We start from the raw sequence: 46,438 nt of genomic DNA, 5'->3' as shown, positions 1-46,438 counted from the left end.
GAGTGGGACATGGCATTCCTTACAGGACTTCCCATAGATGTAGTTCAGGAATATGTAGAGATAATAAAATTATATGAAAAAGAAAAAAGCAATAAGACTGACAATGAAAATCAGTAACTAAAGAATTGAAAGGTCATATGAACCTATCTAAGGTAATAACTGAGTTAAGTGATGGATATTTCATGCACCTGTTGATATAATCAAAATTTAACGAAGTTGCCAGAGGATAGTCTTCTCTGTGGTCCTTGAATAGCAAACGCAGTCCATTGTCTAGATGTTTTTTCCCATGACCGGAAAAGTAAATGAAAACAAGATCATTGCGGTTTGCATTTTTCAGTATTTTTTCAATTTTGATCCTTGCGTCTACAAAGGTATCATCTATTGATTCTTCGACTTCATCAAACCCACAGACATCCTTATTCAGCAGAACCTCCTTCATTGCGAGAGCGTCAGCTACTGCAAACCTCAGTTGTTTATCAGAATCTGGATAATTATTTCCAATAACAAGCCCGAATCTTTTGCCAGTCATGATGATAATGCGCAATTTATTTATTAGAGCTCATGAAACTACTCAGACCTTCACAGACTGATAGTTGCGGGTTTTCTTCAAAAAATTTAGACAATTTTGTAAGAGGCAATTTTGAAATCTTAACAGTGTTTCCGTCAGGGCACTTTAGTTCGATTTCGGCAGTTGGCCTGTACTCCAGCCAGGTTTTCATTGCTTCAAGAATAACCTCTGCAAAAACCTTTCCGGTTATGCCGAAAACCGCAAGTGTGCTGAAAATGGTTGCCAGATCGGCTTTTTCTCCTTCAGAACAGTTTGATTTTAAAGGCTCGATCCAGCCGTCAGGTATACTCGTGCAAATTGAACTGTATAGCTGACAGCACTGCTCCTGCCAATATTCCGAAGAAGCTTCAACGTCTTCAGACGTGAGTACAATAGAGAAATTAGACTTATCGAGAACTTGCTGTATTCTACCACCAACTGTTCCACAATCTAAGACTTAGGTTTTCTTTAGGGGATATATGATTTAAGATTTTTGTTTTGTAAGAAATAAGAAGCTCGAAAAAAGTGGAGGTTCCTCAAAAATTTTGAAGATAATTTGAAGGTTTAAGCATTAATTGTAAAAAAAGTATAATTTTTTTAAAGAAGCAATCATATGTTCCTTTAAAGAAGAAAATCATAGTTCCCTTAAAAAAGTGAGTTATAGCTTCCTTAAAAAAGAAAGTTATAATTCCCTCAAAAGACGGAACCCAAGATTAGCAAGTCGATTCTCAGTTTTGCGCTTGAAACGACCGGATGAGCGACAGAACCATGTATCGCAGAGCCAGCTGCACCCACGAGAAATACGATCAGGGCTACTTCCATCTTCCCACGCGCCCCCATCCGAAGGAGCATCATTGTAATTCTCGTGCCACTCATCCTGTACCCATTCCCAAACATTTCCGTTAATGTCGTAAAGTCCCCAGGGGTTTGGTTTCTTGCAGCCAATTACATGAGTCTTATTGCCGGCATTTCCGGCATGCCAGACATACTCATCTAGTTTTGACTCATCCTCACCAAAGAAGCACCTGGTTTGTGTGCCGGCACGGCAAGCGTATTCCCATTCTGCTTCTGAGGGTAAGCGGTATTTGTCAGTTTCTTCCTTTTCATTCAGCTTTGTAATAAACTCCTGAACGTCTCTCCAGGAAACCATCTCAACAGGGTGGTCTTCACCTTTGCAGTATGCAGGATTGTTGCCCATTACTTTTTTCCACTGTCTCTGCGTGACAGCCGCTTTACCCAGATAAAAAGTGGAATTAATTTTTACTTTATGAACCGGAGATTCGGAGTCTGATCTGTCCTTTTCTTCTAAAGGTGATCCCATATTGAATTCGCCAGCCGGGATTAGTACAAATTGCATTCCTGTAAAAGAGCTGATAAAGTTGTTAGTATCATCCGGATTATCAGTCAGTTCAAGGATAGATGATTCTTCATTTTCCTCAGTTTTCAGGTAGTATCGAACCGTATTAATGTAATTCTTAATACTCAGCTTATTTCCCAAAAGCCCCACTCCTTGGTTATAGTTTAAAAGTTGTCCGTTTTTACCTCTAAATTTCTATTTTAGATCATTGCTTGTCTATTTTCACTTTTAGTTCTTGTTTTTTTTCGTCTTTAAAATTCTCATTTGTCAATTTTTGTTTTTCATTACAATTTTTCAACTATAGTTCACTTCATGTTTATTAATTTAAAATTTTAATTTTTAGTTGTCGATTTTGATTTCAATTTATCTATTTCAGTTTTGTTTTTAGCTTTTAATGTCAGATTCTAGAACTCTCATTATATCATTGTTGATACAGTTGTTGCATATTGTTGCTTCGGTTATTGATACTGCTGTTGATATGGTTGTTGCATATTGTTGCTTCGGTTGAAATTAAACTTTATTGCCATAAAATACCTGGATTGAGAATCTTTACTTATCCCATCAGAATAAAAAATTATCTAAACTTAAATAGACTGTTAAACGTTTTTAAAAAAACTCATATAACCAAAAGTAAAATATGAGATTGATTTCTCATAGGAAAACCCAGCCAGAATTTCTTATTAAATCAGTTATTAAAGTTTAAAAATCCCAAATCGAAAAATTAATTAAAATTCCCCATCGAAAACACTGGACAAGACTGATTAAAATCCTTAAGCTATAATACCCTTAGCTATAACACCCTTGATTGAATTACTAAACTATAATCCGGGTCAGAACTTCCAGTCATAATCCTTAAACTATAATCTGATCAGACTTCCTTAACCATAATCACGGTCAGAGTCTCTACCCCATAATATGGTCAGAATCCTTAACCTATGCCCTCATAAGAATCCCTAAATTAAGATCCAAAACCCCAGAAGCCCCGAAATCATGGACAATCGAACTGCCCGCTTTTTGAAAACTCGCTTCCAGAACTATTACAAAAATGCCGAAATAGGCCTTCCTGACCACCTGCCTAACAGAGAATGGGCTTTTATCTTCTTTGACGATATGCCTGATAAGATGATGCACAGGCACAAGGCTTTCGGCTCACCTGGTGAAACTCTTGACTATCTTTACGGCATGGCTCCTGCGCATGTTTACAATTCAACTGCATATTACGAATACCCTGACGTACGGAAAATGAACGAAAAGAACTGGTTAGGAGCGGAATTGATTTTTGACCTTGATGCAGACCACCTTCCAGATGCACCAAAAAACTATGCGGATATGCTGGAGCTTGTAAAGAAGGAAACTTTCAAGCTTATGGATTTCCTTTTAGACGATTTCGGGTTTTCGGAGCAGGAGATTGAACTGGTATTCTCCGGAGGAAGAGGATATCATTTCCATGTAAGAAGCCCAAAAGTCCTGAAGCTTGGAAGTGCCGAAAGAAGAGAAATCGTAAATTATCTTAGCGGCAGAGATCTTGATTTTAAATACTTTTTCAAAGAAGTCCCTATGGATGGAGAATTCGGGACTGGCTCAAAGATATTTAAAGGAATGAAAAATGTGCCTTTGAAATGCACACTTGTGGGACACGACTCAGGCTGGGGAAGAAGGATTGCTCTCTATCTTACGGATTATATGAAAGCCGAATGCGGAAAAAGGTACAAAAAAGATATGTTTCCCGAACTTCGCAAATACGAGAAAGTCGGAGACACTACAGTAAAAAAATTAATAAGCCTTTCTAACAGTGAAAATGGCTTAAAGGATATCCTGGAGAAAGGAAGGCTTGACTTTGACGTCAGAAACTTTAAGGATATTGCTGCCTATTTTATGAGAGAGTCTGTTGAAGATTTCCTGCACAGATTCGGAGCCAGCGTTGACGAACCAGTGACTGCGGATATCAAACGTTTGATACGAGTGCCGGGCTCATTGCACGGCGGGTCAGGGATGCTGGTAAAGAAACTTGCCTTGTCCGAGTTAGAGAAGTTTGACCCGCTTACCGATGCTGTTGTCTTTGGCGAAAGACCGGTAAAGGTAACAGTTATAAAACCTTTCTCGGTACAGTTAAAGGGCAAGGACTTAAAAGTAGAAGAGGGCATACAGGAAGTTCCTGAGTATGCAGCAGTGTACTTAATTTGTAGAGGTGTTGCTGAGTATGGACATAGAAGAAATCAGCCAGGTTCTGTATAAGGAAAAAAACCAAACAATAAAGACAATTCCGGCTGATTTTTACCTGGAGGCTGAGAAATATGTCCGGAAACTTGAAGAAGAAATTGAAAAATTAGGTAATTCCCGTTCTCCTGAGTTCAAGATGCTCCATGATGAACATGAAAGAGCACTTTCGGACCTTGAGACTATCTTCATGAAACGGATAGGAAAAGTTATAACCAGAGCAACAATTCAGTCTAATGCAAATAAACCTATTTCAAAGGACATCGAAAAATTACTTCCTGTGGAAAAGAGACTTTATGATCTTGTACTGCAAGGAATTAAAGCCGCAAAAAACGAACTTTTAGGTCCTATTCTGTACCCTGGTTCCGAGAATACCGCAGTCTGGCCTGAAATTGTGGAAAGACAAATCCCTGCCGGTTTCAAAGGAGAACCGGAATCAAAAATAGGGATTCCCGTTATTGCAGCTAGAGGGGAAACAGGAATAGTCCCAGACAAAAACAATATAAATGATGAATACGTTGTTGTCCGAATACTGAAAGATCTCCCGACCTTCACAGGTGCAGACGGCCGAAACTATACTGTCAGTGCCGAAGAAGTCATTGTTTTGCCGCAGCTCAATGCTACAGGGCTGATAAAGCGGAATGCAGCTAAACTGATTGTCGGGCAGGATGACACCGGAAAAGACCAATTTCCCAGAAGGAACTAATTCCCTGAGACTTATAGCTTGTTTTAGCTTGAAAAAGAAGATGGCAGACAGTTTAAAGTGTCGGAGATTCTATCAAACCTTGAAGGTCGGAAAGCCTATCAGGGGAATAGTATGAGTATTTATATGTGTAGCTATATTTGTGTACCTTAACCTTGTTAGCACCAAGCTTTTTGAGAAAAAGCTTGAGCAAAAACCGGGTAGTACTTTAACCTTGTTAGCACCAAGCTTTTTGAGAAAAAGCTTGAGCAAAAACCAGTAATAATTTAAGTTTGTTGGCATCAGGCTTTTTGAGAAAAAGCTTGAGCAAAAACCAGTAATGGTTAATTCAATTGACTCTGTGACCTCGCCTTGATAGAAGATTCCAATTGTAATATCGAGACAGAAAGAGGTCTGAAAATATCAGGTTCATCCAATCAAAGGCTTCCCAAATAAGATATTCCCAGGATCTAAACGCCATACGTAACGCCATACGTATAATTCCATATATTAATAGTGCTTTTCCGCAAAAGCCGGAGAAAGTAAGCTGAATACCAATAATCATTAAAAAGGTGTAAAGAATGAAGATTCCAAAGAAATTCAGGAGTTACTGCCCTTACTGTAAAACTCACCAGGAAATAGTGGTTGAGAGGGTCAAGAAGGGTCAAGCTTCATCCATGACTCACATTGCAAGACAGAAGAAGAGGCAACAAGGCATAGGGAACAGCGGAAAATTCTCCAAGGTGCCCGGTGGCGACAAACCCACAAAACGCATCTGGCTCAGATACCGCTGCACAGTATGTAAAAAAGCCCACCAGAGACCCTGTTTCAGGGCAAAGAAGTTTGAATTCAAGGAGTAAGATAAAATGGTAGATTATATCCAGAGGCCAAAAAGCAGGTTCCTGCGCGTAAAGTGCAACGACTGCGAAAACGAACAGATCATATTCGGAAGTGCCAGCCGTAAAATCACCTGCGTTGTCTGTGGAAGGACCCTTGCCGAACCAACCGGTGGAAAATCGACAATTACTACTCATATTCTGGAAGTGCTTGAATAACCGAACAGATAAAAGCACTTTACAGCCTAGAGTAACACATAATAAAGAGATAAAACTTGAGAAGTGGTGCGAATGGGAAACGATAACTGGCCCGAAGTCGGAGAATTTGTTGTCTGTACTGTAAAGAATGTGACGGATTTCGGAGCCTATGTCGAGCTTGAGGAGTTCGGAGGAAGAGAAGGTTTTATCCATATCTCCGAAATTAAAGCAGGCTGGGTCAAGTACGTCAGGGACTACGTAAGGGAAGGACAGAAGATAGTCTGCAAGGTTCTTAACGTGGACCCTTCCCGCGGCCATATAGACCTTTCATTGAAAGACGTAAACGAACACCAGAGGCGCGCTAAAATCCAGGAATGGAAAAATGAGCAGAAAGCCGCCAAATGGCTCCAGTTCGTGGCTGAAGAGACAAAAACCGAGGAAAGTAACCTGGAAGATTTGCACGAAAAACTCGTAGAAGAGTTCGGAAGTGCATATTCAGCCTTTGAAGAAGCTGCTATCGAAGGGGAGAGAGCCTTCAAAGCAGTCAAAATCAATAAAAAATACTTAAAAAGTATAATCAAAATCGCAGGAGAAAACATCAAACTGCCTTTTGTAGACATTGCAGGCTATGTGGATCTTACCTGTAACCTTCCAAACGGCATAGAAGTCATAAAGCAAGCCCTCAGTGCTGCAAATTCCATAAGTGACGTTGATGGAAAAGACATAAGGCTCGAAATAAGTTACACGGGGGCTCCAAGATACCGAATTAAGGTAATTGCCCCGGATTACAAGAAAGCTGAATCAGTCCTTAAAAAATCTGCCCAGACAGCAGTTGATAGTATTACCAAACTTGGCGGACATGGGACATTCAAGCGACATATCGAATCAGCAAAGGCGTGATACCCTTTGGGACAAAAGATCCGCAAATGCAAAAACTGCGGCAGGTACACTTTAAGGGAAATTTGTCCGGTTTGCGGGGGAAAAGTTGCCTCCCCAAATCCGGCTCGCTTTTCTCCTCAGGACCCTTATGGCAGGTACCGCAGAATGGCAAAGAAAGGATAAGGAATTGTTATGCAACAAAGTACACTTGTCCGCCTGAAAGAAAATCTTGAACTCAAAAAACCAATTTTTATAGTGGGACTTCCAGGAGTAGGACTCGTAGGCAAGCTAGTGGCAGAGCATCTGGTGGATGAACTTGGAGCAGAAAAAATAATAGAGGTTTATTCTCCGCATTTTCCACCTCAAGTCCTGGTCAATAAAGACTGTACGGTCCGTCCTGTGAGCAACACTATATACTACGCAAAAGCAAAAGAGGATGATATCCTTTTCCTTGTAGGAGATCACCAGAGTACAACTTCACAGGGACACTATGAACTCTGTTCGCTTTATCTCGACATTGCAGAAGAGTTTGGAGTGCAGAGGATTTATACGCTCGGAGGGTATCCCACAGGCAAACTGACCTATGAGGAAACCGTCCTTGGGGTTGCCAATAACACAAAACTGATCGAAGAAATCAAAGAATATGGGGTAGAGTTCAGGGAATCCGAACCCAGTGGAGGTATAGTTGGAGCATCAGGCCTGCTTGTGGCTTTCAGTGAAATGCGAGGTATTGATGCTGCCTGCCTTATGGGTATGACACCCGGATATTTAATGGATCCTAAAAGTGCCCAGTCCCTTCTAAAGGTGCTCTGTAGAATGTTCGGGATTGAAGTAAACATGGAGTCTCTTGAGAAAAAGGCCGAGGAAATGGAAAGCATCCTTGAGAAGCTAAAGGAAAAAGAAGAGCAACAGACATTCCAGGAAGTCAAACCTACTGAAGAAGACCTGCGCTACATAGGATGATATGGTCTTAGAGATGACCAGAAATTAAAGATGAATTTAGCTAAAGCTATCTAATTAAATGATTACTAAAAGTTGGATTTTCCGGTAAAGGGAAGGAAATGAAAGTCAATACAGACCTCCATCTCCATTCAAAGTACTCCATGGCGTCTTCCAAAAAAATGGAACTGCCGACGATTGCCAGGGAGGCTTCAAAAAAAGGGATGGAATTAATCGGTACTGCAGATTGCACTCATCCGAAGTGGCTAGAAGAGATCAAAAGAGTATCTGTTTCGGATGAAGAAATCCGCATAGATGAGATTTATTTCATCCCAACTACCGAGATAGAAGACAGCAACCGTGTACATCATCTCCTTATTTTGCCTTCGATTTCAAAAGCTGAAGAACTGGCCGAGCGCATTGCCCCTTTCGGCAATCTTGAAGCCGACGGCCGCCCGAGTATCAGGTTGGATGGCAGTGAAATTGCAGAAATTGCAAAAGACCTTGGAGCCCTTATTGGTCCCTGTCATGCCTTTACTCCCTGGACTGCACTTTACGGTTATCATGACAGCTTGAAAAGTTGTTATGGAGATATGACAGATTATATTTCTTTTCTGGAACTTGGCCTGAGTGCAGACAGTGACTATGCAGATCGGATAGAAGAGCTACACCGTCTGACATTTCTTTCAAATTCCGACGCTCATTCTCCTTCTACCAATAAACTGGCAAGGGAGTTTACACAGTTTGATTTGCCTGAGATTACCTTTGATGGCTTGAAAAAAGCAATACTCAGGGAACAGGGATATAAAGCTACTCTGAATGTAGGGTTCTTTCCCGAAGAAGGAAAATACAACCGTTCAGCCTGTATTAAGTGTTTTACCCAGTATCCGCTGTCCGAAGCCGTTGAAAGTAAATGGCGCTGCCCTATTTGCGGAGGCATTATAAAGAAAGGGGTTTTCGACCGTGTTAATGAACTTGCAGACTTCAAAGAACCAAAACACCCCGACTATCGCCCTCCTTACCTGCACCTCATCCCTCTTGCCGAGATTATCCAGATGGCACTCGGCCATGCAAGCGTTCAGACAAAAGGCGTACAAACGGCCTGGAATAAACTTATAGAACGCTTCGGAAATGAAGTCAAAGCTCTTATTTACTCCGAGCCTGAAGACCTGAAAGTTGTGGGTGACGACAGGATAGTAAACGCGATCCTGGCTTTCAGAAAGGGAAACGTCATAATTCATCCAGGTGGAGGTGGCCAGTACGGCTGGCTTGAGCTTCCCGAAAACCTGAAAAATGAGGAAATTCGGCAAACAGGACAGCTTTCATTTGCAGGTCTTGAGAAAACAAATCCCAAGAAAGCAAGCAAACCCGAAAAAAAGAGAGAAAAAAGGCCCAGGAAAGAAACCGGCGAAACCGAAAAAGAAGGATCGGAAAATCAAAAATCGAATAATGGAGAACCTGATGATGCAGGCCAGAGTTCACTTTTTGACTTTTGAGATGTTACTTTTCAAGTTTTGAAGTAGCTCCTTTTATGACAAAATATATAAGAAAGAAAGTATATTCACTAACCCTGCATCTGAAACACGTTGTGTCAAAAACGTCGGGCAGCGCCCGGAAATTATACATACATTAAAAAATGCCCAGGTAGTCTAGTGGTAAGGCGACGGTCTCGAAAACCGTTTCTTCTTTGGGAGAGCGCAGGTTCAAATCCTGCCCTGGGCGTTGATTTTTAAGTTAAAAGCTGAAAAAAAGCGAATATTTAAATTATAAGCCTAAAAAAAGGACTCTGTTCCAAAATCCAGTGATTTTTGCATTTTTGATAGAAAATCTGAATTAGCAAGAAGAATCCAGTTTTTATCAAAATCAATATTCGCTATCTAAAGACTTGAATCATTAAGTTGTATTACACGGATGGTGACCATTTACAAAATCTAGTGATTTTGAATTTTACATCCATCACTAGATTTTGGTACTGAGTCAAAAAAAGCAAATATTTAAGTTATAAGCTTAAAGAAAAGCTATTGACTTAAACATTAACTTTACTCTTTTCCCTGTACTCCTTTGTAAGTTCTACATACTCTTCAGCATTTCTTAATATCGCCTCGATTTCTACTTCTTCGAGTTCTCTTTTTACTTTCCCGGGAACTCCAATGATCAGGCTTCTTTCAGGAAATTTTTTTCCTTCAGGAACCAGTGCATTTGCACCGACAATGGAATTTTTCCCTATCTCAGCTCCGTTCAATACTGTAGAGTTCATTCCTATAATTACATTATTTTCGATTTTGCAACCATGAAGTACGGCACCGTGTCCTATAGTGACATTATCCCCGATTTGTACCTCATTAGTAGAATCTACATGAATTACTACATTATCCTGGATACTTGTTCGGTTTCCGATTTTTATTTTATTCTGGTCCCCTCGAAGCGTAGCATTAAACCATATACTCGAATAATCTCCAATTTCTACATCTCCGATTATATCTGCAGAATCCGCAATGAAAACCGTCCTTGAAATTTTCGGATTTTTGTCTTTATAATTCTTTATCATCAAATTTCTCCTTTTGTTTATCAGGAAAATTAATTAATATAGAACTTATCTCAAACCAGTTTAATTCTAAAACCTTAATGGTTTTAGAATTATTTCCCATTCTCAGAAACTTAACTGGCTACTCGAAATATGAGTTTCCCATTCTCAGAAACTTAACTGGCCACTCGAAATATGAGATCTCGAAGAGCAATTTTGAGTTTTAAGATCATCAATGTATGTAAACGGAAAAATACTGTCCTGAAAAATACTATCCTGATTCTTTTTCTCTTTTATTTTTTCAAAAAGCTGTTTTAAGGTGTCTTCGTTACTTTGAGTGAATTTAAACGGTGAATCAAGGAACGGTTCAAAATAAACAGGCACATCGTCAAGCCTGTAGAAAGTCCCTTCACACTCCATAGAGTCAATGACTCCAGGGAGCACAATGTCTGAGAGAGACGTAGTTGGACAGGGAATTGTATCCAGGCAGATTAAAGGAATTTCTTCAAGGTAAGCTGCACAGTCAGGCGGGATCTGACTCAAAAGATCGGCACATATTACAAAAGCTGCATCTATGTCCTTTTCTCGAAGCAAATCTAAGGTTGTGAATTCTCCAGGGTTATAACGCGGGTGTCCACGCATGAAGTCAAGCCCGAAGGGGTAACCGTACATGTAGGAAGCAACCTGGCTAAAGCCTGCCGCGTTGCAGTGACTGCGGATAATTCCAAGAGAAAATTTAGAATGTTTGTTCAGCTCTTTCACAAGGTTCATGGCAATTTCGATATTCCTGTACTTCCCAGGAGATGAAGACAGTCCAACCCCTACTGAGATAGTCCCAAAGTTGCAGTTCTTCATCAAATCAAGCATCTCTTCCATAACATGAATGGAAACTCCTGTAATTTCCTCTACTGAATGATGGGGAACTCTTCCGTGTAGAAGTGTCAACAGTGCACTTACTAGTTCATAGTCTGAATCCGGTTTAAGCTGCACATGAAGGTCAGAAGCTTTAGCAGTTAGTGTTTTTCTTGGGTCCACAGTAAGGATTGTCCTGTCAAAACGCCCGCGTTTTGTCCAGTAACCTCTGGGAAAAACCCCATATCTGGACATCTGTCTGGGCATGGATTCAAGTGGGTTTGTTCCCCAGTAAACCATAAGATCTCCCCTGTTTTTCTTCTGCCCTTCAGTAGCACCGACTTTTCCGGCCTCCTGAGTTCCCATCACTATGGCCCCATTACCGACTGTATCGACAATTGCGCCAAGATATTCCCCTATCATGAGCCCAACTTCATATGCTTCACAGGAAGTTTCACTGCCTATGTAAATCAGAGGACGCTTCGCCGAAGTCAGAATGTCTGCAGCTATTTGAAGGGCTCCGTCCCAGGAAACCGGTCTTAATTTCCCTCCGAACTTTAGAAGGGGTTGTTTAAATCGTCTGGGACTTGTAATCTCCTTAAACCTGGAAATTCCCATCTTGCATACGTTTTTCGCTTCAATCTTTCCGTCATTAATTTCAATCTGGATATCGTCGCAGGCAGCTCCACAAACCGGACAGACTATGTTTTTGTGAATCATACTCACTGCTCTCCGGAACAAAACTTTGATATTGTATTTTCGATGTATTTTTCAAAAAAAATCGATAGTATCTTCTCGTCTTGCATTTTACTGACCTCTCAACATTGTTCTGTTTGCTGTACAACAGTTCACTTTCATGCCAATGAACAGTGCACAGTAATTTCACAGCACTGTACCATTTTTATGAACTAGTACTTCAATGTCAACAGGTTTTCAGGAATACGCCTTTTTCCCTGCATTCTGGAAGACGGGTGGGGGAATTCAGGAGAGACCATAACTTTCCAGATCCCAATAGAAAAAAAACCGTGTTCAAGTTTTTTGCTGTAGTTTACCAGTTAGTAGATTTTCAGATCCACGCTTGTCACCAGTAAACTGTCTTCTCGTTCAAACTCATACGACTTATATGAAGAACTTGTATTAGAAATAGATTTACAACTCAAATATAAACATATCGGCATCAATTTTTTGAGTGAAAGTATTATATTATTTTATATAAGTTGATTATATAGAAATAAACGTTATTAAATTTGCAAGGTTCACATATTGATAAATTTACATAGTAACTTTCGGAAGTTATGTTCCTGCTTTGAACGGAGAATCAAATATGAAACTAGGCGCACGCAATGCCTTAAAAAGTAAAGTTAAAAGCATTATCTTCGGAATGGAAAACTCTTAAATTGTAATAGAACCGCCTGAAAGAACGGTAATCACTTGTATCATCACAAAAACGTCACAGCTGAAAGTCTGAATTTAAAAGTAGGAAGCTAAGTTTATGAAGCGTTCAAGACCTCAAGTGTGATGATAGGCACGGACTAACTACTCATTTTCATTAATTTTTGTCGTCAATTTGACTCTTAATAGTCTGAATGAGATTGGTATACACAAACATATCTAATTTATTACGTTGATAAAAGAGCAAATAATAAATTGTTAGATTTTTCTATTAAGAAGCTGCTTTAAAATAACAGTAAATAAGCTTAAAATACTGATTAGGTAATAAATATAATTTATTTTTAAGTATATCTTTTGTATTAAATTTTAAAATCACCGATGTTTATGTTCTAAAGAGTAAATAATATCAAACCCATATTGTGGAAAAGTTTTATATAGTATAAAATAGGAAATAGGTTACTGTTTTCCTATGTTATAAATATATATTATGGTTAAAAAAACATAACGGGATAAAAGCACAAAAGGAGGTTAAAAGCACAAAAGGAGGTTAAAAGCGCAAAAAAAGGTTAAAAACACACTGAAAGACTATTAAAATTCGGACAACTCGCTATATGCCGGAAAAAAACGTTGCAGAAATAAAGTCCGATCTTTTTGTTGATTATGATAATCTGTGTAATCAAAAAAAAGGAAGAGACAAGCTTGCACTTGAAATTATCGAAAAGAAACTTTTGTTGCCACAAAGCCTCTTGATATGAATTACGTAGAAAAAGTAATCACAAGATCTGGTCAAGGATTGATCACTTAAATGTCATTGCAAAACCTCACGAATGCAATTTCATTCACTAGAAAACATAAAACTTCATTGTACACCACAAAACTTCATTTGCCGCCGAATGATGTTTCGTGTGACAAAGTTTGTTCGGCGGTGAAAGGAGGATTAATATGAAAATGATCAAAGCTTTAATACGTACTGAAGCCGCTGATGACGTTATAGAAGGGCTTGCAGAAGGGGGATTTGTTTCACTAACAAAAATAGACGTATTCGGCCGTGGAAAACAAAATGGGATCACGATCGGAACAGTACACTATGATGAGCTTCCTAAAACCATGCTTATTTTAGTTGTAAAAGATGAGCATGTTGAAGAAGTTGCTAAAATTATCAAATACAAAGCATACACCGGTCATCAAGGAGACGGTAAAATTTTTGTCATCCCCGTTGACAATGCATATACGATACGCACAGGGGATGTAGGTCTTTGAGGAGGGTGCAATTATGAAAGAAATAATTGCAATTATCCGTCCAAAAAAAGTTATTCCTACAAAAGAAGCTCTCGAGAAGCTCGGTGTTCCTAGTTTAACTGCGCTTCCAGTGTTTGGAAGAGGTAAACAAAAAGGCATTGCAACCGAGCTTGAAATTGATATTCGCCCTGAAATTCTGGATCAGAGCATAAAGGCTGGAAGGAGAATGGAATACATTCCCAAGCGCCTATTTTCCATAGTTTCCCGTAATGAAGATGTTGACACAATTGTTGAAACAATTATTAAGGTAAACCAAACTGGTGAAATCGGCGATGGGAGAATTTTCATCTGTCCTGTTGATGATGCCATTAGGGTAAGAACGGATGAACAGGGAGACAGTGCCCTTCTATAAAAGATAAGGAGAAACGAATCCATGCCATATCACACGTTTAAATGTAGCGAATGTATTCCCGACAGGGCAATGCATGCTGTTATAAAAGGTCCAGGTGAAGACTTGACGTCCTGCCTTCCCCTTGGATACCTCAACACGATTCCTGGGACGATTTCAGAAAGGGGATGCGCTTTCTGTGGTGCAAAACATGTTATAGGCTCACCTATGAAAGATGTCATTCATCTGAGCCATGGCCCGGTTGGATGTACTTACGATACCTGGCATACTAAGCGTTACATCAGCGATAACGACAATTTTCAGCTTAAATATACCGCTGCAACGGATATGAAGGAAAAACACGTCGTATTCGGCGCTGAAAAAATGCTTAAACAGAATATTATTGATTGTTTCAAGGCCTTTCCCCATATTAAAAGAATGAGTATCTATCAAACTTGCGCTTCAGCACTTATCGGGGATGATATAAATGCTGTTGCGAAAAAAGTGATGGATGAAATGCCAGATGTAGACATTTTCGTCTGCAATGCTCCTGGTTTCGGAGGACCGAGCCAGTCAGGAGGACATCACAAAATCAATATTGCCTGGATAGATCAAAAAGTTGGAACATTTGAACCTGAAATAAAAAGTAAATATGTTATCAATTACGTTGGTGACTATAACATCCAGGGTGATTCGGAAATTATGATAGATTTTTTCCAGAGAATGGGGATTCAGGTTCTCTCCTCCTTTACCGGGAATGGGTCCTACGATGACCTTAGAGGTATGCACCTAGCCCATCTCAACGTGCTTGAATGTGCACGGTCTTCCGAATACATCTGTAATGAACTCAGAAAAAGATATGGGATTCCACGTCTTGATATTGATGGGTTTGGTTTTGAACCACTCTCAGCTTCACTAATGAAAGTAGCTATGTTTTTCGGACTTGAAAAAGAAGCACAGGCTATTATAGACGACGAAACTGCCAGATGGAGGCCAGAACTCAACTGGTATGCTAAACGTCTGAAAGGAAAAAAAATTTGTCTCTGGCCTGGTGGCTCCAAACTCTGGCATTGGGCACATGTAATTGAAGAGGAAATGGGAGTTAAAGTTGTCTCAGTGTATTCAAAATTCGGTCATCAGGGAGACTTCGAAAAAGGCGTTGCTCGGTGCAGTGAAGGAGCACTTGCAATTGACGATCCTAACGAACTTGAAGGACTTGAAGCCATGGAGATGTTACAACCCGATTGTGTCCTTACAGGTGTTCGTCCGGGAGAAGTTTCCAAAAAGATGAGGGTCCCATATCTCAATATTCATGCATATGACAATGGCCCATATAAAGGATTTGAAGGATGGGTCAGGCTTGCTAGAGATCTCTACAACGCAATATATTCACCGATTCACCAGCTTTCTGGACTGGACATAAGTAAGGATGAAATTCCCACTGATAAAGGATTCATGACCAGACAGATGATTTCTGACGTGAATATTATTGGGGATGGGACTACCCCAATCGAGGAAAGACCGTATACCGGCGAATGGGATATTGTTACAAAATTGCGTGGAAAAAAATATCCAAAGCTTGAATCACAGCAACAGCTTGGCATGGTATAATAGAGGAAGGTGAGGTCATTAATGGATGATGTTATGAAAGACAGGGTAGAGCAGCTTGCAGATTTTATTATGAAATGGTGCCTGTGGCAGTTTCACTCACGTGCCTGGGACAGAGAGAGACAAAACGAAGAGATTCTTACAAAAACCATGCAGTTATTGTGCGACGAACCTGTTAATCTCAGCACACCTTCAGATAGGTGCTATTGGGTAGATGCTGTGTATTTAGCAAATGGGTTCAAAAAAACGTGCCCATGGTTAGGCATAATGGACAAAAAAGATATCAAACTGCTTATGCAGGGGCTTAAGGGGCGTATAGATTACTTAACTATCAATGGGTCACTTAATCAAGAACTCACTAACCCAATTTATTAAGTAAGAGGAAATATCATGTCTTGTGAACTAAAACAACGAGAGCGTCCAGGAATTATCAACCCCATATTCACATGCCAACCCTGTGGAGCACAATATGCCAGTATAGGAATAAAGGACTGTATCGCTATCGTTCATGGGGGACAGGGATGCGTAATGTTCGTTCGTATGCTATTCGCACAGCATTTCAAGGATAGCTTCGAGCTTGCATCTTCATCTCTTCACGAGGACGGTGCGGTGTTTGGGGCTCTTAATAGAGTAGAGGAGGCTGTAGATGTTCTTTTGATGAGGTATCCACATGTGAAGGTCGTACCGATCATCACGACGTGCTCGACGGAAGTCATCGGCGATGATATTGACGGTCTCATTCGGAAACTAAACAAAAAGCTTTTGAAAGAAAAATATGCAGATCGGGAAGTACACCTTATTCCAATCCACACTCCAAGTTTTAAAGGAAGTATGGTGACCGGATATGATGTGGCAGTCCATGATATAGTAAAGGCGTTTGCAAAAAAAGATAAACCTAATGGAAAAATCAATCTAATCACCGGATGGGTCAATCCCGGAGATGTTACAGCACTCAAGCACCTTCTGTCAGCAATGGATATAGATGCAACAGTCCTCTTCGAAATCGAAAGCTTTGATTCTCCTTTGATGCCGGATAAAAGTGGATTTGCCCATGGCAGTACGACGATAGAAGATCTGACCGGAACTGCGGACGCAATGGGAACAATTGCATTGAATAAGTATGAGGGTGCGAAAGCCGCTCGATATCTAGAAAGCGAGTTCGATGTTCCTGCAATAATAGGACCAACTCCGATCGGAATCCGTAATACGGATACCTTCCTGCAGAATTTGAAAAAAATGACCGGAAAACCGATTCCCGAATCACTTGTTCGTGAGAGGGGAATTGCAATCGATGCAATTACGGACCTTACCCACATGTTTTTTGCCGACAAGAGGGTTGCCATTTACGGAAACCCAGACCTAGTCATAGGCCTTGCTGAATTCTGTCTCGATATGGAGATGAAACCCGTGCTTCTTCTTCTTGGCGATGACAATAACACGTATAAGGGCGATCCGCGCATCAAAGCATTCCAGGAAAAAGTAGATTTTGATATGGAAATTGTTATGAATGCAGATCTGTGGGAACTTGAAAGGAGGATCAAGGATAAGGAAATTAAACTTGATCTTATCCTGGGGCATTCCAAGGGTCGCTGGACTGCTATTGACAACAATATCCCTATGGTACGTGTGGGTTTTCCTACTTTCGATCGTGCAGGATTGTACCGCCATCCAGTTGTTGGATATGAAGGCGCTATATGGCTCGCTGAACAGATGGCAAACACACTTTTCACCGATATGGAATACAAAAAGGATAGGGAGTGGATATTGAATGTATGGTAAAGCTTATTTGGTGACTAAAAACTTTAACCAATTAAATATGTAATACTCAGTTGTTATTTTATCAGATTCTGCCAGTTCACAGTGTTAATTAGTTCCGGTAGAGTCAATTAAAAAATATACAAATATAAAGCCACAATGGTATGCATCCGATTGCAAATGATAAATATTTCGTTCTTTCATTCTTTGGCGAAACAAACAGATGCAGGGGTGCATCCCTGAAGCTTTAATTAGCTATCTTTTTTATTTTACTCTCCTTCAATAGAAACTTTAGTAGAATTGCCATTGTTTTACTTAAGAATTGGTCTCTAAATTATGCAAGTTAGTAGATATTCTTTGAAAGAGACAACTGTTTCAACCTCAGGTGAAAACTAATATTGTAGTATGATAGGAGGAACTATCTTGAAAATTGCAGTTGTGAAAGATAATAACCAAAAAACGAGTTCAATATTTGAACTTGGTTTTTATTACAATATATGCCGAAATATGAAACTGTGAATCAATTGCCGAACAAAAAGACTCTCAGAATAGTAAATGTATAAACCCTGTGAATGTCAGCATATCGATATCAGATTTCACTTCTCTTAATAAGGATCGCAATGAAAAGACTATGAAAAGACTATGAAAAGACTATGAAAAGACTATGAAAAGACTATGAAAAGGCGTTTTTGGGACTTTCCCCCAAAAGGCCTCATTTCATGTAACTACTGTAGAATTAAGATATTTCCAAGTTGAATAGTTGTTCAGATTCTACTGAGTTTTCTTTAGCTGTCATTCCTGCCAGCGTTATTCTATATACCGAAACCGGGTTTTCATCAAGTGAAGAACGATACTTTTTAATAAAATTGCTAGTTAGAGAGTTACTGTAATACCCCGGCATATATTTATCGACCAGTCTCTGAAGAGCTTCAGCGGCTTCTTCGAAGTCGGTTACTTTTTCTGCCTTTCCAAAAAGCATTACGCTCATATATGCCGTATCAGCATGGCAGGGCATAGGATCAATTACGGTACCATGCTCCTTATATATTGTAAAACAAACATGCGGACTTTGGGAAAGAATATCTTCCTTTTTGCCAGAACCCATACCATGAAAGTAAATTGAACCTTTGTGCCACACATAATTCATTGGAATAGCATAAGGAAAAGTATCACTTACCATTCCCAGCACACCTGTTCTTTCATGCAAAAGAAAATTATTTATTTTCTCTTTGTCTGTACAATTTCTTTGCGTATAACGAACTTGATCCATCAGAGAACACCCTATCCTTATGTTTTTTTGTTGTGTAAAATTATATGGTTGAATATTCATCGACTTCTTGTCCTGTTCGGTTGTTGTAAGGATGAGACCGTATTTTTGGAAATTAAGTGAAAAACAAAATATAATTGAAGAATTCTGCACTGATTAGTACAGGATTTCGTTCCAGCGGAAAGTTGCATGTTCATGCAGAAATATTCATCTTAATCTTACACATCGGGATCATACACCCTGAAACTTAAATTCAGATATCCATCTTTTTCTTACCAAACTATTCTTAATTTAAAGTAATTGGTATCTGCCAGGTACCCCTTATCTTATTTCTACCAGAATCATTTTGAAGGGGTAATACCCAGCTTATGAAGTTTGTGATTATTTTTTTCGAAGGTATTTTTTAAGTACAATTTTTTTATTCGGAATGCTTTGAATTAATCCATAAGACCATACCTTTCTACCATTTTCTCCAGCTGATCCATACTTAATGGTTTAGGGATCACGAACATATCGTTCTCCAAGATTTTCTTGGCGAGTTTCCCGTATTCAAGTGCTTGATTGCATTCGGGATCGTACTCCACAACAGTTTTTTTATTGAACTCAGCTTTTTGAACAATGTTGTCTCGAGGTACAAAATGTATCAGTTGTGTTCCAAGTTCGGATACGAACTCTTCCATCATTTCAAGCTCATTATCGACCTTACGGCTATTGCAAATAATCCCTCCCAACCTCACGCCACTTTGTTCGGCATACTTGAGTAAACCCTTACAGATGTTATTTGCTGCATAAGTCGCCATCATTTCTCCAGAAGCAACTATATACACCTCCTGGGCTTTTCCTTCTCGAATAGGCATTGCAAAACCACCGCAGACAACATCACCCAGTACATCGAAGTGAACAAAGTCCAGATCCTCAGAATAAACTCCCAACTCCTCCATAAGATTTATTGCAGTAATAACCCCCCTACCAGCACAGCCAACGCCAGGTTCTGGGCCACCGGATTCGACGCACCTGATGCCGTTGAAACCGGTATTGACCACATTTTCAATTGTTACAGATTCCTCCCCTACATCCCTAAGCGTGTCCATTATCGTGGTTTGGGGCACGCCTCCAAGTACTAAACGAGTGCAGTCCGCTTTTGGGTCACAACCGTGGATGAAAACATTTTTGCCATGGTAATATGCCATAGCAGCTGCAGTATTTTGTTGAGTGGTGGATTTTCCGATTCCACCTTTTCCATAAAAAGCAATTTTTCTGGTCATTGATATTCCTCAAAGATTTATTACAACCGTATCAAAATTCACTTTCTTCAGCATTCGATTTTAAGCAACTATTGAGTTTCTAACAGGCAACGAAATTCTTCTGTATAGCTTACTTCAGTTCCATACCTCCTGTATTTGCTTCAAATGTGTTATGTTCAACAGAGCATAACATGATTTATATTTACGGAATACAGTAACCTATTTCCTATTTTATAGTATATATAATTTATCTATTGAAAGAAATATAGCAAAGTAGAACAAGAATCCCAAATTTTGGCAGATACAAATTAGAAACGAAGGTAATATAACTTTAAAACAAGATCAATAGCCGTAAGAACTCAATAAAATTGAGATGTATTAGTATTCAAAAGAGTAAGCTGTAAGTTATCTCGCATCCAAATACACACTTCTCTCAAAAGGTAAGTGCCATTCTCCGTTATGTTCAAATTAACATATATATCAAATACTCAAAGCAAGGAAACAAATTTTATCGAGACTAAGAAGCTACATACAGAGTACTTCTGCCTGGCAAAATACGAACGAACATAATAATGAGGCCATATAAATATAACTAAATATAGAACATAAGATATAATAAGAGATTTGCCCTCACACTTTTTCAAAAAGCATACTTTTTTCACAAAAACATCATTTCCTGCCGATAAGTATTTAAAAGAAGAAGGATATTTGGGTATCCTTGTAAAGGGGCTGTGGCCTAGCCCGGCATGGCGATGGGCTCCAGCGGATAAATGATGAACAACGGGTCTACCGAGTCTAACCCGACGGGGTAGGACAATGAGGAACCGTTGGAGCACTGATAGATGCTCACCAGAAGACTGTACAAACAGTTGTTCGGAGATACCCGTCGATCGTGAGTTCGAATCTCACCAGCCCCACGTTTTTTAATTTATAGTTTTGAAATTAATCTGACTCTGTTCCAAAATCCAGTGATTTTTGCATTTTTGATAGAAAATCTGAATTAGCAAGAAGAATCCAGTTTTTATCAAAATCAATATTCGCTATCTAAAGACTTGAATCATTAAGTTGTATTACACGGATGGTGACCATTTACAAAATCTAGTGATTTTGAATTTTACATCCATCACTAGATTTTGGTACTGAGTCATTAATCTTGATGAATTAATCTTCTTGAGTGTAGCCGAGACGAAAACTCTTATTAAGAAATAGGCAGCAGGATCTGAGCATATAAAGCTAAACCCTGCTAACCTACTCTAAACCCTTACTTTAATATGTGCTGGTTTTTATCTTGATTTTCCAACGTTATTGAATATCCAAAATTTGCAGTGTTTTTCGGCATAATCTGAAGTTCCCACGTTCCAATTGCTCCAGAAACCGCGTACGTTTCCACATAATGATTGTTTGTATTCTGATAGATCATGCTGTTATCCAGTGCCCATGCCGGGAAATAGTATTCCCCAGTATTTACATTGCTTGTTTGAGTTATTTTTGTAGGGTATGTGGAAACAAATTGGGAATTATACTTTAGTTTTACTTCAAAAGACGGTTCTTCAATTTTAGGAGATATACGTAGTCCCATAGCAGGGTCGTAAGTATCGGTCGAGACATCAATTGCTATCGGGGCAGTAGTTGTAGTGTTGAAGATTTTCACGTAAGGAACTGTAGGCTGCTGCATAGCATTGAAGTACAGACCTATTTGGGGGTTAGATCCGTCATTAGTTTTCTCATCAACGTTCATGTCGATATACCCGTTATACGAGCCTGTTGCATTTTCCGGAACAGGTAACTTAATGGTTATGTTAGCTATATCGCCTGCTTTTATAACTGAAGGGGCAGAGATCGCTATTGCACCATCGTTGAGAGCAAACGTATCAAGTGAATTAGCATACGCGTATCTGTTTACCTTAGGATCAATAGTAATATCTTTGTCTGCTACATTTTTGATTTTCATCCTGTACTCATATTCTTGTCCAGCCTTAACGGTATCAGAGATAGAACTTGCCTGAAGCTCGATTTTAGGACTAGCCTGGACGAAAAGATCAAGCTTCATAGAGTTTACATATTCTGTGGAGTATGGGAAAAGATCATCTGTGAAGGCTATAGCTGCGTGATAGTTCGCGCTTTCTGCATCTCTGGGCACATTTACATTAACTGTAAAGTCCCGTAGTGCTCCTGGTTCTACGGTCACGTTCGTTGGAGATACAGTGATCCAGCTTTCAATCGTGTCGTTCCCACTGTTAGACGTAGATACTACTTTAGGGGTTACAACGAGCGTTTCATTACCTTCATTCTTGAAACTAACAGTAAATTTTTCACTATTTCCTGCTACCATATACATAGAAAAAGATGTCGGATTTATAGTGTGTACTGTGACATTTCCATCAGTTACATTTCCGTCAATGAATCCTGTATCAATGGTATCATTTTCATAAGTTCCATTTTCGTAAGTAACATTCCCGAAAACTAAATTTCCGTCAAACTGCCCAGTTTGAGCACATGCGGCCTGTATTAATGCCAGACAAAGCAGCATTCCTAACAATCGAGGCATTACCTTGAGACTATTAGTTTTGTCCATATTTCATGCTCCATTCTTTTTATTAAGAACATAACTTCCTAACTAACCCACGAAGGATTTTCAGAAATCTGCATGATTGCCGAATCACAGAGGAACACATCGCTACACTGAAAAATCAACAGCATAAGACATACGACTATAAAATAATATTGTGAGGGAGTTGCAGAAACACTTAGGTTTAAAAGTTAGGAAGTAATAGTTAGAATATACACGTTGTATAAAATATTTATGAGTGAGTCAAATCTTCAAATTTAGAAAAGGAATAATTCAGAAATTATCGATGGATAAGACAATGAAAAAACTTTGGGGCACCGACAGAGGCTAACCAGAATTCAGATTACAAAATCAGTTATTAAGAGGCACCCGTCGATCGTGAATTAGAATCTCACCAGCCCCACGTTTTTTCTTTAATTTTGTTTTTCTTTGTACATGTTCTTTTAAGATTCTTTTTCATACATGTTTTTAGCGTTACTTTTTATACCTGAAAATGAGGAGAGTTTAAGAAGTAATACTTTCACGTAGCTCCCCCAACGGTTAATAACCTGCAAGTTCAATCTTCTTCTAGCTGCTTAAACCTGCTCAAACCGATCAACAGCAAAGAGAGGGTCCTATCTTGAGACGCGAAAAAGAAGAAATAGCTGTCCTTGTCAGAGCTACCCCTGAGAAAAGCAAAAAGGATGGGGATGAGCATGCTATAGGGGTAATAGGTATCAATCAATAAACATGGAGAACTGCTGAGGCTCTATCCCCTGGGGTTCAGGTATGGGGAAAGGCTGATTGATTTCAGGAAGAATGACCTGCTCGAGGTCACGGTTACTAAACCTGAGCACGATGTCAGGTGGGAGAGCAGGAAAGTTCTCAGTCACTTGAACCTGGAAAATCCCATTAAAGAGAGAGAAATAAAAGAGCTTGTCCTGCATCTCGTAACGTCTATAGAAAGGCTGAATCTCGAAGGAGCAAGTCTTGGAGTGGTAAAGCCGGAAATCCTTAATCTTGAGATAAAGGTAAACAGCACTGAAGCTTATGACAGGCAGCAGTACTTTAACCTTATAGGAGATTTTCTGGAAAAAGGGGAGAAAACCGCCCAAATGCCTGTAGAGATAAGGTTTTTCTTCAGGTGTGAAGGAGAAGAGGCCTGCAGGAGGCATAAAATAATCCTGCTCGATTGGGAATTCAATGAGACCGTAAGGAACATTATAAGAGATGAACAGGAACCGACAGCTGTAAAAAGGAAGATAGAAGAATATTTCTCAAACTTGATAAAAGAAAAGGAACTTCACTTTATCATGGGTACACATTTCACGTATGGAACCTGGATGATAACGGGTCTTTTCTGCCCGGAAAAAGATGGCAAAATTCAGAAAAACCTTTCCGGATTTTAAAAATAGTATGAAAAAATAAAATTAATTAGAGAGTTAGAAAAAGTGAAGGAAAGATTGATTTAAATTAAATTATAAATTTAACTAACTAGTTAACTTGATTAATAATCAACCTAAGTGAATAATTAGGTTAATTAAACAGTTAATTAATTAATAATTAACTTAATTAAGTAGTTAATTAGTTAGTTAACTAATTAACTTGATTAGTAATCAACCTAAGTAAATAATTAGGTTAATTAAACAGTTAATTTAATTAATTATAGAACTTCTGATCCTTCAAGATCTTTTTCCAAAAAGGCTTCCAGCCTGTCCATACCTTCTTTTATATTTTCGATACTATTGGCATAGGAGAAACGAAGATAACCTTCGGCTCCATTTCCGAAATCGATTCCTGGCGTAACTGCAACGCCAGCCTCGTTGAGAATGCGGCGGCTAAGTTCCAGGGAGTCACTGCCGTACCTGCGAGCATCAGCAAGAACATAAAAGGCTCCCGTCGGCTCTTTGCGGACTTCAAGACCCATCCCGATAAGCCTTTTCAACATGTACTGGCGGCGTATGTTGTAAGTCTGGACCATCTCGGCAACATGGTCCTGTGGACCTTTCAGGGCTGCGATTCCTGCCTCCTGGACAAAAGAATTGGCACAGATGAAAAAGTTCTGATGGATTTTCTGAATCGCACGGATGCATTCAGGAGGACAGATAATATAGCCAAGCCTCCACCCGGTCATAGCATATAATTTGGAAAAGCCATTAAGAACAAAAGCATTCTTTGTGTATTCCAGTATAGTATGATCTTCCCCACTATAGATCAAACCCTGGTAGATCTCGTCCGAAATAATAGGAATTCCTTTTTCATCCGCGATCTCGGCAAGGCCCTGTAAGCTTTCCGGAAGCATGATATGCCCTCCAGGATTTGAAGGACTATTGATCAGGATAGCTTTAGTGTTCGGGCTCAGGCACTGCCTTACCGTTTCCGGTTCCAGGGCAAATCCGTTTGTCTCACTCGTGTAAACAAAGACAGGAGTTCCGCCCAGGTATTTCACGAAATTAGGATAGCAGGCATAATGAGGGTTCGACATTACAACTTCGTCCATTTTCTCAAGTAGAGCCATAAAAACAATTAAAAGAGCCGGACTTGTGCCAGATGTTACAATAACCTGGTCCGGACTCAGTTCGACTCCGAACTTCTGCTGGTAAGATTCGACTATTGCATCTCTGAGCGAAAGAAGTCCCTGACTGTGAGTGTATTTTGTGGATCCCCGGCCAATAGCAGCACAGGCAGCTTCACATATGTGCGGAGCCGTAGGAAAATCAGGCTCTCCGACCTCGAGGTGGATTATGTGTCTTCCCTCAGCTTCCAGAGCCTGGGCACTTTCCAGCACTTCCATCACATAGAAAGGAGGGATATCTTCAGATTTCTTTGATAAGATGCATTCGGAATTTATTGAAAACATAGAAGACCTTCTGAAAATCAATTATTGTGAAAGGAGCTGAAGTAAAAGCAAGTAACAACATTGATATTATATCTGAAACTGCGTATGCTTTCAAGATTTAAATATTCTGTGGGAAAAAACAGGATCAGAACTGAGAAAATATAAAGAAAAAAGCTGAACCCTGAGAAACCGAAAGGAAAAAAGGCACCTTCCTGATCAATATGGAAAAAAAGTCAAATTCTGGCATAAACCCAGTTTATAAGACAGAAACCAGCTTTATAAGATGCTTTACAGGATAGCTTAATTTCTTGGCATGACTTTTTCGAGAACTTTTACATCCGGATCGCTCCAATCCTGACTTTCAAGTGTTTTCGCAAAATCTCTCTGGAAAACCTGGAACTTTTCAAGATTTTCAGGAATAATATTAAGGAAATCATAGTCTCCGTATGCCCCCGCAAAGAAGGAAGAAACCGTTTCCTCAAATTTTTCCTCTATTCTCTGGGGATACCAGAACCCATCCTGTGAGAGCAAGACAAGGTTAGGATCGGGAACAGGTATATCATCCGAGTAAGTAAAAAACCCTATAGAAACTTCTTCTCCATATTTCGCAAGAATCAGTTGATTCTCAAACTCGGATTTCTGAAGCTTAAGAAGCCATTCTCCCTTTAAAAGATCAGCAACTTCATTGATAATCCCATGAGCCTTGAGTATCTTTTCTGCAACCTGCTGTATATCCAGGATGAAGTTTTTACGCTGTTCCTCAGGCATTTCAAGACAGGATATACAGCTTTCACCGGCCGAAACTCCAGCATACTGAACCTCTTCTTGACCGAGTTTTTTCGGTTCTTCGGCATTTCCTTCAGATTCTTTTCCTGTTTCCCGTTGGACATCGGAAACAGTCTTCCATATCTTATTTTCAGGATATTCTACCGTAACTCGCACCCCATATAGTATAATAGTGGAATACTCATAAATATTAGGTACTGCAAGCCTTTTCACAAGCCCTTAAAAAAACTGCTTGACCGCAAGCCTTTTAAAAAAACTGCTTGACCGCAAGCCTTTTAAAAAAAGGCTTGAGCGAAAACCCCAAGTAGTGTTTGGATTTGAGAACCTTTGAGCGAAAACCCCAAGTAGCGTTTGGATTTGAGAACCTTATCCCCAAACCCTATCGGCGTGATAAACCGGCGCAACGGTTTCGGTGCAACGATTTTGATAAACCAGCGCGATGGTTCGTTTGAATTTGAGAACTTTATCCCCAAGCCTTGCTGGCATGGTCAACTATTGCGCCCGTTAAAAAGGTTACTTGAAGCGTTCGGCTCTTCTAAAGAGGTTTTCAGGGGAGCGGTCCACTTCATCACAGATGATCCTGTGGGAAATTGAGCTCGGGAGAATGGAACAGGTCTGATTGTCTGTACCCCGAAGCCCCCAGGTTTCGTCCGTCAGCAGGAAGTAGGAATTTTCAAGTCTGACACCTTTTGCTTTCAGCGATGAGAGAACATGTGGATCGGACAGATCTTTCCTTATTTCTTCTGCGGCTTTTACCTGTGTGCCCGGACCTCCTTTTTTTATTAGATAAAACCGGTCATTCGAGAGGATTTTATCCATTGTACGGATAATCAACCTGTAGCAGGTCTTTTTATTCGTGGATTTTTCTTCAACTTTTTCCAGATAAAGGATATTACGCCCGTTTCGAGCGATATCGGAAAGAATATCACCCCTCCGTGAAAAAGACTCCACTTCACAGGTTGGAACATTCAGGAAAAAGACTGGAAATTTTTTAGATAAACTGTCTGCTATTGCCTGATTTATCTTTTCGCGTGGAATGTATTCAAAGTTAATACTGAGACCAGAAAACTTCTTTTCGATTTCGGGCCTTTCCTTCTGGAAAACTTTTACGGCTTCAGTAGAGTCATTATAAATAGTAATGTCCCTGGCACCTTCTGAAAAAATGTTTGTAAGGGTTACAGCCAAAGAAAGGGCCTCAAGTTCACATTCAAGGTTACTTTTAGGGGAACCGGGAACCTTTGTTGTAGACTGATGGATCTGTTTGCCATTCCTAAGTACAGTACAACCAATATAAGAGTCCTCACCTTCATTAAAGGAAGAATCACAGTAAATCTCAAACATGTTTAATTTCACCTGTTCAGTAGAAGATTCTATTGCAAAATGGACTAAAATGTAGAGTAAACGTATAAACAGTAATCCTGCAAGCTGGACTACAAAATAACAAATTAATAGCTATGACTATTGATAAAGTATGATATTAGAAATATATAACTTATAAGTAGAATAAAAAATAAGGAAAGAGAAGATAAACCAAAAGAAGAGAAGATAAACTAAAAGAAGAGAAGATAAACTAAAAGAAGAGAAGATAAACTAAAAGAAAAGCTAGGAAAGGAGTAAAAAAGCAAAGAAAGATAAAAACAAAAAGAAGTAAAAGGCAAAAGAAATAAAAAAGTAAAAAGAAAGGAAGAAAATCAAAATTAGATTATGATTGTAGCTGCCCTTTCGTCCTTTTCTTCATCGAAGTCCGTGACAAGAGCTTCGGTTGTTAGTACCATTCCAGCAATTGAGGCAGCGTTCTGGAGGCCGCTTCTAACTACTTTTGTGGGGTCGATGACACCTGCTTCAAAGAGATCTTCAAAGACGTCTTTCTTTGCATTGTACCCAAAGAGTTCACTGGGTTCAGCCCTGATGGTTGCAACGACTTCAGCACCTTCTTTGCCTGCATTTTCAGCGATCTGGCGTACAGGTTCCTCGATAGCTCTCTGAACTATTTTTACGCCTACTTCTCTGTCGCCTTCAAGTTTCAGGGAGTCCAGAATGGTAGCTGCACGGAAAAGACTTATTCCACCACCTATAACCACACCTTCTTCAACTGCGGCTTTTGTGGCATTGAGAGCGTCATCAATTCTCATCTTTTTTTCTTTCAGCTCGGTTTCGGTTGCAGCTCCCACCTTGATTACTGCTACCCCACCTCCTAACTTTGCCTGGCGCTTTTTGAGTTCGGTCTTCCTGTAATCCGCATCTGCAATATTAATCTGAGCTTCGATAAGGCTGACCCTTTCCTTAATCTTTGCTTTATCACCTTTGCCTTCCACAATGATGGTCTTATGGTTGTCAATTGTGACTTTCCTTGCACTTCCAAGCATATAATCATCGAATTCCTCAAGCTTCATGCCCTTGTCTTCGCTGATTACCTGTCCGTCGGTTAGCACGGCAATATCTTCGAGCATTTCCTTTCTCTCGTTTCCAAACCCTGGAGCCTTGACCGCACAGACCCTCAGTGCTCCGCGAATGATATTCAGAATCAGGGCAGCCTGGGCATCCCCATCGACATCGTCAGCAATAATAAGGAGAGAACGGCCTTCAGAAGCAACTTTTTCAAGCACGGGAACGATCTGCTTCATGCTGTTGATTTTTTTGTCCGTGATCAGGATGTAAGGGTCGTCAAATTCGCAGACCATCTTCTCGGTATCTGTTGCCATATAAGGAGATACAAAGCCTCTGTCGAACTGCATTCCTTCTACAACATCCAGGCTGGTCTCCATTGTTTTGGAGTCCTCAACCGTGATTACCCCATTATAGCCGACTCTTTCCATGGCATCGGTAATCAAACTACCGATTTCTTCATCATTATTTGCAGAAATTGTAGCTACCTGTACGATTTTCTCCTTACCTTTTACCTCAACGCTCTTGCTCTTGAGATAGTCTACAACCTTTTCTGTTGCAATCTCAATACCTTTTTTGACATCTATAGGGTTTGCTCCGGCACTGATATTTTTCAGGCCTTCCCTGATCATGCTCTGGGCAAGAAGAGTTGCAGTGGTTGTTCCATCTCCGGTATTATCCTGAGTTTTTGAAGCAACTTCTTTGACAAGCTTGGCCCCCATATTTTCGAACTTGTCATGAAGCTCGATCTCCTTTGCAATGGTTACCCCGTCATTTGTGACCACAGGTTTTGTACTTTTGTCCAGTACAACATAACGTCCCTTTGGCCCGAGAGTGATCTTGACAGTATTTGCAACTTTATCTACACCGTTTAAAAGTGCCTTTCTTGCATTTTCATCAAACATTATCTGCTTTGAAGCCATCTGTATTCACCTGAATTAAAGTCAAATAGAATCAAACCTTTTCTCAAGTTAAATTTAGAGAATTAAGTTCGGATATATTCTTAAATTCTATGAATCAAATCTGAACACATTTTTCCTATGTTCTTCAAAATCGGCCTCGTTCAAAATTATTCATTAGCAATTGTTGCCAGAATATCCTTGAAGTCGACAAAAAGGAACTTTTCATCGTCAATTTCAATTTCATCAGATTGGTATCCCCCGTAGATTACATGGTCACCTTTCTTCAGGGGAAGCTCCTTTCCATCTTCAAAAGTCCCTACCGCAATAACAACACCTTCCTTTTTCTCCTGCCGTGCAGACTCAGGGATATATATCCCGCCTTTTGTCACTTCTTGTTTCTTCTGGTGCTTAAGCAAGACTCGTTCGCCAATAGGTTTGATAATCACTTTATTGTTCCTCCTTATGTGTAAGTGACCCCATTTTAGCTGAACATTAACTGGTAGCTATGAATCAGTATGGGATTAGTCAATATATTGAGCGCTCGTGCGCTTAACTATCTGCATATAATGTGAGTCTCATATTTAAAAGTTACTGGAAAAATAAATAAGATTCTCAAAAAATCGAAATGATTTCGACAAAATACAAAAAATCTATATATACAAGATATTGTAAAATATACAATGATGGTCCAACAGATAATCCTCAGATATCTTGAAAAACCGCATGTAAAAAGTATGGAAGACGATCTTCTATGGCTATGCGATAGCTTTGGCTTTTCTTCGGGTAGAGACACGGAAAATACTGCCACCAGGATAGTTTTTAGTCTGCTTGATAGACTATCAAATGATGAAATAACTTCCTCAGAAGCCCTTGCTGAAGACCTTCAGATGAAAATATCCAGAGTAAACCATCATCTGAGGAATCTTAATGATTCAGGTCTCCTTTACAGAAAAAAACGTCTGATATACCTTCGTGGGGGAAGCCTGAAAGCTGCAGTAAAAGAAATGCGAAAGGACTCGGAAAGAATTTTTGACGAGCTTGAAAGCATAGCTGAAGAAATAGATCTCAGAGCAGGGATCAAAAATAGATAAGAAATTAAGACAGAGACAGAGAAGAATTCGACATTAACTGAGCAGTAAAGAGCTCAATAATAAAAATTTTAAACAGGAACAATACTCAATAATAAAAATTTGGACCGGAAAAAACTCAATAGTAAAACTTTGAACCGGAAAGAAACTGAATAATAAAACTTAAACCGGAAAGAAATTCAATAATGAACTCACTTATTTCCACAACCGTGAATAAAGTATCCATAACTCGCTGCCCTGATTATTTTTATACAGAAAAAGCAATAGCTGAGGCTCTGGAACTTCTAGGGGGCCTTGAAAATATAATCCATCCTGGTGACAGCGTACTCCTGAAACCGAATATCCTTGCAGCTGCCTCTCCTGAAAGTGCAGTAACCACTCATCCTTCAGTTGTAGCGTCAATGTGCAAATTCGTACTTAAGGTTGGAGGAAAACCTATAGTAGGGGACGGAGCCGGAATCTCAAGGCCAGGAGCCACCTCAAAAGCTCTGAAAGTTTCAGGTATAGAAGAAGCTGCCCGAAAAGCCGGAGCAAAGGTAGTAAACTTCGAAACCTCAGGCTTTACCCAGGTAGATGTCCCGGACCCTCTCCAGTTCCGCAAGTTATACATTGCAAACCCTGTCCTTGAAGCTGATGTAGTTATATCTCTCCCAAAACTAAAAACTCATGAACTTACCTACTACACAGGTGCAGTCAAGAACTTTTTCGGAACTCTCCCTTTAAGGTGCCGGAAGGAAGCGCATCTTCTTGGAAAAAAAGACCTTTTTGGTGAAGCAGTTGCCGACGTATACTCGGTTGTCAAGCCTGCCTTCGCAGTCATGGATGGGGTTATAGGCATGGAAGGAAATGGGCCTTCTCATGGGAAACCCGTAAATTCCAGAGTAATTTTGGCAAGCCGGGATTGTATTTCCCTGGATATTGTTGCTGCGGAAATGATAGGTTTTGACCCTCTCAAAATTCCCACGACACAAGGAGCCATGAAAAAAGGATTTGGAAACCAGTGTCCTGTTGTGGTTGGAACCCCATTAGAAGAAGTCAAAATGAAATTCAAACCATCAAGTGGAGGAGTCAGTACAGCTCCTTCCTTTCTTACCCGCAATCTAGGCAAATACTATAAGATTTATCCCAGGATAAACAGGAGAAAATGCACTCACTGCGGAGCCTGTTATTTAAACTGTCCCCCTCATGCTGTTGAACGGCTCGAAGACGGGAATTTTAAAATCAATGAAGAAAAATGTATCCTGTGTTATTGCTGCCGTGAACTATGCCCCAATAATGCAGTGGAAATTAAAAAGTCGCTGCTTGCAAAGCTTTTGTCAGAAAAGACAACATGAATATGTAAAAGTGACAACACATCAAAATCATAAGTAGAAGAATTAACAGGAAGTTAATAGGAAGTTAATAGGAAGTTAACAGGAAATTAATAGGAAGTTAATAGGAAGTTAATAGGAAGTTAATAGGAAATTAACAGGAAATAGATTCTTTTAATCGATTTTTAAGTCAATTTAAAGACAGATTCAGACTTTCAGAATAAACCGAATATAAAATAGTTAGCAGATAGCTAGCGTTTTTACCTTAATATAATTTAGTTTAGGGAGACATGTTAATATGCCTCCCTCATACATTTATTATATGTGTTCCCGTCTCTCTGCTCTCACCCTTTCTCTTTAGTGATATTTGCGTTCCCGCCTTTCTGCTATCTCTTTATCTCTTTCCAACTGCTCAAGTCTCCCTTCATCGGTTTCTGTCTTTTCCAGCTTTTCTATCCGTTCTTTTTCCTGCCGTGCTATTAATTCTTCTGCTGTTCCCAGGGGTCTTTCACTTTGAGTACGAGTTGTCCTCTGTGGCTGGGTTTCTCTAGGCATTCCTGTAGCTACGCCTGTCTGCCAGTAAGGCTGGTATCCATAATAGGTGTAGGTTCTGGAGAGCTCCTCACGAGTTAAAGGCCAGTTGTCCTTGTCAAAGCCTTCTGCCTTTTCCAGGACATCCCTGGGAATATCAAGTAAGAAGGCATGCTCATGCGGCCTCAATGTAAAAGCCTGCCAGGGAATTGCAAAGAATTTGTCGGCCATGCCCAGGAATCCGCCAAAGGAAAGCACTGCATATGCTATTTTACCATTTTCCAGGTCAATGATTAGTTCTTCGATCCTTCCAAGGTCTTCTCCAGCAGCATTGACAACTCTATCCGTTTTTATCGTACTTGCTGATAAAAAGTCAGGCATTTCTCTACCTGCCATAACTCTCGTCTGGGTCAGAGTCTCAGCTTCTACCCGCTCTCTCTCCAGCTGTGCCAGTCTCTGTCTCTCGGTCTCGGCCTGACTTTCTACTTCAGTACGTTCTCTTTCCAGCTGTGCCAGTCTCTGTCTCTCGGTCTCGGCCTGTCTCTGGGCTTCTGTACACTCCCTTTCCAGTTGAGCCAGTCTATCTCGACGGGTTCCCTCCTGTACCTGTACTGACCTCAACTCTTCTTCAAGACGGGCTACTGCTTCCATTTTTTCCTGTCTTCTTGCTTCCTGTAGCTCTTTTTCCAATTGTGCTAACCTTTGTTTCTCAGCCTGTGCCTGCCTCTCAGCCTCAATCCGCTCTTTTTCCAGACGCATCAACCTTTCCCTTTCGGCATCTACCTGTTTCTGGGCTTTCATCTGCTGTTTTTCTAGCTGGGAAATTTTTTCTTCCTGTGTTCTCCTTAACTCTTCAAGCCTTTCTCTTTCTTGCTGCGTCTTTCTCTCTTCTTCTGCTCCTACCAGTGGCACCTGTCCTTCTCTTTCCATTCTGGCCATCCTTTCAGGTTCGCCTTCAACTGGCATTGCTGCCGAAACTCCTGCTGCCTGTGTTGCCACTCCTATCTGCCAGTAAGGTTGATACCCATAGTAGCTGTAGGTTCTGGAGAGCTCCTCACGAGTTAAAGGCCAGTTGTCCTTGCCAAAGCCCTCTGCTTTGTCGAAAGTCTCATTAGACACATTGAGAGCGAAAGCATGCTCATGCAGTCTAAGTGAAAGAGCCTCCCAGGGAAGAGCAAACAATTTATTGCCTATACCCAGAAATCCACCATGTGAGACTACAACGTACCCTACTTTTCCATCCTGAAGATCAATCATAAACTCTTCAATCTTCCCGGTATCCTTTCCAGATTTATCGACAACTTTATCCCCTTTTAGCGTGTCTGCGGACAAGAAATCTGGATTTTCCCTCTCTGAAGATGTGCCTCTTGTCCTGGCCATCCTTTGTGATTCGACTTCTTCAGGTACTCTTAGCTGCCAGTAAGGCTGGTATCCATAATAGCTGTATACGGTGGAAACCCACTCACGGGAGGTTATAGGCCAGTTGTCTTTGTCAAAGCCTTCTGCTTTTTCCAGAACGTCCTTGGGAATATCAAGGATGAAGGCATGATCATGAAGTTTTAATCTAAATGCTTGCCAGGGAATAGCAAACAATTTATCGCCCAGGCCCAGGAATCCTCCAAAAGACATTACGACATACGCTAGCCTTCCGTCACGAAGATCAATCATTAATTCTTCAATCTTTCCAAGGTCATCCCCAGATTCATTGACAATCTTATCTCCTTTTATTGTGCTTGATGACAAAAATTCTGGATTATTTCGATCTGCCATATTTCCAACTCCCTAAATTTTATAAATATATGTTTAAATGCCTGCGTTCCAGGCATAACTTTAATTTTCCCCCGATTCAGTTTGTTCCAGCAACCCTATCTCCCAGTAGTTAATACTTGTTCTTTTTTCTCGATAAAGGCTCAAACATTTTTGACAGATTTTATAGTCTGGGTATCTGCCAGTAAGGCTGATATCCATAGTAACTATACACAGTGGAAAGCCACTCATAGGTGGTTACAGGCCAGTTATCCTTATCAAAGCCTTCTGCTTTTTCAAGAGTATACTTAGGAATATTAAGTAAGAAGGCGTGTTCTTGAAATTTTGCTTGAAGAGCCTGCCAGGGAATAGCAAAGAATTTACCGTTCATACCCGAAAACTCACCAAAGGAGAGGACGGCATATGCCACTCTTCCAGCCTGGAGGTCAATTATTAACTCTTCAATCTTTCCAAGATTCTTTCCAGCGATACTGACAACCTTTTCTCCTTTTATTGTGTCTGCCGGCAAAAAATCTGGATATTTTCTAACTGATGTTCTTCTTATTCTAACAATTCTTTCCGATTCGGTCTCACCAGGCAATCCGGCTTGTTTTGCCACTACAGTTTGCCAGTAAGGCAGATGTCCATAATAAGTGTAGACTCCGGAGAGTTCATCTAGGGTTAAAGGCAATCTATTCTTATCGAAATCTTCGGCCTTTTCCAGAACCTCACCGGAGATATCGAGAATGAAAGCATGCTCATGTATTTTTGGTGTAAGAGCCTCCCAGGGAATAGCAAACAGTTTATTTCCCTTATCCAGGATTCCACTAAAAGACAATACGGCATATGCTATTCTTCCGTCCGCAAGATCAATCATTAATTTTTCAATCTTCCCAATATTTTCTCTAGTTTTATTGATGACCTTGTTACCTTTTAGTGCACCTTCTGACAAAAAATCCGGATCATCTCTATCTACCATATTCTAGCTCCCCAAACTAAAAAGATAAGTGTTTTTAAAGCCTGGACTCCAAGAACGATTACAAATTTCTCTCCTGATTAAGTTAGTTCCAACCCCCCATTTACCAGTACTTATACCTGTATCTATGATTAAGGTTCAGATATTGCCCGGACGGCTCTCTATTCTTTGTGTCTGCCAGTAAGGCTGATATCCGTAGTAACTGTACATAGTAGCAAGCCACTCACGATTAGTTACAGGCCAGTTATTTTTATCAAAACCTTCTGCTTTTTCCAGGACGTCCTTGGGAACATCAAGTAAGAAAACGTGTTCGTGTGGCATTAGTGTAAAAGCCTGCCAGGGTATACCAAATAGTTTATCACCCAGGCCCAGGAATCCGCCAAAAGACAAGACGACATATGCTATTCTTCCATCTGTAAGATCAATCATGAATTCTTCAATCTTTCCGATATCCTCTCCGTCTGCATTGACGACCTTATCCCCTTTTAGCGTGTCTGCGGACAAGAAATCTGGATTTTCTCTCTCTGAAGATGTGCCTCTTGTCCTGGCCATCCTTTGTGATTCAGCTTCTTCAGGCACTCCTGTCTGCCAGTAAGGTTGATACCCATAATAGCCATATACAGTGGAAAGCCACTCATGTGAAGTTACAGGCCAGTTGTCTTTATCAAACCCTTCTGCCTTTTCAAGAGTCTCTTTAGGAATATCAAGTAAAAAGGCATGTTCGTGTGTTCTCAGTTTAAAAGCCTGCCAGGGAATGGCGAACAGCTTATCACCCAGACCAAGAAATCCACCAAAAGAAAGAACGACGTATCCTATTCTTCCATCATGGAGATCGATCATTAATTCTTCAATTTTCCCAAGATCTTCTCCTTCCCTATTGACGACCTTATCTCCTTTTATTGTGCTTGCTGACAAAAAATCCGGATTATCCCTATTTGCCATATTCCAACTCCCTAAATTTAAGGAGACATCCGTCTCAAAGCTTGCGTCTCTAGACACAGCTCCAAAACCTCCCCCTAATTAATATTATTTTTTTGATGTTACTTAAAACTACCGGAATCATTAAAAGTAATATTTTATGTTATTAAGTAAAGATATATTGATAAATATTATAAAGAAGGGACAGAAATGGGAAGGTTTTTTGGAAAAGTATTCATTTATATCGAAGAATATTGTGCTAGCAATCAGTTGAAACATCGGATAACATCTCTTTCTTTGAAGAAAGTTATTGCTTGAACTGCCAAGTAAAAAAGAGGCATTTATAGGGAAAATTTTCAATTAGTATTAAGAATCAAATTTTTATAGCGATTTAAAGCGTTTATAAACACTTTGACAATGCGAATTGGAAAGTCTACAGATCCTAAAAGAAATGAAAAGCCGGTAATTAAGTTATAATCTTTTCCTTTTTATCTTTTTGAAAGCTCTTTTAACTCATAAAGCCAAAATAGATATCAGAATTCATAGACAATACTTCTGAAATCTTACCTTCGAAGGTGATAAGATACCCCAGACCTATATAGACACCGAATATGCTCCAGAAAAATGCTTTCATTGCAATGGAGCCGGACATGTTAATGGCAAAATTTGTGAAGCTTGTGGGGGACAGGGTGCTGTACTCGTTGCTCAGCCTGCGATAGTATGTCCTCTATGTAACGGTTCCGGGATTTTTGAGAGTGGAACTTGCAGGGTATGCGGAGGAAGCGGCTGGGCTCTTCTTTGAAAACAATTTTATGGATCACGGAAGTGAAAGGAGCGACTTAAAGGTGAAAGGAGCGACTTAAAGGAAATCTCGGGATTTCGGGAAGACTATCAATTTTGCCTTTTCCGAAACTCTGCTTTTCTTTCATCAGGTAGACAGTCAAAACAAGTTCCATAGTTTACGGACTTATATCTGTTCCTGCACTTAGGGCAGATATCCATACCCCTGAGGCTTGCAAAATGGCAGCGTTTGCAAAGCACAATTGCATTTTTCAAGGACTCACGTTCTTCCACTGCTTTTTTAGTTTCTTCTTCAATTAACTCTTTAATCCCGGTTTCTTCTAGCCATTCATGATAAAGCTTTTTGAAATTGCCTTCTTCTGAATCTTCAAGGAGAACTTCAATAAATTGCTCCTCAAGGTTAGTATGATCAGGTTCGGTTTTATGTACAGTTGAAGCTTTATGCCAGGTAGGGTGACTTTTGTGACGGTGTTTGCCGGAAGGAATAGAATCGAATTTTTGATAATTTTGCCTGTAAATTTCCCTGAACCTGATATATGCAGCACTGTAAATCTCGGAGCTAACCTGCGTCGGAGAAAAAGCTCTGGGAGTGTGAATACATAGGGAGTCGGAAGATCCACACCACGCACAGGTTTTACCTTTGAGAAATTCAGCCCTTTTTTCTTTCCATTCCTTTGTGTTACGCTTCATAGAGTCACCTCAAGAGAACTAAAGTAAAATAGACTCCTTTACTTAGTTAAGTAAGAGAAAAAGTCTTCCAAAAATGGAAAATTCGGCATGGACATAATACTTTGAAATTGTAAGGTTTTATTTTCCTTCGTTACTGAAATAAATAATATATTTTGTCCCCTGGCTTTTTTTAAGCTCTATACAACCGTCTATTTGTTCAACAAGAATGTTTACTAGCTGGAGCCCCAGGGATTCAGTATTTTGAAAGTCAACCTCTTTGGGAATTCCTGTCCCGTTATCGGCTACTATAAGCATGTAACGGAAATTATTGTTTATAGAGTCCTTACAGTCGTTTATACAATCCTTACAGTCGTTTATACAATCCTTACAGTCCTTACAGTCTTCCTTCAGTGGACGGTTTTTATCCTGACCTGAGATGCCGTACTCTGTAGCAAGAGTTTCAGTTCTGTAGAAATTTATGTTGATTTCGCCTTCTTTTCCCGAGGGAAAAGCATGCTTCAGGGAATTTGAAACGATTTCGTTTACAATAATTCCAAGAGGAACTGCAGTATTCATTCCCAGATAAACCTGCTCAAGGTTCAATTTGAGGCTTATATTCCTGTTTCCTACATTGTAGGAACTGAAAAGATCTGTGGTTAGCTTTCTCAGGTAGTCCGAGAATTCGAAAGCATCCGTACTTTCGCTCTCATGGAGCCTCTCATGGATCATCGCAATGGATTCGACACGGTTCTGGCTCTCTCTAAAGGCTTCGATCACTTCTTTGTCTTCGAATTTTTCTGCCTGAAGGCTGAGGAGAGATGAAATTACCTGAAGGTTATTCTTTATGCGGTGATGGACCTCTTTTAATCTAATTTTGTCTATTTTTTCCAGAGCTTCCTCAGCCATTTTGCGTTCGGTGATATCATAAACCAATCCCTGGAACTTTCCTGAACTTTCTGATTCATCCAGGATTCTCTGGACGATCTCACGGACCCATTTTATTTCCCCGTCTTTTTTCTGTATACGATATTCACTTTCAACGATAGAATTAATGTTTAGTTTTAGTTTTTCCTTTTTTTTAGAAGTAACAGGACGGTCTTCAGGTATGGTTATTTCCTGCCAGTCAACTTTTCCAGAGAGGAAATCCTGCTTCGAATAGCCGGTCATTTCCTCAACCGAACCATGTAGAAATATCAGTTTAAACTCTTTATTAAACTGAAACCCGATTCCCTGAAGATTTTGCATATAGGAACTGTAACTATCTGACTCGTATTCCGGATTGTCTTCTTTCTTAGCATTTCGATACGCAGTCAAGTATCTTTTACCTATCATTCTGCAAATATGACCGTACTCATCCTCAAAGAAAACAGCTTTCTGCCTGAAATCCTCTTCTCGGTGTTTAAATTCTCTGAAGAGAAGACTGCAAGGTTCTTCGAATCCGATATCTACGATTGCTTTATAGACCAGATAAAAAGACAGTAATTTAAAGAAGAGACCTACAATGCTTGGAGCCTCACCAATTTGACTGTCGAATATAAATAGCAGTGAAACAAAACCTGTAAGCACCAGGGAGATTGAGAGTAAATTGAAAACTTTTTCTTCGAACCTATCTCTGACAATATACATGAGAAAAAATGAACAGAGAAATATGAAAGAAATTAAGTATCCACTTGCTACTTCGAATTGGGTAAACCCTGAGCCCTGGAAATAGGAATCCGGGAGGTTTTCGGAAAAAAAAATTGAAATCAGGCAGGTAACACTAATTACTGCATATACAAGAAATGCCTTCCAGGCAAAAATTGAACTTTCAAGGGTTTTGACGTTTCTCTCCTGTCTATCTCCAGCGCATATCAAAAACAACGGAGCTACCAGAAAAGAAATACTTTCCAGGAATCTTGCGACGATCCAGAACTTAGCAGTCAGGTTTGTATCAAATTCTGGAAATACCTTCATGTGGTGAAACGCAAGTGCATTCAGAAAGTCGAAACTTCCTACGAAAAAGTAACCGACCCCCAATATCAGAAGGTATGGGTTTTCCAGGCGGCTTCTTGACTTCCATATGATTAGGAATATCACGTATGCAAAGTAGACGCTAAACAGTTCTATTACTATATGGAAGAGGAGGTAATTGTTAAGACTAATTAGATAAAGCAAAATAATTATGGTTATCCAGACCATCAATTCGTAGAAGTCTACTTTGAGTATGTTTTTCCTGACATCTGATATGTTCAATCACCCCCTTGCACCTAACGCCTCAAGAATTCATGAACTTTATATAAGACTGAATGTTTAGATTTACAAAGTGTTTTTAACATCAAGTAAATGGTTTTTAACATTAAGTTGATTTTAACATTGAGTAAACGATTTTAACATCAAGCAAATGGTTTTTAACATTAAGTTGATCTTAACATTGAGTTATACTGAGTTTATAATTTAGACCGGAATAACCTGCAAATAACGGAATCGGAAGAGCAAAAAGCATTGCAGAAAAAAGAATAAGAGAAAGCCAGGAGGCACCATACCTTATTAACTGTATTCTCAGTAAAGCAGCGCAGACAATATGCTCTCCCAAGTATATCAATTCCAAGAAGAATCATCAATGATCAAGCAATTCATTATTTATTCATATACAACAACTCACTTTCCAAATTTATAATATACATAAGAGCATAAATTATTTTAAGTTAATTATTCAAAAAATTGTCTACAAGCAAAAAATAATTTGGCGTAAAAAGTTTGAACAGCTTGATAACACGTATTACTATAGGCAATTAGTTAGAATGTATTGAATCTACTGTAAATCCTGAGTCATGTTTATATGCTGTATTTGAAACTGGTATACAATTATTGAGTTTTCAATTTGATAACTTTTTAGAGTTTGTTGTTTTATAGAATTTACAGAACATTGTCAGATAATATTTCTAATTTTTACTCTTTCCCTAGTCCCATTTCAAAAAGAAGTAATTATATAAATTTTAAGCTTAAATTTTATACTCTATACGTTTAAGGGTTTGAACATAGATACTATAAATCAATGTGATTTATCTTAGTACCTGCAGCAAAATAACTTAGGCACGTTTTTATACTGTACGTAAATATTTTCGCAAACAAGCTCAACTATTTATTTCAAACATAATTGTATATTGCATAGGTTATTTCGTTGCGGGCACTTAGATTATCTTTTCAATTAATCAAGTTCGACAGGGGTTGAGGGACAAATGGCACTTTTTAAAGACCGGGTGGATGCCGGGAAAAAGCTTGCAAAAGAACTTTCGAAATACGCAAACCGTTCAGATGTGTTGATACTTGCACTCCCGCGTGGTGGGGTTCCTGTTGCATTTGAAGTTGCAAAGGAACTTAACGTAAGGATGGATGTGTTCATAGTACGAAAACTGGGAGTACCCGGAAATGAAGAACTGGCAATGGGAGCGATCTCTTCGGACAATATTCGTGTGTTGAATGAAGATGTTGTCAGATCTTTTCAGATACCTGAACGGATAATTAATATGGTATCTGAGAATGAGCTCAAGGAACTTGAACGCAGGGAACGCGCTTATCGTGGAGATAGACCCAAACCTGAGATCAGCGGCTCGACTGTGATTTTAATAGATGACGGGCTTGCTACAGGTGCGACAATGCGTGCAGCTGCAGCTGCAATTAAAACTAAAAACCCGGCTAAAATAGTGGTTGCAGTGCCCACAGGAGCACGTGATACGTGTGAGCTTTTCGTAAGGGAGGTAGACGAAGTAATATGCGTAGCTACTCCTGAACCTTTCTATGGGGTGGGAGCCTGGTACGGGAATTTCAGTCAAACCACCGATGAAGAAGTCTGCGAACTTCTGGATAAAGCAAGAGCTCTCCCAGCAAGATAATAGTAACGTTTGGTATTTGGTAATACAATTATAAAGATAGTAATGTTTAATGTTTAGTAATGCAATTTAAAAATGATAATGTTTTATATTTAGTAATGCAGTTTAAAGATAATAGTAATGTTTGATATTTAGTAACGCAATTTATTATTTTTCAGATTCGGACCTATAATTAATAGACCTATAATTAATAGTAAAATGTTTTGGGGGGTTATAATGAGAGAACTATCAAGTAAAGGTAAAAGCAGTAACGAAGTCAAGATCCCGATTAATTCTATTACACTTGAAGGAAACCTAACAATTCCCGAAGGAGCAAAAGGAATTGTTGTTTTTGCACATGGCAGCGGAAGCAGTCGTTTCAGCTCTCGGAATCGGTATGTTGCTCAGGAACTTCAGAAAGAAGGCCTTGGAACACTGTTGTTTGATCTGTTGACAGCTGAGGAAGAGAGAATTGACATGATAACTGCTCACCTAAGGTTTGATATTGACCTGCTTGCAAACCGGCTTGTTAGCGTAACAAACTGGCTGCTTTTCAGCAATCCTGAGACTAAAAATCTCAACATAGGTTACTTTGGTGCCAGTACGGGAGCTGCAGCAGCACTCATAGCCGCAAAAGAACATACGAACGATATAAAGGCTGTAGTTTCCAGAGGTGGAAGGCCCGATCTGGCCGAAAAAGCCCTACCGAATGTAAAGGCGCCAACACTACTTATTGTAGGTGGGGAGGATTATCAAGTAATAGAAATGAACGAGTGGGCATTAGACCGCTTGAAAGTGGAACAAAAAGAACTTAAGATTGTTCCCGGAGCAACCCATCTCTTTGAAGAACCGGGAACATTAGAACAGGTCGCAAATCTGGCTGGAGAATGGTTTAAAAAATACCTTCTGGAAAAAGAATAAAAAGTTAAAACAAGTAGGGAAAAGACTAAATATAGTTTTGTTTAAATGTTAGTCTTGTTTAAATGTTAGTCTTGTTTAAATGTTAGTCTTGTTTAAATGTTAGTCTTGTTTAAATGTTAGTCTTGTTTAAGTATTAGTTTTGTTTAATATTAGTTTTTGTTTTAAGTTTTAATTTTGTTTTAAATATCCGTATTATATGGCAAAAATGGTTCTCAAAAACAGTTTTATTTTAATTTTCCAGAGTTTTCGGAGCTACTGAACCAGATAACGAACTCTGTTCCCCTGTTCCTTCTGAGCTCAATACAACCGTCAATCTGTTCTGTGAGAATATTTATTAGCTGGAGCCCCAGGGAATCAGTATTTATAAAGTCAATTTCTTCGGGAATTCCTCTGCCATTATCAGCTACGGTCAAAATGTAATCAATGTTTGGTTCATCCTGACAACTTATGCCCGTTTCTGGCTTTTCTGGTTTTGAGACGTACTTGTCTGCTTCTTGCAGTTGAATACTGATTTCACCGTTATCTCCGTCAGGAAAAGCATGCTTCAAAGAGTTTGAGATTAGTTCATTTACGATAATTCCAAGAGGAATTGCAGTATCCATGCCAAGATAAACATGTTTAAGTTCAAGCTTCAGGTTTACATGACTCTTGCCCACATGATATGAACTGAAAAGATCTGCGGTCAGTTTCTGCAGATAATCTGCAAAATCGAGAGTATCGATGCTGTTACCTTCATGAAGCTCCTCATGAATTATTGCTATGGATGCAACGCGGTTCTGGCTTTCCCTGAAGGCTTCGAGTACCTTTTCATCTTCGAATTTTTCTGCCTGAAGGCTGAGCAGGGATGATATTACCTGAAGGTTATTTTTTATGCGGTGGTGAATCTCTTTTATACGAGTGCCTTCTATTTTCTTCAGTGCTTCTGCTGCCATTTTATACTGAGTAATATCGTGAACCGAACCCTGAAATTTCGCAGACGTTCTAGACTCATCCGATATTTTTTGCAAAAACTCTCTGACCCATTTTATTTCTCCGTTTTTGGCACGTATCCTGTATTCACTTTCAATGACGAAATCCAAATTTGATTTCAATTTTTCTCTGTTTTCAAAAATCACATGACGGTCTTCAGGTAAGACTATCTCTTCCCAATTAATTTTTCCGGATAGGAAATCCTGTTTCATATAACCTATCATTTCCTCAACAGGTCCGTATAAAAATAGTAGTCTGAAGTCTTTATTAAGCTGGAACAAGATTCCATGGAGATCTTGAATGAACGAATAGTAACTTTTTTCATTCTTATCCCATTTCCCTACATCCTCTGCCAGATATTTATTTATTCCAATTATCCCACACATACGATTGTATTCTTCCGAGAGGAGAGCTGCTTTCTGCCTTAAGTCCTCTTCGTTATATTTTAATTCCCTGAACAAAAAGCTATAGGGCTCTCCAAATCCCATTTCTACAATAGCCTTGTAAATCAGGTAAAAAGACAGGAGCTTGAGGTAATGCCCGAGAGCAAATTGGAAGTCGTAAACATTATTGAATATAGTAAATGTTAATTCTGAAAAAATTGTCAGTATTATAGAAGCTGCAAGTAGCTTAAAGACCTTGTTTTCAAAACAATTCCTCTTGAAATACAAAAGAACTAGAGAGCAAAAAAGCATTAAAGATATTACATACTCACTTAGAATTTTAAAAAGAGTGAGTCCGGAACCTTCGATATAACTATCAGGAAAGTTTCTGAAAACAAAAATTGAGAGTATGCATAAGAGGGTAGTTACTGCATATATAAAAAAGACCCTCCAGGCAAACATAGACTTTTCTACGGGTCTTACGTAATCTCTTACACCATTCATTCCATATTTTATCAGAAGTAACGACGCTACCAGAAATGAGATACCTTGCATATACCTTGCAGCTATCCAGAGCTGGGTAGGGAGGTTCGTACCAAATCCGGGAAACATTCCCATACTTTCATATGATAATGTATGTAAAAGGTCAAGAGTTCCAACGAAAAAATAGGATATTCCTATAAATAGAATGTACCTGTTTTCCAGAAAAGTCTTTGATTCCCAGGCAAGAAGAAAAATAATATAGGCAACGATAATACTAAACATTTCTACAAGAGTGTGAAAAAGAAGGTTGTTACTAAGGCTAAGTATGTGAAGCAGACCTATTATAACCGCCCAGAATATTATATTTTTATACTCAGGACGTACTACTTCATCCCATAGATTTGAAATATATAATAACTCCTTTTTACAGCTTACTATGTACCCAAACAAACTTATCCATTTTATAGTAATTATATTTTCAGCATATAAATATAGTATATTTAGTATTATATGTTTCTAACATGAAGATTCTAAAAAACTATAAAAAAGAAGATGGCTTCATAAAAAAGAATCAGTATTTAAAATATCCTTCATTGATACATATTGTCCAACTATTTCCTGTTTACGAACTTTTAATTCTTTACTGTTTGCTCTTCTAAACGTTGTTTTAAAAAAATTGTTAGTGAATTAAAAAACGATGGGAGTTATATGAAGCCATTATTTCATAAAAAACAGTGTGTTCAAAAGCATATAGGTTTGAATAGAGATTTTGAATAGAGATCTTGAATAGAGATTTTGAATAGAGATTTTGAATAGAGATTTTGAATAGAGATTTTGAATAGAGATTTTAAATCTATTTCCTTAAAAACAAACATGATATTCCTTGAATAACATGCACAACTATATGAAAATGCATGCTGATGGCAGCATTTTCATGCTAAATAAGTTAAGAGATACTGATATATTCTTATCTCCCCACCCATTTGATCTGATTTCAAACATTTAGATTATTCGTCCCCTCTTACTCATTGTCTCCTTGCTCCTGTCTCGTCATATCGGCAGCTTCACTATAGGTATTTTTTTGCTCCATTACTTTCTTCTCCAGAAGTCCATAAACAGCAGGACTTAGAATCACTTCTCCCCTAGCATTATAACGAGAACCGTGACAGTGACAGTCCCAGGTTTTATCAGCATCATTCCAGGAGACAGAACATCCCATATGTCTGCAGGCAGGGTTGAGAGTATAAAACACGCCCTGTGAATCCCTATATCCTAGATTCGGCAGGTAAACATATAAGTTAATATAATTATTCTCACATCTTTTTTCTTGATTTTCCATGGCAGACAAAAACAACAGTCGACTAGTCGAATCCTCAATAAAACGTACAAGATTTTTAGGTCACCTTGGTCTCATTGCTGGAGTTTTCCGAGAACTTGAAGTTGACAAACTGATCGATGAGAAACTCCCAAAGGAAAGGGATCACAAGATTCCTCACTCAGTCTGCATCCTTGCCATGGTACTCAATGGTCTTGGTTTCATAGGTCAACGTCTATACCTTTTTCCTGACTTTTTCAGGAATATTTCTATAGAAAGACTTTTTGGAGAAGGTGTAACACGAGAAGATCTGAATCAATATGCTATCGGAGAAACTCTTGACAGAATCGTAAAGTATGGTCCTACAAAACTGTTTACGGAAATTGTTCTTCACATTATGAATCGTCTACCTATTCCTGTCCATTGTTTACACGCTGACACTACAAGTGTCAGCGTTTATGGTGATTATCAAGACGAAGAAACGGAGTCTATTGATATCACTTTTGGAATTCCCAAAAACGGAAGATGGGATCTCAAACAATTTGTGCTAAGTTTGATTGTAAATCAGCATGGAATACCCCTTTTTATGAACACTCATTCAGGGAATGCTTCCGACAAAAGCACAATTCTGGAAGCAATAAAGTCTCTCAAATCAGCTTTAAGTCCTGAAAGCAAAGTGTACTATGTCGCTGATAGTTCTTTTTACACTGACAATAATATCAATAATATAGGAAAGTCATTCTGGATCAGTCGTGTTCCTGCAACAATTAATGAGGCAAAGGAACTGCTAACTGCAAATCTAAACCTGAAGCCACTGAAAAGCGATGAAAGATACTCATTTTATCAAACCTTTGTTGATTATGGGGGAGTCAAGCAAAAGTGGGTTTTGTTGCTTTCTCATAAAATGAAAGAAAAGAAAGAGATAACTCTCAGAAAGAAGCTTCAAAATGAACTTGAAAAAGCAGAAAAGTCGCTTAAAAAACTGGTAGGAGAGGACTTCTTCTGTGAAGAAGATGCATTAAAAGCAGCAGAAAAATGGACTGCAGATTTCCCTTCTATTGTGTTTGAAAAAGTAGATTTGAAAACCGTTAAAAAA

Annotated in this window: 40 protein-coding genes and 2 tRNA genes; 22 read left to right on the top strand and 20 right to left on the bottom strand. The window is 39.3% G+C overall.

The window, feature by feature from the left end; translation table 11 throughout:
• Window positions 1–133: 133 nt before the first annotated feature.
• Entirely contained in the window at window positions 134–529 is a 396-nt protein-coding gene (locus ASJ81_RS06510; RefSeq protein ID WP_141241605.1) for a caspase family protein, read from the bottom strand.
• 32 nt (window positions 530–561) lie between these two features.
• On the opposite strand from ASJ81_RS06510, the gene ASJ81_RS06505 reads away from it, so the two are divergent.
• Window positions 562–882 (top strand): hypothetical protein, encoded by a 321-nt coding sequence (locus tag ASJ81_RS06505; protein ID WP_095643774.1) that lies wholly within the window; start codon window positions 562–564, stop codon window positions 880–882.
• Window positions 883–1,229: 347 nt separating this feature from the next.
• On the opposite strand, the gene ASJ81_RS06500 is transcribed toward ASJ81_RS06505, so the two are convergent.
• Window positions 1,230–2,054, bottom strand: a complete 825-nt coding sequence (locus ASJ81_RS06500; RefSeq protein ID WP_245859867.1) for a formylglycine-generating enzyme family protein — start codon at window positions 2,052–2,054, stop codon at window positions 1,230–1,232.
• 840 nt (window positions 2,055–2,894) lie between these two features.
• On the opposite strand from ASJ81_RS06500, the gene priS reads away from it, so the two are divergent.
• The 9 genes from priS (at window position 2,895) to ASJ81_RS06455 (ending at window position 9,377) form a co-directional block, all read left to right on the top strand.
• On the top strand, window positions 2,895–4,139 hold the full coding sequence (gene priS, locus ASJ81_RS06495) for a DNA primase catalytic subunit PriS (protein ID WP_095643773.1): 1,245 nt from the start codon (window positions 2,895–2,897) through the stop codon (window positions 4,137–4,139).
• Complete coding sequence (locus ASJ81_RS06490; RefSeq protein ID WP_095643772.1) at window positions 4,105–4,827, top strand: hypothetical protein; 723 nt, start codon at window positions 4,105–4,107, stop codon at window positions 4,825–4,827. The genes priS and ASJ81_RS06490 overlap by 35 nt, the downstream gene beginning before the upstream one ends.
• A 557-nt stretch (window positions 4,828–5,384) precedes the next feature.
• Window positions 5,385–5,663 carry a 50S ribosomal protein L44e gene (locus ASJ81_RS06485; protein WP_095643771.1) on the top strand — a complete coding sequence of 93 codons (279 nt, stop codon included), beginning with the start codon at window positions 5,385–5,387 and terminating at the stop codon, window positions 5,661–5,663.
• A 6-nt stretch (window positions 5,664–5,669) separates the two neighbouring features.
• Window positions 5,670–5,858, top strand: coding sequence for a 30S ribosomal protein S27e (locus ASJ81_RS06480; protein ID WP_011306561.1), 189 nt, complete (start codon window positions 5,670–5,672; stop codon window positions 5,856–5,858).
• Between the two features lie 72 nt (window positions 5,859–5,930).
• Window positions 5,931–6,737, top strand: a complete 807-nt coding sequence (locus ASJ81_RS06475; RefSeq protein ID WP_095643770.1) for a translation initiation factor IF-2 subunit alpha — start codon at window positions 5,931–5,933, stop codon at window positions 6,735–6,737.
• 6 nt (window positions 6,738–6,743) lie between these two features.
• Entirely contained in the window at window positions 6,744–6,899 is a 156-nt protein-coding gene (locus tag ASJ81_RS06470) for an RNA-protein complex protein Nop10 (protein WP_095643769.1), read from the top strand.
• A 9-nt stretch (window positions 6,900–6,908) separates the two neighbouring features.
• Complete coding sequence (locus ASJ81_RS06465) at window positions 6,909–7,679, top strand: proteasome assembly chaperone family protein (protein ID WP_095643768.1); 771 nt, start codon at window positions 6,909–6,911, stop codon at window positions 7,677–7,679.
• A 98-nt stretch (window positions 7,680–7,777) separates the two neighbouring features.
• Complete coding sequence (locus tag ASJ81_RS06460) at window positions 7,778–9,151, top strand: TIGR00375 family protein (RefSeq protein WP_095643767.1); 1,374 nt, start codon at window positions 7,778–7,780, stop codon at window positions 9,149–9,151.
• A gap of 142 nt (window positions 9,152–9,293) precedes the next feature.
• A tRNA-Ser gene (locus tag ASJ81_RS06455) sits at window positions 9,294–9,377 on the top strand.
• 304 nt (window positions 9,378–9,681) lie between these two features.
• Here ASJ81_RS06455 and ASJ81_RS06450 read toward each other — a convergent pair.
• Both ASJ81_RS06450 and ASJ81_RS06445 read right to left on the bottom strand, forming a co-directional pair.
• Complete coding sequence (locus ASJ81_RS06450) at window positions 9,682–10,203, bottom strand: gamma carbonic anhydrase family protein (protein WP_095643766.1); 522 nt, start codon at window positions 10,201–10,203, stop codon at window positions 9,682–9,684.
• Window positions 10,204–10,347: 144 nt separating this feature from the next.
• Window positions 10,348–11,751 (bottom strand): formylmethanofuran dehydrogenase subunit B, encoded by a 1,404-nt coding sequence (locus tag ASJ81_RS06445; protein ID WP_095643765.1) that lies wholly within the window; start codon window positions 11,749–11,751, stop codon window positions 10,348–10,350.
• Window positions 11,752–13,365: 1,614 nt separating this feature from the next.
• Between ASJ81_RS06445 and ASJ81_RS06440 the strand changes: the two genes are divergently transcribed.
• The 5 genes from ASJ81_RS06440 to anfK are packed head-to-tail and all read left to right on the top strand — an operon-like array spanning window position 13,366 to window position 17,437.
• Window positions 13,366–13,683 (top strand): P-II family nitrogen regulator, encoded by a 318-nt coding sequence (locus ASJ81_RS06440; RefSeq protein WP_095643764.1) that lies wholly within the window; start codon window positions 13,366–13,368, stop codon window positions 13,681–13,683.
• A 13-nt stretch (window positions 13,684–13,696) separates the two neighbouring features.
• A complete protein-coding gene (locus ASJ81_RS06435) occupies window positions 13,697–14,074 on the top strand; it encodes a P-II family nitrogen regulator (protein ID WP_095643763.1) in 378 nt (125 codons plus the stop codon).
• 21 nt (window positions 14,075–14,095) lie between these two features.
• Window positions 14,096–15,661, top strand: coding sequence for a nitrogenase iron-iron protein, alpha chain (gene anfD / locus ASJ81_RS06430; protein WP_095643762.1), 1,566 nt, complete (start codon window positions 14,096–14,098; stop codon window positions 15,659–15,661).
• A 21-nt stretch (window positions 15,662–15,682) separates the two neighbouring features.
• A complete protein-coding gene (gene anfG, locus ASJ81_RS06425) occupies window positions 15,683–16,033 on the top strand; it encodes a Fe-only nitrogenase subunit delta (protein ID WP_095643761.1) in 351 nt (116 codons plus the stop codon).
• A 15-nt stretch (window positions 16,034–16,048) separates the two neighbouring features.
• Complete coding sequence (anfK, locus tag ASJ81_RS06420) at window positions 16,049–17,437, top strand: Fe-only nitrogenase subunit beta (protein ID WP_095643760.1); 1,389 nt, start codon at window positions 16,049–16,051, stop codon at window positions 17,435–17,437.
• A 712-nt stretch (window positions 17,438–18,149) separates the two neighbouring features.
• Here the strand turns inward: anfK and ASJ81_RS06415 are convergent.
• Complete coding sequence (locus ASJ81_RS06415) at window positions 18,150–18,743, bottom strand: pyridoxamine 5'-phosphate oxidase family protein (protein ID WP_245859866.1); 594 nt, start codon at window positions 18,741–18,743, stop codon at window positions 18,150–18,152.
• A 374-nt stretch (window positions 18,744–19,117) separates the two neighbouring features.
• Complete coding sequence (gene nifH, locus ASJ81_RS06410) at window positions 19,118–19,945, bottom strand: nitrogenase iron protein (protein WP_048107862.1); 828 nt, start codon at window positions 19,943–19,945, stop codon at window positions 19,118–19,120.
• Window positions 19,946–20,649: 704 nt separating this feature from the next.
• On the opposite strand from nifH, the gene ASJ81_RS06405 reads away from it, so the two are divergent.
• A tRNA-Trp gene (locus ASJ81_RS06405) sits at window positions 20,650–20,841 on the top strand.
• A gap of 344 nt (window positions 20,842–21,185) precedes the next feature.
• On the opposite strand, the gene ASJ81_RS06400 is transcribed toward ASJ81_RS06405, so the two are convergent.
• Together ASJ81_RS06400 and ASJ81_RS23585 are read right to left on the bottom strand one after the other, a co-directional pair.
• On the bottom strand, window positions 21,186–22,499 hold the full coding sequence (locus ASJ81_RS06400; RefSeq protein WP_095643759.1) for a COG1470 family protein: 1,314 nt from the start codon (window positions 22,497–22,499) through the stop codon (window positions 21,186–21,188).
• Between the two features lie 710 nt (window positions 22,500–23,209).
• Window positions 23,210–23,365, bottom strand: coding sequence for a hypothetical protein (locus ASJ81_RS23585; RefSeq protein WP_245859865.1), 156 nt, complete (start codon window positions 23,363–23,365; stop codon window positions 23,210–23,212).
• On the opposite strand from ASJ81_RS23585, the gene ASJ81_RS06395 reads away from it, so the two are divergent.
• On the top strand, window positions 23,366–23,881 hold the full coding sequence (locus ASJ81_RS06395) for a hypothetical protein (RefSeq protein WP_245859864.1): 516 nt from the start codon (window positions 23,366–23,368) through the stop codon (window positions 23,879–23,881).
• Between the two features lie 254 nt (window positions 23,882–24,135).
• On the opposite strand, the gene ASJ81_RS06390 is transcribed toward ASJ81_RS06395, so the two are convergent.
• From ASJ81_RS06390 to groES, 5 genes are all read right to left on the bottom strand, one after another.
• Window positions 24,136–25,332, bottom strand: coding sequence for a pyridoxal phosphate-dependent aminotransferase (locus tag ASJ81_RS06390; RefSeq protein ID WP_095643758.1), 1,197 nt, complete (start codon window positions 25,330–25,332; stop codon window positions 24,136–24,138).
• Between the two features lie 279 nt (window positions 25,333–25,611).
• Window positions 25,612–26,310 (bottom strand): hypothetical protein, encoded by a 699-nt coding sequence (locus ASJ81_RS06385; protein ID WP_245859863.1) that lies wholly within the window; start codon window positions 26,308–26,310, stop codon window positions 25,612–25,614.
• Window positions 26,311–26,610: 300 nt separating this feature from the next.
• On the bottom strand, window positions 26,611–27,438 hold the full coding sequence (locus ASJ81_RS06380; RefSeq protein ID WP_095643757.1) for a ribonuclease H family protein: 828 nt from the start codon (window positions 27,436–27,438) through the stop codon (window positions 26,611–26,613).
• 356 nt (window positions 27,439–27,794) lie between these two features.
• Window positions 27,795–29,405: a chaperonin GroEL gene (groL, locus tag ASJ81_RS06375; protein ID WP_095643756.1), complete on the bottom strand. Its 1,611-nt coding sequence runs from the start codon at window positions 29,403–29,405 to the stop codon at window positions 27,795–27,797.
• Between the two features lie 146 nt (window positions 29,406–29,551).
• Window positions 29,552–29,830, bottom strand: a complete 279-nt coding sequence (gene groES / locus ASJ81_RS06370) for a co-chaperone GroES (protein ID WP_095643755.1) — start codon at window positions 29,828–29,830, stop codon at window positions 29,552–29,554.
• A gap of 237 nt (window positions 29,831–30,067) precedes the next feature.
• Here groES and ASJ81_RS06365 point away from each other — a divergent pair, with 237 nt between their 5' ends.
• Together ASJ81_RS06365 and ASJ81_RS06360 are read left to right on the top strand one after the other, a co-directional pair.
• The gene (locus tag ASJ81_RS06365) at window positions 30,068–30,475 is read left to right on the top strand and encodes an ArsR family transcriptional regulator (RefSeq protein ID WP_048110312.1); all 408 of its coding nucleotides are present in this window, start codon (window positions 30,068–30,070) and stop codon (window positions 30,473–30,475) included.
• Window positions 30,476–30,681: 206 nt separating this feature from the next.
• Window positions 30,682–31,806 (top strand): DUF362 domain-containing protein, encoded by a 1,125-nt coding sequence (locus ASJ81_RS06360; RefSeq protein WP_095643777.1) that lies wholly within the window; start codon window positions 30,682–30,684, stop codon window positions 31,804–31,806.
• A 333-nt stretch (window positions 31,807–32,139) separates the two neighbouring features.
• On the opposite strand, the gene ASJ81_RS06355 is transcribed toward ASJ81_RS06360, so the two are convergent.
• From ASJ81_RS06355 to ASJ81_RS06330, 5 genes are all read right to left on the bottom strand, one after another.
• A complete protein-coding gene (locus ASJ81_RS06355; RefSeq protein WP_095643754.1) occupies window positions 32,140–34,083 on the bottom strand; it encodes a PRC-barrel domain-containing protein in 1,944 nt (647 codons plus the stop codon).
• 160 nt (window positions 34,084–34,243) lie between these two features.
• On the bottom strand, window positions 34,244–35,038 hold the full coding sequence (locus tag ASJ81_RS06350) for a PRC-barrel domain-containing protein (RefSeq protein WP_095643753.1): 795 nt from the start codon (window positions 35,036–35,038) through the stop codon (window positions 34,244–34,246).
• A 135-nt stretch (window positions 35,039–35,173) separates the two neighbouring features.
• Window positions 35,174–35,977 (bottom strand): PRC-barrel domain-containing protein, encoded by an 804-nt coding sequence (locus ASJ81_RS06345; RefSeq protein ID WP_095643752.1) that lies wholly within the window; start codon window positions 35,975–35,977, stop codon window positions 35,174–35,176.
• Window positions 35,978–36,844: 867 nt separating this feature from the next.
• Window positions 36,845–37,444, bottom strand: coding sequence for a hypothetical protein (locus tag ASJ81_RS06335; protein WP_095643751.1), 600 nt, complete (start codon window positions 37,442–37,444; stop codon window positions 36,845–36,847).
• 117 nt (window positions 37,445–37,561) lie between these two features.
• Window positions 37,562–39,655 (bottom strand): MASE3 domain-containing protein, encoded by a 2,094-nt coding sequence (locus tag ASJ81_RS06330; RefSeq protein ID WP_095643750.1) that lies wholly within the window; start codon window positions 39,653–39,655, stop codon window positions 37,562–37,564.
• A gap of 986 nt (window positions 39,656–40,641) precedes the next feature.
• Here ASJ81_RS06330 and ASJ81_RS06325 point away from each other — a divergent pair.
• Both ASJ81_RS06325 and ASJ81_RS06320 read left to right on the top strand, forming a co-directional pair.
• Complete coding sequence (locus ASJ81_RS06325) at window positions 40,642–41,295, top strand: phosphoribosyltransferase (protein ID WP_095643749.1); 654 nt, start codon at window positions 40,642–40,644, stop codon at window positions 41,293–41,295.
• 213 nt (window positions 41,296–41,508) lie between these two features.
• Window positions 41,509–42,192, top strand: a complete 684-nt coding sequence (locus tag ASJ81_RS06320) for a dienelactone hydrolase family protein (protein WP_095643748.1) — start codon at window positions 41,509–41,511, stop codon at window positions 42,190–42,192.
• Between the two features lie 224 nt (window positions 42,193–42,416).
• Here ASJ81_RS06320 and ASJ81_RS06315 read toward each other — a convergent pair whose 3' ends face one another.
• Together ASJ81_RS06315 and ASJ81_RS06310 are read right to left on the bottom strand one after the other, a co-directional pair.
• On the bottom strand, window positions 42,417–44,477 hold the full coding sequence (locus ASJ81_RS06315) for an MASE3 domain-containing protein (RefSeq protein WP_275112536.1): 2,061 nt from the start codon (window positions 44,475–44,477) through the stop codon (window positions 42,417–42,419).
• A 571-nt stretch (window positions 44,478–45,048) separates the two neighbouring features.
• A complete protein-coding gene (locus ASJ81_RS06310; protein ID WP_245859862.1) occupies window positions 45,049–45,366 on the bottom strand; it encodes a Rieske 2Fe-2S domain-containing protein in 318 nt (105 codons plus the stop codon).
• Between ASJ81_RS06310 and ASJ81_RS06305 the strand changes: the two genes are divergently transcribed.
• Window positions 45,365–46,438 (top strand): IS1634 family transposase (locus ASJ81_RS06305; protein ID WP_095643524.1); only part of this gene is annotated, 1,074 nt, incomplete at its 3' end. The genes ASJ81_RS06310 and ASJ81_RS06305 overlap by 2 nt on opposite strands.

Origin of the sequence: Methanosarcina spelaei, from assembly GCF_002287235.1 — an archaeon.
Classification (GTDB): Archaea; Halobacteriota; Methanosarcinia; order Methanosarcinales; family Methanosarcinaceae; genus Methanosarcina; species Methanosarcina spelaei.
The sequence above is the reverse complement of the archived record's forward strand: the minus strand, read 5'-3'. Positions and strand labels throughout refer to the sequence as shown.

Coding starts and splice junctions, on each gene's coding strand:
- ASJ81_RS06440 (WP_095643764.1), top strand. CDS start 13,366: ATGAAAATGATCAAAGCTTTAATACGTACTGAAGCCGCTGATGACGTT.
- ASJ81_RS06380 (WP_095643757.1), bottom strand. CDS start 27,438: ATGTTTGAGATTTACTGTGATTCTTCCTTTAATGAAGGTGAGGACTCT.
- ASJ81_RS06335 (WP_095643751.1), bottom strand. CDS start 37,444: ATGAAGCGTAACACAAAGGAATGGAAAGAAAAAAGGGCTGAATTTCTC.
- ASJ81_RS06350 (WP_095643753.1), bottom strand. CDS start 35,038: ATGGTAGATAGAGATGATCCGGATTTTTTGTCAGAAGGTGCACTAAAA.
- priS (WP_095643773.1), top strand. CDS start 2,895: ATGGACAATCGAACTGCCCGCTTTTTGAAAACTCGCTTCCAGAACTAT.
- groL (WP_095643756.1), bottom strand. CDS start 29,405: ATGGCTTCAAAGCAGATAATGTTTGATGAAAATGCAAGAAAGGCACTT.
- ASJ81_RS06505 (WP_095643774.1), top strand. CDS start 562: ATGAAACTACTCAGACCTTCACAGACTGATAGTTGCGGGTTTTCTTCA.
- ASJ81_RS06450 (WP_095643766.1), bottom strand. CDS start 10,203: ATGATAAAGAATTATAAAGACAAAAATCCGAAAATTTCAAGGACGGTT.
- ASJ81_RS06390 (WP_095643758.1), bottom strand. CDS start 25,332: ATGTTTTCAATAAATTCCGAATGCATCTTATCAAAGAAATCTGAAGAT.
- ASJ81_RS06400 (WP_095643759.1), bottom strand. CDS start 22,499: ATGGACAAAACTAATAGTCTCAAGGTAATGCCTCGATTGTTAGGAATG.
- ASJ81_RS06465 (WP_095643768.1), top strand. CDS start 6,909: ATGCAACAAAGTACACTTGTCCGCCTGAAAGAAAATCTTGAACTCAAA.
- ASJ81_RS06325 (WP_095643749.1), top strand. CDS start 40,642: ATGGCACTTTTTAAAGACCGGGTGGATGCCGGGAAAAAGCTTGCAAAA.
- ASJ81_RS06310 (WP_245859862.1), bottom strand. CDS start 45,366: ATGGAAAATCAAGAAAAAAGATGTGAGAATAATTATATTAACTTATAT.
- anfD (WP_095643762.1), top strand. CDS start 14,096: ATGCCATATCACACGTTTAAATGTAGCGAATGTATTCCCGACAGGGCA.
- ASJ81_RS06475 (WP_095643770.1), top strand. CDS start 5,931: ATGGGAAACGATAACTGGCCCGAAGTCGGAGAATTTGTTGTCTGTACT.
- ASJ81_RS06445 (WP_095643765.1), bottom strand. CDS start 11,751: ATGATTCACAAAAACATAGTCTGTCCGGTTTGTGGAGCTGCCTGCGAC.
- ASJ81_RS06355 (WP_095643754.1), bottom strand. CDS start 34,083: ATGGCAGATCGAAATAATCCAGAATTTTTGTCATCAAGCACAATAAAA.
- nifH (WP_048107862.1), bottom strand. CDS start 19,945: ATGACCAGAAAAATTGCTTTTTATGGAAAAGGTGGAATCGGAAAATCC.
- anfK (WP_095643760.1), top strand. CDS start 16,049: ATGTCTTGTGAACTAAAACAACGAGAGCGTCCAGGAATTATCAACCCC.
- ASJ81_RS06490 (WP_095643772.1), top strand. CDS start 4,105: ATGGACATAGAAGAAATCAGCCAGGTTCTGTATAAGGAAAAAAACCAA.
- ASJ81_RS06365 (WP_048110312.1), top strand. CDS start 30,068: ATGGTCCAACAGATAATCCTCAGATATCTTGAAAAACCGCATGTAAAA.
- ASJ81_RS06435 (WP_095643763.1), top strand. CDS start 13,697: ATGAAAGAAATAATTGCAATTATCCGTCCAAAAAAAGTTATTCCTACA.
- ASJ81_RS06480 (WP_011306561.1), top strand. CDS start 5,670: ATGGTAGATTATATCCAGAGGCCAAAAAGCAGGTTCCTGCGCGTAAAG.
- ASJ81_RS06485 (WP_095643771.1), top strand. CDS start 5,385: ATGAAGATTCCAAAGAAATTCAGGAGTTACTGCCCTTACTGTAAAACT.
- ASJ81_RS06345 (WP_095643752.1), bottom strand. CDS start 35,977: ATGGCAAATAGGGATAATCCGGATTTTTTGTCAGCAAGCACAATAAAA.
- ASJ81_RS06510 (WP_141241605.1), bottom strand. CDS start 529: ATGACTGGCAAAAGATTCGGGCTTGTTATTGGAAATAATTATCCAGAT.
- ASJ81_RS06460 (WP_095643767.1), top strand. CDS start 7,778: ATGAAAGTCAATACAGACCTCCATCTCCATTCAAAGTACTCCATGGCG.
- anfG (WP_095643761.1), top strand. CDS start 15,683: ATGGATGATGTTATGAAAGACAGGGTAGAGCAGCTTGCAGATTTTATT.
- ASJ81_RS06320 (WP_095643748.1), top strand. CDS start 41,509: ATGAGAGAACTATCAAGTAAAGGTAAAAGCAGTAACGAAGTCAAGATC.
- ASJ81_RS06415 (WP_245859866.1), bottom strand. CDS start 18,743: ATGAATATTCAACCATATAATTTTACACAACAAAAAAACATAAGGATA.